Consider the following 51,036-nt stretch of genomic DNA (forward strand, 5'->3'; position numbering starts at 1 on the left):
TCGCCCCGGTGGCGGTCGGCTCCCGCGAGTTCGCCGACGTCCTGCTCCCGCCGTTCGAGATGGCGGTACGCGACGGCGGGGCCGGCTCGGTCATGCACTCGTACGCCGAGGTCGACGGCGTACCGGCGGCGGCCGACGAACGGCTGCTCACCGACCTGCTGCGGGACCGGTGGGGGTTCACCGGAACCGTCGTCGCGGACTACTTCGGCATCGCCTTCCTGCGACTGCTGCACCACGTGGCGGACTCGACCGTGGACGCCGCCCGGCTCGCGCTCACCGCCGGGGTCGACGTCGAACTGCCCGCCGTACGCTGCTTCGGGCCGGAGCTGGTCGACGCGGTCCGCGCCGGCACCGTGCCGGTGGCCCTGGTCGACCGCGCCGCCGCCCGGGTGCTGCGGCAGAAGTGCGTGCTCGGGCTGCTCGACCCGGACTGGTCACCGCAACCGGCGGCCCTGGCCGGGCGGGCCGACGAACCGGCCGCGTTGGAGGGCAGCGTCGACCTGGACCCGCCGGTCAACCGGGCGCTGGCCCGCGAACTCGCCGAGGAGTCGGTGGTCCTGCTCGCCAACTCCGGTGTCCTGCCGCTCGCCCCGCAGTCCCGGATCGCGCTGGTCGGCCCGCTCGCCGACGACGTCACCGGGATGCTGGGCTGCTACACCTTCCCGAGCCACGTCGGCGGCCAGCATCCGGGCGTACCGGCGGGGGTGGGGATCCCCACCCTGCTGTCCGCACTCCGGGCCGAGCTGCCCGGGTCCCGGCTCACCCACGCCCTCGGCTGCCCGGTCGACGGGACGGACCGGTCCGGCATCGCCGGTGCGGTGGCCGCCGCGACCGACGCCGACGTCTGCGTCGCGGTGCTCGGCGACCGGGCCGGCCTGTTCGGCAACGGCACCTCCGGCGAGGGCTCCGACGCGGCCGACCTGCACCTGCCCGGAGTGCAGCAGGACCTGCTGACGGCGCTGCTGGAGACCGGCACCCCGGTGGTGCTGGTGCTGCTCGCCGGCCGCCCGTACGCGCTCGGCGACGGGGCGGACCGGCTCGCCGCCGTGGTGCAGGCGTTCTTCCCCGGTGAGGAGGGTGGACCGGCCGTCGCCGGGGTGCTCGCCGGTCGGGTCAACCCGTCCGGGCGGCTGCCGGTCAGCGTGCCCCGCGATCCCGGTGGGCAGCCGGCCGGTTACCTGGCCCCGGCGCTGGGTCACCGTACCGAGGTCAGCAACATCGACCCGACCGCGCGGCACCCGTTCGGGTACGGCCTGTCCTACACCCGCTTCGACTGGGACGACGTCCGCGTCGACGGTGTCGAACCCGTCGACGGCCGGCGGACCGAGATCCCGGTCGGCGGCGCCGTGTCGGTGTCGGTGACCGTGCGCAACACCGGCGAGCGGGCCGGTGCCGAGGTGGTGCAGCTCTACCTGCACGACCCGGTGGCCCAGGTGACCCGGCCGGTGGTCCGGCTGACCGGTTACGCCCGGATCCCGCTGGCGCCCGGCGAGGCCCGGAGGGTGACCTTCGCGGTGCACACCGATCTCACCTCGTTCACCGGCCGTGACGGTCACCGGATCGTCGAGCCCGGCGACCTGGAGCTGCGGCTCTCCGCCTCCAGCGCCGACCACCGGTTCACCGTCCCGCTGCGGCTGACCGGGGCCGAGCGCCGGGTCGACCACCGGCGGCGGCTGGTCGCGGAGGTGACGGTGCGGTGAGAGCCGACCGGTACGCGGTCAGGGGATGATGGTGCTCAGGTCCTTGGGCATGGTCGACCTGACGTCGTCCCACTCTCCCGGGCTGATGTGCCGGCGCAGGGCGTCCAGGACGGTCTGCACCACGCCCTCGGCACCGCCGTCGACCTCGTACGGGAAGCCCTGCCGGACCTCGTAGAGGAAGTCCTCGCGGTTCAGTTTGACCGGTACGTCGCTCGGGTCCCAACCCTCGAAGTAGACCCCGCGCACCAGTACCGGCAACTGGGCCGCGAACTGGACGCTCTCCTGCACCGGCAGCCGGTCCCGGAGCAGTTGCAACACCGTGCGCAGCGCCGCGTACGACTGGTTGCGCCGCTGTTTGGGCCACCCGTACGCCTGCTCGATCTCCTTGAGGATGAGGTTCGTCTTGTCGATCGACGCTTCGAAGGTCGAGTACGGATTGCTGGCCACCGCTGTCCCCCATCCGTGAGGCACCGGCTCCCCCGGCCGGTGATCTCCCCAGGTTCGTCCCCGGCCGGGTGACGCCGGTTCACCCGGGCCGGGTGAACCGGCCGAACCGCCTGCGTCGGGCCACCGTGGCGCCGAGGATGGGGGCATGGCGCAGACCCCGGCCCTGGTACTCGTGCACGGCGCCTGGCACGGTCCGTGGTGCTGGGAGCGGGTCATCCGCGAGCTCGACGACCTGGACGTGCGTGCCGTGGCGCTGCCGAGCACCGGTTCGGATCCGGACTCGCTCGGTGACCTGCACGACGACGCCGACGCCATCCGCGCGGAGGTACGCGACATCGACGGGCCGGTGGTGATCTGCGGCCACAGCTACGGCGGCGCCCCGGTCACCGAGGCGGTGGCGGGGCTGGAGGAGCAGGTGCGTCGTCTGGTCTACCTGGCCGCCTGCTCGCTCGACGTCGGCGAGTCGGTGACGTCGCTGGGCGGCGACGAGGGGTACCCGCCGTTCTGGGACGTGCACGCCGACCGGGGCTACGTAGACGTACGCGACCCGCTGCGCGACCTCTACGGGGACGTCGAGCCCGGGTTGGCGCGGCGGTCGGCGCAGCGCCTCGGTCACCAGGCCCTGACGTCGCTCACCCAGCCGGTGACCAGGGCCGGCTGGCACGACATCGCGAACACGTACGTCATCTGCGAGCGGGACCTGGCCTTTCCGCTGCCGGCGCAGCGGTTGCTGGCCCGGCGGGCGGGTTCGACCCGGTCGATGGACAGCGCGCACTCCCCGTTCTTCTCCCGGCCGCAGGAGTTGGCGGCGCTGCTGCGCGACGAGTTGGACCGGGCCCGCCGGGCGGACTGAACCCGGCTCAGGCGGCCCGGCGCTCGCGATTCTGTTTGCAGGAGACACAGGTGGTCGCCGACGGGAAGATCTCCAGCCGCTCCACCGGGATCGGCGCGGAACAGCCCTCGCACCAGCCGTACGTGCCCTCGGCCAACCGGGCCAGCGCGTGCTCGAACTGTGCCCGGCGGTCCAGGATGGTCCGCAGCAGCGACTGTGCGGTGTCCCGCTCGGCGGTCTTGGTTCCGCTGTCGGCCTGGTCGTCACCGGCGGTGTCACCGACCTCCACCAGCCGCAGCACCTGGCTCTGCAGCAGGGCGTCGTCGTACTCGCCGGTCAGCTCGTCGTAGCGAGCCTCCAGGGCGAGCCGGATCAGGTCGATGTCCGCCTGGGAACGGGCCGTGCCGACCGCATCGTTGACGAGCATGCGTTGCCCTCCCTGCCTCTCCGTGACGGCGGTGGACTCGCTGCCAGGACCCGGATTGGTCCGGCGCGGTCCACCGTGACCGGGCGTGTACCCGTAGTGTGCGGCCGTCAAACCAGAAATTTGGTGGCGCCGGCAACATGTTTCGGGCCGCCTGTTCCGTCGTCGCGGTTCAGCCCGGATCGCCCGGTTCGACCACGGCGGGACGGCGCGGGTCGTCCAGCCGGACCACCACGTCGGCGAAGGTCGCCGGGGCCACCTCCTCGCTGTAGCGGGCGAAGGCGGGCAGGGTCCAGGCGTCGGCCGGGTCGGTGCGCCGGGCCAGCGCCGCCGGTGACAGGACAAGGTGGACGGTGAGGTCGAACGGGAGCCCGCCGCCGAGCAGCAGCGCCCCGCTGACCAGGAGCACCGTCCCGGTCGGCAGGTCGACGTAGTCGGCTCGGCTGGCCCGGTCGGTGCGCGCGTTCCACAGCGACGGCAGGATCCGGCCGGTGCCGGCGGGCCCGGCCGGGTCGAGCACCTCGCGCCGCAGCCCGGCCTCGTCCAACCAGTCGCCGTAGAACGCGTCCGGGTTGTCCCGGCCGAACTCGTAGCGCAGGGAGGCCGGCCGGAGGAAGTCCGCGGCCCTGATCGGCAGCGCCGGGCGACCGCGCAGACGCAGCGGGTCGACCAGGGCGTCTGCGAGTTCGTCCGGCTTGGCGGCGGCCGGTCCGTCGACCGCCACCCGTACCGGTGAGCCGGGGCGAACACCGGCGAGCCGGTCGGCCAGTTCCTGAACCAACGCCTCGGGGCTGATCGGGCGGATCTTCACCCGGTCCATCCTGCCCGAACGGGGTCAGCCGGTCTGGTCGATGGTGACCCGCGCCTCGTCGGCGAGTCGGTAGCCGACCCCGTACACGGTGGTCACCAGGGGCACGTCGGCGCCGACCTTGCCGCGCAGCCGGCGGACGTGCACGTCGACCGTACGGACGCCGGTGTGTTCGTAGCCCCAGACCGCGGCGAGCAGTTGCAGCCGGGTGAAGACCCGACGCGGGTGCTCGACCAGGTGCAGCAGGAGGTCGAACTCCAGCCGGGTCAGCGGCAGCGGTTGGCCGTCCAGCAGGACCGAGCGGGAGGCGGCGAGGATGCGTACCTCGGGCGTGGCCGGGTCGACGAGGCCCGGATCGCCCCCGACCGGCCCGACGTGGTTCGGCTCCGGCGTCGTCGTCCGGGCCGGCGCGCGCAGCGTGGCCGGATCGACGGTACGCCGGTCGGCGAGGGACTGTCCGGGGATGACCGTGGCCTGCCCGTGTTCGAGCAGTTCGCGGGCGGCGTCCAGCAGCCGTTGGGCCGACGGGGCCAGGACCTCCTCCCCACCGAGCGGAATGGACAGTGTGACGGTCAGCGCGGGTGCCCCGGCGCTGGGCGGGCGCCGTTGGGCAACCGGCGGGCGGCCTGGTCCCGTTGGCTGGGACGTGTGCCATCCGGCACGCGACGAGGCGGGGCTGACCGACATGGTCCTCCTTGGCTGGTGGGGGGAATTCCCCGCGGCTCGTGGTGCCGCAGGGTCGATGTTTCCGGGCACCACGGGCAGGGTCAAGGGGCCACTACGTTGCATGAATGTGACAATTGACGCACAGATCGGAACTGAACGATCGCTCTGCGTACCAGATCTTGGGAAATCCGGCGGGGCGGTCCACGATGATCGAGTGCGGGGAGTACTGACCGGTTTCACGGTCATCTGGACGGTCACACTCGCCGGTTACCTGATCGGCCGAACCAACCTGCTCGGCCCCGAGGGCACGACGGTGCTGGCCCGACTCGCCTTCTTCGTCGCCGCCCCGGCGCTGCTGTTCACCACGCTGGCCCGCTCGTCGGTCGCCGAGGTGTTCACCCCGGCCCTGGCCGCCTTCGTGCTCAGTACGGTACTGGTCGCGGCCGTCTACCTGGTGCTCGCCCACCGGGTGTGGCACCGGCCGGCCGGCGAGGCGACCGTCGGCGCGCTCAGCGCCTCGTACGTCAACGCGGCGAACCTCGGCCTGCCGGTCGCCGCGTACGTCCTCGGCGACCCGTCCTTCGTGGCGCCGGTGCTGCTGTTCCAGGTGCTGCTGGCCTCACCGCTCGCGCTCGGCGTGCTGGACGCCACGGCCGCCGGGGCCCGGCCCTCGGCACGGCGACTCGTGCTGCTGCCGGCCCGCAATCCGATCATGCTGGGCTGTGCCGCCGGGCTGGCCGTCGCGGTCGGCGGCGTACCACTGCCGGAGCCGGTGATGCGCCCGTTCGAGCTGGTCGGGTCGGCCGCCGTACCGCTGGCTCTGCTCGCCCTGGGGATGTCGCTGCGCGGCAGCCGGCCCCTGCGCGGCGGGCCGGAGGCCGGTGAACGCTACACCGCGGTCGGTCTCAAGGTGCTGGTGCAGCCGGCACTGGCCTACCTGATCGCCCGGTTCGCCCTCGGACTCACCGGGCCGGCGCTACTCGCGGCGGTGGTCACCTCGGCGCTGCCGACGGCACAGAACGTCTTCGTCTACGCCACCCGGTACCAGCGCGCCGAGTCGCTGGCCCGGGACACCGTCGTGCTCTCCACCCTCGCCGCCGCAGTCACGCTGGTGGCGATCGCGGCCTGGCTCGGCTAGCGGCTACGCGTCCCGGTCGACCCTGACCCGGGCCTCGTCGGCGAGCCGGTAGCCGACCCCGTACACCGTCGTCACCAGCGGCACCGCCTCGCCCACCTTGGCCCGCAGCCGGCGCACGTGCACGTCGACCGTACGCGCGATCGCGTGCTCGTAACCCCAGACGCTGTTGAGCAGTTGGAGGCGGGTGAAGACCCGGCGCGGGTTCTCGGCGAGGAAGACGAGCAGGTCGTACTCCAGCCGGGTCAGCGGGATCGGCACGCCGTCGCGCAGCACCTTCCGGGACCCGGCCAGGATCCGCAGTGGAGCGAACCGGTCGGCGCCCGACTCGGCCTCGGCGGGGAAGGTGGTGGCCGGTGCCGGCTCGACGACCAGCGCGATGCCGCCGGCTTCCTCGCCACCCGCGACCCGGTCACCCTGCTCCACCAACTGCTGGACCAGCTCCAGCAGGCGGGACGCCTGCGGGGTCAGCGCCTCCCCGCCGGTCACGGTGATGTCGAGGGTGACGGTGACGGTCGCGGGGCTACCGCCCGGTGTGGTCCGTCGACGGGTGAGGGTCGACCGGACCGATCCGCTCGACGGTGGATACGTGCGCGGGCTGATCGCGATGACCGACATGTGAGGCCTCCTAGCGCTGGTTTTCCGTGCCGTCCCTGAGCGCGGTGGCGCGCGGGATCAGGGGTACGCCCGGCCGGCGGTCGCCGGGGGCGCGGTGGTCAGGTGGGCGTAGACGTCGGTCGGGCCGAACGCCGGCAGACCGGCCAGCCGCCAGGCCGCGAAGCCGCCGACGATGTCGGTGGCCAGGTACAGGCCGAGGTCCTGGAGTGCGGCGGCGGCGAGCGAGGAGGTGTAGCCCTCCTGGCAGAAGATCACCACGGGCAGGTCGTACCGGTCCGCGACCGGCAACCGGGCGCTGCTGCGCGGGTCGAGCCGCCACTCCAGCACGTTCCGCTCGATCACCAGCGCGCCGGGGATCGAGCCGGTCGCGGCCCGCTGCGCGGCCGGCCGGATGTCGACCAGCAGCGCCCCGCCCCGGTACGCGAGATGCCCCGCCTCCGGTTCGAGCCGCCGCAGCCGCCGCCGGGCCGCCTCCAGGATGTCGTCGATGCTGCGGGATCCCACCGGTGCGGTGGTGTCCGGACAGCCGATCTGCCGATGCGCCGAGTTGATGAGTTTCACCAGGCCACTCCCGCCTCGGCGACCTCGGCCACCCGAAGCTTGCCGCCGTCGAGTTCGTAACGGGTCATCCGGCGCAGCGCCGGCAGGTAGACGTGCACGCTGACCGCAGGCTCGTTGCCCCGGTTGCTGACCCGGTGCACGTGCTGCGGCCCGAACTGGCGACCGTTGCCGGCACGCAGCTCGGTCGGCCGGAGCTCGCCACCGACCACGATCTCCTCGGTGAGCGCACCGGCGGACACGACAAAACCGCCGGAGGAGCCGCCGTGGTCGTGCAGGTCGGTCGACTGACCGGGCAGCCAGGTCAGCAGCCATACCTCGTACTCGTCGTTGCCGGTCAGCCGGGCGTACCAGCGTTCGACCGGGTCGAACTGGGCCGCCACCGGCCAGGAGGCCGGGTCGGAGGCGTACCGGCGGGCGATGGCGAGCGGGTCGGTGGCGTTGATGGTCATCGTCATTCCTCGTCGAAAGCGATTGGTCCAGTGCCCCTACCCTAGTCTGTAAAACCTATAGGCTTGGTAGGTAATTCGGATCGTCTCACATGTCGGGAAACGACGAGGTCCGCCCCGTCGGGCGGGACGGGACGGACCTCTCGACGGGGCGGACCGACGCTCAGGCACCGCCCTCGTTCAGGGTGACCGTGGCCGGCTGGAAACCCGCGCCGGTGACGTTGACGCCCGCGCCCCGCAGCGCGTCCAACGCCCGCCGGACGTACTCGTTGGTGTACGCGGTCGACTCGGGCTGCCTGGTCAGCACCGTCTGCCCGTCCTGGTTACGGGTGTTCAGGGCCAGGTCGACGGTGGCCTTCCAGGCCGTCTCGTCGATCAGCCCGATCCCCTGCGGCGCCGGCCAGATCAGCTTGTTGACCTCGTTGGTCTGCCAGAGCTGGTGGCTGGCGCCGAGCTTGGCGCCCCGGGCGACCACCAGGTCCCGGCACTCCTGCGGGTTGTCCCGGCAGTACGCCCACCCCTTGATCGTGCCGGTGAGGAACTTCACCGCCGTCTCCTGGTACGCCTTGTCGTTGGCCAACCGGTCGCTGTTGGCCCAGACCGCGTCCTGGAGCATCGCGGTGCCGAGGGTGTTCCAGTCCAGCACCGTGAACGCCTCCGGCCGGTAGAGCTGGCCGGTCTTCGGGTCCTTCGCCTCCAGCAACTGGGCGTACTCGTTGTAGCTCATCGCCTGGGCGGCGTCGATGTCACCGCGCAGCAGCGCCTGCATGTCGAACTGCTGCTGCACCAGAGTGACGTCCCGGCCCGGATCGAGTCCCGCCTTCGTCATCCCGGCGAACAGCTCGAACTCGTTGCCGAACCCCCAGTTGCCGACCTTGCGGCCTTTCAGGTCGGCCGGCGTACGGATCCCCCGGTCGGCGAAGCTGACCTGGTAGGTGCCGGAACGCTGGAAGATCTGGGCGATGTCGGTGATCCCGGCACCCTGCTCCCGCGAGGCGAGCGCCTTCGGCACCCAGGCCACCGCGAAGTCGGCCTGACCCTGTGCCAGCACCGTCTGCGGCACGATGTCCACACCGCCCTCGATGACCTCCACCTCGATGCCCTGCTCCCGGTAGAAGCCCTTGTCCACGGCGGCGATGTAACCGGCGAACTGGGCCTGCACGAACCACTGCAACTGGAGCTTGACCGGGGCGTTCCCGCCCGGTGCGGTGGAACCGGTGCCGTCCGCGGTGCCGCACCCGGCCAGCAGCGCACAACTCACGAGCCCGGCGACAAGGCGCCGTCTGCCGAGACTACCCATCTGTCCTCCAGCGGTTGACTCTGCGTATCGGGGCCGGTCGGCCCCGACGTCGGGCGGCGCCGGGCGGGCGAGGTGCCCAGCAGGGTCGTCGTCAGCCGGACCGTCGCGCCCGCCAGGGCATCGCCAGACGTTCCAGGCCGAGGGCGACCAGATAGAAGACAAGACCGAGTACGCAGGCGCCGACCACGAACGCCCAGGCGCGCGGGTACGCGGTGTACGAGGCCGCCGAGGTGATCCGCGATCCGAGCCCGTCCTGGCGGCCACCGAAGTACTCCGCGACGACCGCCGCGATCACCGCCAGGGAGGACGCCTGACGCAGACCGGTGAAGACGAACGGCAGCGCACCGGGGAGCCGGACCAGTCGGGTGAAGGTCCAGCCCACCGCGGCGTAGCTGGCCATCAGCTCGCGGTGCACGGGGTCGACCTCCCGCAGCCCGCGCAGGGTGTTGAGGAAGACCGGGAAGAACACCACGATCGCCACCACACTGCGACGCGGGATGCTGCTGGTGGACTCGAACATGTTGTTGAGGATCGGTGCGAGCGCGATGATCGGAAGCGCGTTGAGTGCCGCCGCGACCGGCACCGCCACCTCGCCGAGGAAGTCGAACCGGCTGGCCAGCATCGCCGCGAGGATCGCCAGCACCGCCCCGGCGACCAGCCCGACCAGCGCGTTCGCGCCGCTGGCCAGCCCCACCTGCCAGATCACCGCCCGGTTGTCGACCAGTTCGGTGCCGATCGCGGACGGCGCCGGCAGCAGGAACGGCGCCACCCGCCCGAGGGTGACGGTCACCTCCCAGAGCGCCAGCCCGGCCACCCCGACCAGCACCGGCGGACCGACGTCGCGCACCACCCGGCGCACCCCGCCACCGGCGGGCCGACCGGCACGGCCGAACCGAGCCGTGCCGTCGGGCCGAGCCGTGGGCCGGGTGCCGGACGTCACCGGGACACCGCCGGATTCGCCGGTTCCGGCTCGCCGGGCCGGTCGGGTGTCGGCCCACGGCGCAGCGCCTGCCGGACCCGGGTGATGCCGGCGAAGAACTCGGGCGTCTGCCGGGTCGCGTCGGTCCGCTCCGCCAGCTCGATGTCGATCTCGGCGGCGATCCGTCCGGGACGGGCCGACATCACCACCACCCGGTCGGAGAGGTAGACCGCCTCCGGGATCGAGTGCGTCACGAAGATCGTGCTGGTGCCGGTACGCGCACAGACCCGCAGCAGCTCGTCCTGGAGTCGTTCGCGGGTCATCTCGTCCAGCGCGCCGAACGGCTCGTCCATCAGCAGCAGCGGCGGATGCACCGCCAAGGCGCGGGCGATCGCCACCCGCTGCTGCATGCCACCGGAGAGCTGCGCCGGATAGTGGCCGGCGAAGTCGGCGAGCCCGACCAGTTCCAGCATCTCCCGGGCCCGGTCGCGGCGCTCCCGCCGCCCGGTGCCGCGCAGCTCCAGCGGCAGTTCCACGTTGCGCTGCACCGTACGCCACTCGAAGAGGCCGGCCTGCTGGAAGGCGATGCCGTACTCGCGGTCGAGGCGGGCGGTACGGGCGGGTTTCCCGGCCACCCGTACGGTGCCCTCGCTGACTGCGATCAGGTCGGCGACCAGGCGCAGCAGGGTCGACTTGCCGCAGCCGGAGGGCCCGATCAGGCTGACGAACTCGCCGCGTCGTACGGTCAGGTCGACGCCGGTCAGCGCGGTCACCCGGTCCGGTCGGCCGGGGTTGAACACCTTCGTCACGCCGATGATCTCGACCGCCGGCTCGCCCTGGATGGTGGTCACCGTGTCGACGCCCTTCGTCCGGGGGTGAACAGGAGTTCGGCGAGCCCGACCGCGCCGGCCACCAGCAGCCCGAGCAGCACCGCGCCGAGCAGCGCGGTGAAGACCTTGGCCGGGTCGGTGGTCGCCTCCCGCGAGTACTCGATCACCAGCCGGCCGATCCCGCCCCGGGTGCCGGTGGAGATCTCGCCGACCACGGCACCGACCACCGCCGCGGCGCCGGCCAGCCGCAGCGCCGGGTAGAGGTACGGGGTGGCCGCCGGCAACCGCAGTTTCACCAGCGTGCGCCACCACCCGGCGGCGTAGCTGCGCATCAGTTCCTCGGCCGTCGGTGCCGGCGAGGTGAGCCCGCGCAGCAGCCCGACGGCGATCGGGAAGAAGGCCAGGTACGCCGCGATCGTCGCCACCGACATCCACGGCTGCCACGGGTACGCCCCGATCGACAACCGCCCGCCCCAGCCGGCGATCACCGGCGCGAGCGCGATCAGCGGTACGGTCTGCGACAGCACCACGTACGGCAGCAGCCCGCGCCGGACCCACCGCAGGCGCTGCATCAGGACCGCGAGCAGCAGCCCGACCAGCGCCCCGGCGAGGAACCCGACGGCGACGCTGCGCAGGGTGACCAGGCCGGCGTTCGCCACCACCAGCCAGATCGGGTCGCCGCCGACGCGTTCCGGATCGGCGAGGCGGCCCAGGATCTCGCTCAGGTGCGGCATCGCGGCGTCGTCGGCCCGGGGCAGCACCCGCACCCCGAACAGGACCGTGCCGTCGGGGTTGCCGACGGCCTTGTAGCCCTCCCAGGCCAGCGCGCCGAGCAGCACCGCCCCGAGCACCCCGACGGCGGTACGCACCCCACGCCGACCCACTGCCGGGGTCCCCGGTCGAGGTACCGGGTGCGCCGTCGTCGCAGCTTCGGGTGGAGTGCGGGTCATGCGGCGGTCGCGGCCGGGTCGGTCCGCCCGGCCGGACCAACCCGGCCGGCGCCGTCGCGCAGGGCCGGGATGATCTGCTCGCCGTACGCGGCCAGGGTCTCCTCCTTGGCGTCGTGCTGGAGGTAGACGGCGAACTGGTCGACCCCGAGCGCCCGCAACCGGTCGAGCTTGTCCAGGTGCGCCGAGACCGGGCCGAGCAGGCAGAACCGGTCGACGATCTCGTCGGGTACGAACTCGGCGTGCCGGTTGCCGGCCCGGCCGTGCTCGGCGTAGTCGTACCCCTGCCGGCCGGCGATGTAGTCGGTGAGTGCCTGCGGCACCGCGCCGGTGGCGCCGTACCGGGCGACGATGTCGGCGACGTGGTTGCCGACCATGCCGCCGAACCAGCGGCACTGCTCCCGCTGGTGGGCCAGGTCGTCGCCGACGTAGGCGGGGGCGGCGACGCAGAACCGGATCGCCGCCGGATCCCGACCGGCGCGTTCGGCCGCCGCTCGCACCGCACCGATCATCCAGGCGGCGATGTCCGGGTCGGCGAGTTGCAGGATGTAACCGTCGCCGACCTGACCGGCCACGGCCAGCGCCCGTGGCCCGTAGGCGGCCACCCAGACCTCCAGCTCTCCCCCGGTGACCCAGGGGAACCGCAGCTGCTGCCCCCGGTAGTTCGCCGGCCGGCCGTTGGCCAGGTCCCGGATGACGGTGACGCACTCGCGCAGCTCGTCGACGCTGGTCGGCGGGTAGCCCAGCGTACGCACGGCCGAGTCGCCCCGACCGATGCCGCAGACGGTGCGGTTGCCGTACATCTCGTTGAGGGTGGCGAAGTGCGACGCGGTCACGGTCCAGTCGCGGGTGGCGGGGTTGGTCACCATCGGACCGACGACCACCCGTTCGGTCTGGGCCAGGATCTGCGAGTAGATGACGAACGGTTCCTGCCAGAGCAGGTGCGAGTCGAAGGTCCAGACGTGGCTGAAGCCGGCCGCCTCGGCCCGTTGGGCGAGCGACACCAGTTCCCGGGCGGGTGGGTCGCACTGGAACACGACGCCGATCTCCATTACCTGCTCCTCCTGCTCGGGGTGGGCACTGGTCGGGCCTCAGCGCACCTTGGGGAAACCCAGGTCGACGACGCTGGTCGCCGGGTCGGGCCAACGGGAGGTGACGACCTTCGTACGGGTGTAGAACTGGAGCCCCTCCGGCCCGTACATGTGCAGGTCGCCGAAGAGGGACGCCTTCCAGCCACCGAAGCTGTAGTAGGCCACCGGGACCGGGATCGGCACGTTCACCCCGACCATGCCGCAGACCACGTCGTACTGGAACCGGCGGGCCGCTCCGCCGTCCCGGGTGAAGATCGCCGTGCCGTTGCCGTACTCGTTGGAATTGACCAGGTCGACGGCCTGCTCGTAGGTGTCCACCCGGACCACCGACAGCACCGGGCCGAAGATCTCGTCGAGGTAGAGGTCGGAGTCGGCGCGGACGTGGTCGACCAGCGACGCGCCGAGAAAGAAGCCGGGGCCGTCGGCGGCCGGCAGGGTGCGCCCGTCGACCACGAGTTCACCGCCGGGCCGGTCCAGGTACGACCGCACCCGGTCCCGGTGCTCGGCGCTGATCAGCGGGCCCATCTCGGCGTCCGGGTCGGTGGCCGGGCCGACCCGGATCCGGCCGATCCGGTCCGCGATCGCCGCGACGAGGGGATCCGCGACCGCCCCGACGGCGACCACGACGGAGACCGCCATGCACCGCTCCCCGGCCGAGCCGAACCCGGCCGAGATCGCCGCGTCGGCCGCCGCGCCGAGGTCGGCGTCGGGGAGCACCACCATGTGGTTCTTCGCCCCGCCGAGCGCCTGGACCCGCTTACCGGCCCTGGTGCCGGCCTCGTAGACGGCGCGGGCGACGGGGGTCGAACCGACGAACGACAGCGCGGCCACGTCCGGGTCGGCGAGCAGCGCGGTCACCGCCGACCGGTCGCCCTGCACCACGTTGAACGCCCCGTCCGGCAGGCCGGCCCGGCGCAGCAGGTCGGCCAGGAGCAGCGAGACGCTCGGGTCCTTCTCGCTCGGCTTGAGCACGAACGTGTTGCCGGCGACGAGCGCGGTGCAGAACATCCACATCGGCACCATGGCGGGGAAGTTGAACGGGGTGACCCCGGCGACGACACCGAGCGGCTGGCGGATCGAGTAGACGTCGACCCCGGTCGCGGCCTGCTCGCTGTAGTCGCCCTTGAGCAGGTGCGGCGCGCCGGCCGCGAACTCGACGTTCTCCAGCCCCCGGGCCAGTTCACCGGCCGCGTCGGCGACGGTCTTGCCGTGCTCGGCGGAGAGCAGGGTGGCGATCTCCTTGCTGTGCGCGTCCACCAGGTCGCGGAACCGGAACATCACCTCGGCCCGGCGCGACAGCGAGGCGGCCCGCCAACCGGGCTGCGCGGCGCGGGCGGCGAGCACCGCCGCGCGTACCTCCTCGTCCGTGGCCGCGACCACGGTGGCCTGCTGCTCGCCGGTGGCCGGGTCGAAGACCGGCAGCCGCCGGTCGCCGGTGCCGGCCACCTCGACCCCGTTGATCCAGTGCGGAATCTCGCGCATGGTGTTCCTTCTTCCGTTGCTCGCTCGCTAGCCGAGGTACGACGACAGGCCGCGAGGCAGGAACCGGCCGTGACCGGCCCGCCCGTGGTACGTCCCGCCGGAGACCAGCACCGTGCCACGGGAGATGACCGTGTCCACCCGACCGGCGATCCGGTAACCCTCGTAGGCGGAGTGGTCCATGTTCATGTGGTGCGTCTCCACGCTGATCGTGGTCTGACCGGCCGGGTCGTAGAGCACGATGTCGGCGTCCGAGCCGGGCGCGATGATGCCCTTGCGCGGGTAGAGGCCGAACATCCGGGCCGGGGTGGTGGCGATCGTCTCGACCCAGCGTTCCAGCGACAGTTTCCCGTCGACCACACCCTGGTAGACCAGGTCGACCCGGTGCTCGACGCCGCCGATCCCGTTCGGGATCTTCGAGAAGTCGCCCAGGCCCAGTTCCTTCTGGTCCTTGAAGCAGAACGGGCAGTGGTCGGTGGAGACGATGGCCAGGTCGTTGGCGCGCAGGCCGCGCCAGAGGTCGCGCCGGTGCGACTCGTGCCCGCTGCGCAGCGGGGTGGAGCAGACCCACTTGGCGCCCTCGAAGCCGGGCGCGCCGAGCTGTTCCTCCAGGGTCAGGTAGAGGTACTGCGGGCAGGTCTCGGCGAAGACGTTGCGCCCGGCGTCGCGGGCGGCCGCGACCTGTTCCAGGGCCTCGCTGGCGGAGAGGTGCACGATGTAGAGCGGGCAGTCGCGGGCCACCTCGGCCAGCCGGATCGCCCGGTGGGTCGCCTCCGCCTCCAACGCCTGCGGCCGGGTCAGTCCGTGGTGGACCGGGTCGGTCTCGCCCCGGGCCAACGCCTGCTGGACGAGCACGTCGATCGCGATGCCGTTCTCCGCGTGCATCATGATCATCGAGCCGTTCTCCCGGGCCCGCTGCATCGCCCGCAGGATCTGGCCGTCGTCGGAGTAGAAGACCCCCGGGTACGCCATGAACAGCTTGAAACTGCTGATTCCCTCGTTGGCGACGAGGTGGTCCATCGCCTTGAGCGAGTCGTCGTCGACCCCACCGAGGATCATGTGGAAGGCGTAGTCGACGTGAGCGTTGCCGGCCGCCTTCGCGTGCCAGGCGGCCAGCCCGTCCTGCACCACCTCACCGGTCCGCTGGACGGCGAAGTCGATGATCGTGGTGGTGCCGCCGTACGCCGCCGCCCGGGTGCCGGTGTCGAACGTGTCGGAGGCGTTCGTGCCGCCGAACGGCAGTTCCATGTGCGTGTGCGCGTCGATGCCGCCGGGGATGACGTACCGCCCGGAGGCGTCGACGACCTCGTGGTCGCCGTCGGGCGCCCGGCCGGGCGCGAACAGGGCGGCGATCGTCTCGCCCTCGACCAGCACGTCCGCCTGGTGCGACCCGGTGGGGCCGACCACGGTCCCGCCGGTGATCAGCAGTGCCATCTTCCGTTCCTCCGGTTCGTTTCCACCCGCCCGCGCTGCTGGTTACGGCTGTACGAGCCCCTGGTAGGCGTCGGGGCGGCGGTCCCGGTAGAAGGCCCACCGCTGACGTACCTCGGCGAGCAGGCCGAGGTCGAGGTCGCGCACGATCAGCTCCGGCTCGTACGCGTCGCCGACCGCACCGACGAACCTGCCCTCCGGGTCGACGAAGTACGACGTGCCGTAGAAGTCGTTGTCGCCGACATCCTCGATGCCGGTCCGGTTGATCGCCCCGACGAAGAACTCGTTCGCGACCGCCGCCGCCGGCTGCTCCAGTTGCCACAGGTACGACGAGAGCCCGCGACTGGTCGCCGACGGGTTGAACACGATCGTCGCGCCAGCCAGCCCGAGCGCCCGCCAGCCCTCGGGGAAGTGCCGGTCGTAGCAGATGTAGACGCCGATCCGGCCGACGGCGGTGTCGAAGGTCGGGAAGCCGAGGTTGCCGGGGCGGAAGTAGAACTTCTCCCAGAACCCGTGCACCTGCGGCAGGTGCGTCTTGCGGTACTTGCCGAGGTAGCTGCCGTCGGCGTCGATCACGGCGGCGGTGTTGTAGAGGACTCCCGGCTGCTCCTGCTCGTACATCGGCAGGATCATGACCAGGCCGAGTTCGGCGGCGAGGGCCCGGAACCGTTCGGTGGTCGGACCGGGGATCGACTCCGCGTACGCGTAGTACGCCGGGTCCTGCACCTGGCAGAAGTACGGACCGTAGAAGAGTTCCTGGAAGCAGATGACCTTGGCGCCCTGGGCTGCCGCCTGGCGGGCGTACTCCTCGTGGGCCTTGATCATTGACTCTTTGTCCCCGGTCCAGCTCGTCTGTACCAGGGCGGCGCGGATGCTGTCGGCCACGGGTCGTTCCTCCCTCGGGTGTTTCCGGGTGGATGGCGTAGGACCTTAGTGACACCTACCGCGAGTGGACAATGGCCAATCTGTTACAGCCTCGTTTTAAGAAATGACACGCTGCAATTGATCATCGACGCGCGGACCCCCGCCCACCTCGGCGGGCGGAGATCAGCGACGAGGGCACCGGGGAACGGCCCCACCCTCGCGCTCGGCGGACACCGCCGGAACACCCTGGTGGCGTCACCCGTCATGCCCCGACCGTTGAGCGAAATAAAGTTACCTGCTTCAATGCCCTGGGAGCACCGGGCCGTCATACCTTTCACCGCGCACCGTGACAGGAGACGACCATGCTCCGCAAACCCCTCGGCCGGGCCGCGCTGGCCACCCTGGCCGTACTGATCGGGCTCGTCATCGCGACGCCCACCCTGCCGGCCGTGTCCGCCCCGGCCACCACACTCGCCCCGGTCCGGATCATGCCGCTCGGCGACTCGATCACCGGCTCCCCCGGCTGCTGGCGCTCCATGCTCTGGAACAGACTCCAGAGCACCGGCTACACCAACATCGACTTTGTCGGCACGCTCGGCCCGCAGGGCTGCGGACAGCCGTACGACGGCGAGAACGAGGGCCACGGCGGGGCACTGGTGACCAACGTGGCCAACCAGAACCAGTTGCCCGGCTGGCTGTCGGCCACCCGGCCGGACATCGTCCTGATGCACTTCGGCACCAACGACGTCTGGAGCAACGTCGCACCGGCGACCATCCTCGCCGCGTACGGCAAGCTCGTCGACCAGATGCGGGCCAGCAACCCGGCGATGAAGGTACTGGTCGCCCAGATCATCCCGATGGCCCCGAGCACCTGTGCCGAGTGCGGCCAGCGGGTGGTCGCGCTGAACAACGCCATCCCCGGCTGGGCAAGTTCGAAGACCACCGCCGCGTCACCGGTGGTGGTGGTCAACCAGTGGACCGGTTTCAGCACCGGCACCGACACCTACGACGGGGTCCACCCGAACGCGGCCGGCGACCAGAAGATGTCCGACCGCTGGTACCCGGCGCTGACCTCGGCACTCAACGGCGTCACCCCGACGGCGAGCCCCACCGTCAGCCCGACACCGACCAGGACGCCGACGGCGAGCCCGACGCCGACCCGTACCCCGACAACGGGGCCGCCGAGCACCCCGCCGCCGACGACCACCGCACCGCCGGTCGGTGGCTGCACCGCGACGTACCGGGTGACCGGACAGTGGCAGGGCGGCTTCCAGGCCGAGGTGACCGTGCGCAACGCGAGCACCGGGACCTTCGCCGGCTGGGCCGCGTCCTGGAGCTTCGGCCCGGGCCAGCAGGTCAGCCAGGCGTGGAACGCCACGCTGACCCAGACCGGAACGAACGTGTCGGCCCGCAACGTGGCCTGGAACGACAACCTGGCACCGGGAGCGACGGCCACGTTCGGCTTCATCGCCGGCTGGAACGGCTCCAACCCCGTACCGACGGTCGCCTGCACCGGCTGACCGTACGGAGCCACCACGGGGACGACAGTACGGGCGGCCCGGACCCGATGGTTCGGGCCGCCGCCGTCGCCGTGCCAGCCGGTGGCACCGATCAGCTGCGGTGGCTCGATGGCACCGGTCAGCCCATGCTCTTGGCGCCGTCCAGGGACTCGCGGATGATGTCGGCGTGGCCGGCGTGCTGGGCGGTCTCGGCGATGACGTGCATCAGCACCCGGCGGGCCGACCACCGTGCGCCGGCCTCGAACCACGGAGCGTCCGGCAGTGGCTGGGTGGCGTCCAGGTCCTCCAGGGTGGCGACCAGGGCGTCGGTCCGGCGGGCCACCTCGGCGTAGTCGGCCAGCACACCGGCCAGGGTCTCACCGGGCAGCAGCCGGAACTCGTCGGCCCGTCGGGCCCAGTCGGCCTCGGTCATGGTGGCGAAGTCGCCCATCACCGACGGCCCGTGCAGGATGAAGTCCGTCCAGACGCGTTCGGCGGCGGTGACGTGCTTGATCAGGCCACCCAGGCACAGTTCGCTGGCGGTGGTTCGCCGCCCGGCCTGCTCGTCGGTGAGGTCGCGGGTGGTGAAGCGCAGGAAGTGCCGCTGGTGGGCCAGCATCGCCAACAGGTCGGCGCACTCGCCGACGGCGGCCGGCTCGCGGGTGGTCGATTCGTCGATGCTCGTCATGGTGTCGCTCATGGTCTCCGCCTTGCTCGTCCTGTTCGGTTGGGCAGATTCCACGCTAGGCGGCACTGCGGACACTTCCTGACCTGAATTGCACGAGAATCGAGGACATGGCGAACACCAGCACCCGGACGCTGCGACTGCTGTCCCTGCTGCAGACCCACCGGTACTGGCCGGGCACCGAACTGGCGGACCGGCTGGGAGTCTCGGTCCGTACCCTGCGCCGGGACATCGACCGGCTGCGCGAGTTGGGCTATCCGGTCGAGGCGCAGCGCGGCGTGGACGGCGGCTACCAGCTCACCGCGGGCGCGGTACTCCCGCCGCTGGTGGTCGACGACGAGGAGGCGGTCGCCCTGGCCGTGGGGCTCCAGGCCGCCGCGCAGAGCGCGGTGGAGGGCCTCGCCGAGTCCTCGGTACGGGTGCTGGCCAAGGTGGTACAGGTGATGCCGCCCCGGCTGCGGCGCCAGGTCGAGGCGCTGCGCGCGATGACCCTGCCCGCCGGCTGGGACGTCCCGGCCGGTCCGGGCATCGACCCGGGCGTGCTCACCGCGCTCGCGCTGGCCTGCCGGGACAGCGAACACCTCCGCTTCTCGTACACCGCCGCCAACGACCGGCACACCAACCGGCACGTCGAACCGCACCGCCTGGTCTCCCTCGGCCGCCGCTGGTACCTGGTCGCCTACGACCTCACCCGCCACGACTGGCGCAGCTTCCGGGTCGACCGCCTCACCGCGCCACACGGCACCGGTTCCCGGTTCCGGCCCCGTGACCTTCCCGCCGCCGACGCCGCCGAGTTCGTCCGCACCAGCCTGGAGAACCAGTTCCACCCGTACCAGGTGGAGGTCCTGGTCGACGCCCCGGCCGCAGCCGTACGCGAGCGCATCGGCCGGTGGTGCACGGTCGAGGAACTCGACGCCGACCACTGCCGGGTACGGATGACCGCCGACTCCCTGGACTGGCCGACCATGGCCCTGGGCGTGCTCGGCGCCGACTTCCGCATCCTCGACCCACCCGAACTGCTCGAACAGGTCCGGAACTGGGGCGCCCGGTTCAACCGGGCCAGGGCATGATCCGCTGCCCACGGTCGACGCGCCCGCGACGTGCCGGCCCACTCCGTCATCGGGTGCCCGGTACCCGGGCCGCGGCAGGTGGGTTCACCGAGGCTGGAGCAGTCCCCGCTCGGCCATGTACGCCCGCAGGGTCTCGTCGTCCTCGGCGGACATCAACCGGCGGGGGATGACGGTCGCCGGCATCCCGCCGACGTACACGATCCAGAACTCGGGGGTGTCCTCCACCCGGGCGACCCCGTCCCAGGCGATGCCGCCGGACTCGGAGCCGCTGCGCATCATGATGTTGTCGTCGGTGATGTCGTAGGCGCCCTCGACCGCGTAGCGACCGGAGCGGCGCCGGGCGCGCGAGCGCACCCACGGCGCGTACAGCATCGCCAGCAGGCCACCCACGAGCAGCGTGACGAACAGCGGCGAGATCCGGTCGCCCCACCCGAGTCCCCGCGAGACGGCGAGGCCGATCGCCCCGACCGCCGCGAGCACCACGCCGACCTGACCGTACCTGCGCAGCCGTACGCCGCTGAGCGCGGCGGCGACGCGTCCCGGGTAGGTGGGATCGGCCGGGACGTCGAAACGGATGTGCACGCCGAAACGATAGTCCCTGCCCGGACGGACGTGGTCGGAACACCGTCGGTCACGTCCCGCGACGACCAGGAGACGATCTTGCGGCGTACGCGTCGCCGGGCTCGGGGAGCCGTCGGCGAGGTCGGCCGATCAGCGACCCGGGGTTGCGGCCGGCCTGCCGCCCGTCCGGCCTACCGCCCGTCCGCCGCGTCGAGGACGCCTCACCGTCCACAGGGGAGCTGGGTACGGCACGTGCTCGGTGTAGGGTCGCCTGCACGAGTGACAACCTTGTTTACGGAGGCCTTGGTGGAACGTCGTGGCGAAGATGGTCGCGGGGTCGATCTGCGAACCGACCGGGCGCATGGCGCACGGATCTACGACTACATCCTGGGCGGCAAGGACAACTTCGCCGCCGACCGCGAGGCCGGCGAGGGCTCGTTGCGGATCTGGCCCGCGTTGCGGGTGCACATGCAGGAGAACCGGTCCTTCATGCACCGGGTGGCGCGTTTCCTGGCCACCGAGTGCGGGATCCGACAGTTTCTCGACATCGGCACCGGACTGCCGACCTCACCGAATCTCCACGAGATCGTGCAGTCGGTCGACCCGACCGCACAGGTGGTCTACACCGACAACGATCCCCTCGTGCTCGCGCACGCGCGCGCGCTGATGGTCGGGACCCCACAGGGACGCACGGCCTACGTGGCGGCGGACATGCGCGACCCCCACTCGATCATCTCCTCGCCGGAGTTCCAGCAGACCCTCGACCTGAACAAGCCGGTCGGGTTGCTGCTGATCGCGATCGTGCACTTCATCGAGGACGACGCGGAAGCACTGCGGGTCGTACGACAGGTCCTGGACGTGCTCCCGGCCGGCAGCTACCTGGCGATGTCCATCGCGACCGACGAGTTCGACCCCATCCCGCTGGCCCAGGTCCAGCGGGAGTACAACAGGCTCGGTGAGACCCTCATCTTCCGCGACCGTGCCACGGCGCTGGGGTTCTTCGACGGCCTGGAGATGGTCGAGCCGGGGCTGGTCCAGGTGCACAAGTGGCGCCCGGACGGCTCCGACGCCGCGGGGATCGCCGACAAGGACATCGCCATGTACGGGGCGGTCGCACGCAAGGCCTGATGGTCCGAACTTCGAGGGCGGGGTGTCACCGGCGGACCGTGACACCCCGCCCCACCCGTTCCGAACCCGAAAAGCCTTCCGCGTACGGCCGTGGCGCCGAACCCCGCGGTCCGCCGTCAGTGACTCAGGCGGTGCAGGTGGCGCCGTTCAGCTTGGTGTTGCCGGTGGGCATGGTCCAGCTCGACCACAGCGGCGACCGATACGGCAACGTCGGTCGATGGATGCGGGCTGCCGGTCGTACCCGGGAAAACAGCGGGCCCGACCTCCCGTGAGGGAAGGTCGGGCCCGCCGGTGCAGAGCCGTTCACCCGGCTCCGGCAGCAGCTACCGGAGCGGGGAACCGGTCACCAGGACCAGTAGCTGGGCTGGGTCTGCGGGTTGAACTCCTTGTACGGCTGGAGCTTCGCAGTCCAGGTACGCCAGTCGTTCAGGTCGAGCACATCCAGGCCCTTCTGGATGTCGTTCGAGTAGATGTAGCCGTTGTAGTAGTACGCCGACCACGATCCACCGGTCGCCAGACGGGTGTCCGAGAGCGGACCCCGCTCCCAGAAGGCGATTTCCTTCGGCTGGGCCGAGTTGGTGAAGTCCCAGACCGAGATGCCGCCCTGGTACCACGCCTGCACCATGATGTCGCGGCCGAGCACCGGGATCAGCGAGCCGTTGTGGGCCACGCAGTTCTCGAAGTTCGTGTTCTCCCGCGGAATCTTGAAGTAGCTACGGAAGACCAGCGTACGGGCGTCGCCGCGGCCGGTGATGTCGTAGATACCGTCGGCACCACGGGTGGCGCCGATCGTCGGGTTGCAGGTCGGGCTACCGCCGCCACCGAGCTCGTCGGTGAAGACGACCTTGGTGCCCTCGTTGTTGAAGGTGGCCGAGTGCCAGAACGAGAAGTTGGTGGTGTCACGCACCGAGCTGATCACTCGGGGTGCTTCCCGGTTCTTGATGTCGAACAGCACACCGTCGCCCATGCAGGCACCCGCGGCGATGTCCTTCTCCGCGTAGACGGTGATGTCGTGGCAGCCGGCGGTGGCCGAGCTACCGTTGCCCCCCGGGTTACCGCCGTCCGGGAAGAGCACCGGCGTGGCCACGACAGCGGCGTCGGTCGGCTTCTTCAACGGGACCTTGATGATGGAGATCAGGTCGTGCGGCGGCTGGCAGTCCGGGAAGGCGGCGTTCGGGCTGTACGAGGAGACGTACAGGTAGACCGTCTTCTTGTCCTTGCTCGGGACCAGGGTGTTGGTGTGCGACCCGCACTTGGTCTCGACGGACTTGATGTACCGGGGGTTCTTCTTGTCCTTGATGTCGAAGATCTTGATGCCCTCCCAGGAGGCGGGGTTGGCCGCCGACTGGGACGTGCTGGCACAGGAATCGTCGCTGCGGGACGAGTCGGTCGACAGGAACAACAGGTCACCGTGGACGGAGATGTCGTTCTGCGACCCGGCGCAGACCACCTGGGAGACGACCTTCGGCGACTTGGGGTTCTTGATGTCGAAGATCACGAACCCTTCGTAGTTGCCGGAGAAGAGGTAGTTGCCCGAGAAGGCGAGGTCACTGTTGAGGGCGGACTCCGTGTTGAACGGGCCGACCTTCGGTACATTGGCGATCTGGCGCAGGTTCGGGCTGCTCGAGATCTCATCGACGCCGGGTATGGCGTACTCGGTCGGAACGGTGGTCCGCTCCTGGGCGCTGCTGGGCGGAGCGGTCGCTACGCCGAGCACGAGCAGGGCACTCGCGGCAAGCCCGACGATGCGGAGTTGCCGCGCCCCTGGTGGGGAAAGGTTGAACATCTGGCGGCACCCTTCGAAAGGGGTTATCGATGTTGAGGACCTTACCTAACCCATCAATTCCTCGATGTGACGAGCGTCACACCACGGAACTTCCGCGCCACCTGGCTATTATCCAAGTCGATCTTCGACGAGGAGCGCCCAGATGACCGGAACAAACCGACGGCGGATCGTCCTCGTCGCCCTGGTGGCAGTGCTGGTAATCGGCGGAATCGCGGCCATACGGTCGAATTCCGGCGGATCGTCCACTGGCGACCGTACCGCCGGGGCCACCGCCAGCGGCACCCCGACCCCCTCCGACGGCGGCGGCCAGGCGGCCCCGGTCATCATGCCGGGCCGCCCCGGCGAGACGGCCTCGGTCGCGCCCCCCGGCACCTCCGTCGCGCCGAACACACCGCGTTACAACACAATGGACGCCGAGTACATCCGGATGATGATCCCGCACCACGGCCAGGCCCTGTTGATGACCGAGCTGGTGCCCGACCGCGCCGCCGACCCCAGGGTCAAGGTGCTGGCCGAGCGGATCAAGGACACCCAGGGACCCGAGATCCTGCGCATGCGCGGCTGGCTGGAGTCGTACGGGCTGGACCCGGACGAGGACAAGCGGCGCGGCCACGACCACGGCACCATGGCCGGCATGCAGAGCCCGGAGGCGATGGCCAGGCTCACCGCGGCCCGTGGGGTGGAGTTCGACCGGCTGTTCATCGAGATGATGACCAACCACCACCAGGGCGCGATCGACATGTCGGTCAACCTGCTGAAGGTCGGTGTCGACCTCATCGTCGAGGAGATCGCCACCGCCGTGGCGTCCGAACAGAACATCGAGATCCAGCGCATGCGCGGGCTGCTCCCGCCCGGCTAGCCGCCCACCACGGCCCGACCCCTAAGCTGGGCTGATGGCCGAGGAGCTGGACGAGGAGACGCTGGCGTTCGCGCACCGGATGTTCGACCTCGCACGCGAGGGGCAGACCGCCGAACTGATCGGCAACGTGGCGGCCGGGCTGCCGGTCGACCTGACCAACAGCAAGGGCGACACGCTGCTGATCCTGGCCGCGTACCACGCGCATCCCGACACCGTCGCCGCGCTGCTGGGCCACGGCGCCGACCCGGCCCGAGCCAACGACCGGGGGCAGACGGCCCTCGCGGCGGCGGTCTTCCGCCGCTCCACCGAGACCGTCACCGCCCTGCTGGATGCCGGTGCCGACCCCACCCACGGCAGCCCGTCGGCGATCGAGACGGCCCGCTTCTTCGAACTGCCTGACATGCTCGCACTGCTGCAACGCGACTGACGCGTGTTTGAGCGGGCGCAGGACGGGTAGCCGGCCGGCCATGACGACCCCGAAGACACCGGACGCCCTGCTCGTCGGAGGGCCCCGGGACGGCACGCTGTTCACCGCCGAGGACGCGTCGAGCGTCGAGCTGGAAATCGACGGGTTGGTCCAGCGCTATCTGCGTACCGACCGGGAACAGTCCCACGACGGCACCCGGATGGTGGTGTTCGCGTACGACGGTGTCACCGACGCAGGCGTCACCCAGGCCGAGGTCGAGGCGAGCGACCAGGTATACAGGGCGGGTGGATGACTCCGTACCCCGGCAGATGCGGACCGCGGCAACGGCCCTGCTGAACACACTCGCCGGCCCGGAGCGCGAACTCGCGACCCACCCGTTCGACGCGGACGCGCAACGGCGGTGGATCGAGTACCGCCCCCGACCACGGCCCGGTGTCTGCGTCGCCGACCTGGACCGGGCCGCCCGCAAGGCCGCGCACCGGCTGCTCGCCACCGCGCTGAGCCCGCACGCGTACGCCCAGGCGATGGGCATCATCGCGTTGGAGGAGGTGCTCGACCGGCAGGAGGGGTGGCGACGGGGCCGGCACAGTGACGACTACTGGGTGGCCGTCTTCGGCGATCCGGCCCACGACGAGCACTTCTCCTGGCGGTTCGAGGGCCACCACCTGTCGGTGACGATGACCGTGCTGGGCGACCGGGTCTTCCCCACCCCGGTCTTCCTCGGCGCGAACCCGGCCAGGGTCAGCTACGCCGGCCGGCCGGTGAGTCGTCCACTGGCTCCGGAGGAGGACCTCGCGCGAGAGCTGCTGGACGTCATCGGCCCGACCGGGCGGGCCGCCGCGATCGTCTCCGACCGGGCGCCGGACGACCTGCGCAGTGGCACCTCACCGGTGGCGCCGGCCCGGATCGAGCCGCTCGGGCTGCGGGCCGGTGGCCTGGGTCCGTCCGCGCGGGCGACGCTGGACCAGCTCGTCGGCCTCTACCTCGACCGGTTACCGGCGGAACTCGCCGCCGACGAGGCGCTCCGGGTGGCCGGTGGCGACCTGCACTTCGCCTGGCAGGGACCGACCGGCCCCGGCCAGCGGCACTACTACCGGATCCAGGGCGACGACCTGCTGATCGAGTACGACAACACCAGCGAGGACGGCAACCACCCGCACACCGTGCTCCGCCGCCCCCACACCGACTTCGGCAACGACCCCCTGGCCACCCACCACGCCACCACCCCCCACTCTCCCCACGTCCGTCGCCTCTTGTAGAGAAAGAGGGGTAATTCGGCGCTCGATTACGCCACTTTCTCTACAGGAGTGCGGATCTTGGGGGGTTAGGGGTGGGGGGTGGGGTCGAAGGTGGGGCGGAGGGTGTCGAGGGTGCCCGGGTCGCCGCGGGGGCGGTCGAAGCGGCGGACGAGGACGGCACCCAGCCAGACGCCGAACGCGCCGAGCAGCAGCGCCAACAGTTCGACGGTGACCAGGACACCGGTGGCGGCGTACTCCGGTGATCCGGAGCGGATCAGGCAGGCGACCACGAAGAGCATCGCCACCGCCGCGTTGACCAGGTTGAACGTGACGGCGACCCGACGCGTACGCCCGTCCGGCACGTCCCACAGGTCGACCAGGCCGGCTCCGGCTGCCAGTACGGCGGCGACCAGTGCCGCCACCACCGTCCAGTAGCCGACCTCGCCGAGGAAGACCGGCCCGCCCGCCAGGTACGTCAGGTCGAACACCACCGCGCTGACGAACAACCCGAACGGGAAGGTCACCAGCATCGGTTGGATCGGATGACCGTGCACCCGCAAACGGCTCTCCATGGTGGCGACCCTCCCCGGTTCGTTCATGGACTACCGTCAGGCACTCTCCCGCACGGTAGCGCGTCGGGCCGGGTTTCCGACACGCTGTGTATCGCCGTCCGGCGCAATCCGCAAGATTGCCGTGACATTGGACCGACCGCCGCCGGACGGACGACCACAGTGTCCGGAGGCGTTCGGCAGGATCACGACGTACGCGACCGGGCCACCGAGCGGACCAGCCGCTCGGCCACCTCCCGCAGCGGAATCGAGAGGGCTCCCGAGGTACGCCGGAGCACGTGCAGCGCCTCCGGTGCGGAACATCCGCGCTCCGTCATGATCACTGCGATCGCCTGGCCGACCAGTTCGCCGTTGGCCAGTGTCCGGTCCAGTTCCCCGGCGAGCGCGTACTGCCGGGCCCGGTCGCGTACCGAGGCGAGCAGCAGCCCGGCGTGCTCGGCGAGCAGCATCGCGGTCACCTGCCGCTGCTCGCCCAGCGCCCCCGGCTCACGGGAGTAGAGGTTGATCGCCCCGAGCACGTGGTCGTCGACGTCGACCGGGGCGGAGATCACCGCCCGTACGCCGAGCGCCCGTGCCCGCCGGGTCCAGCCCGGCCACCGGGACTCCCGGCGCAGGTCGGCGACGTGCACCAGGTCACGGGAACGGATCGCGGTCAGCGGCGGGCCGTCCGTGCCGTACTCGATGTCGTCCAGCGGGCGGGAGGCGGGATCGGAGGCCACCACCGCGGCCGGTGCGCCGGCCCGCAGAACGGTCACCCCGCACCAGGTGACCCCCGGTACGGCCCGTTGGCTGGTCCGGACGAGTCGTTCCAGGGCGTCGTCGAAGTCGTTGCTCCCGATCAGCCCGGCGGTCAGTTCGCGCAGCAGGGCGGCGGTCTCCAGCACACCCAGCGTCTCGGTGGGGTGCGCCGCCCGGATCTCCAGGCTCACCGGGCCGGGGCCCAGGCCACCACCGCGTGCCGCGCGGCACGCTCCGCTCGTTGCATCGCCTCGGTCATGTCTCGCCTTTCCCCGGCCTGATCGGACCCGCCCTACTACCCGGGTGGGCTGAGGATCAAACCGGCAAAAGACGAGGCCCCGCCCACCGACGTGCGGTGGCCGGGGCCTCGTAGGCGATCAGCGGGACGCGTACCCCGGTCAGCGGGAGGCGGCGGTGAGCCGGCGGCCGACCGCGGCGATCAGCCGGTCCAGTTCCGAGCCGAACGGGTTGTCGTGGACCAGGTACGTCCAGGTCGCGCTCGGCCGTACCAGCTCCGACTCGTCGGGCTGCCAGTCGTCGCCGATCTCGCTCTCCTCGAACGTCGCCACGGTCCGGGTCTCGATCTCCGGCACCAGGGCGGTGAACGCCGGCACCGCAGCCCGGTGGAACTCGTCGAGCGGGTCGAGCCGACCCAGGGCGCGCAGGTGTACGCCCTCGCGGACCTCGGAGAGCTCGGCCAGGTGCTCGGCCCAGAGCCGGTCGAGGTGGTAGAGCGCGATCGACCGGGCGGCCCGGGAGAGCACCTCCGGGTCGATCTCGCCGGTCTCCTCCGGGAACCGGTTCCTGAGCATGTCGGCGGCCACGTCGCTGTTCAACAGCCGTTCGCGGCGCTCGGCCAGGGCCTTGCGCTGCTGCTCGATGACGACGCTGTACCGCCAGGTGTTGCGGTGGATCTCGTGGTTGACGCCCTCCGCGACCCGCTGGGCGTGCTCGACCGCGAAGTCGACCTGCTCGTCCTTGACCACACCGTCGGCGTTCATCTTCGGCGACGGCGGGATGGCGTCCGAGGCGTGCCGCAGGACCAGCTCGTCCTCCAGGCTGACGAAGAAGACCGACTTGCCGGGGTCGCCCTGCCGGCCGGCCCGGCCGCGGAGCTGGTCGTCGACCCGGCGGCTGTCGTGCCGGCCGCTGCCGATCACGTAGAGACCGCCGAGTTCGGCGACCCGGTCCCGGTCGGTCTGCTCGCTGCCGCCGAGCCGGATGTCGACGCCCCGACCGGCCATCTGGGTGGAGACGGTGACGGCACCGTACGCGCCGGCCTCGGCGATGATCGCCGCCTCTTCGGCGTCGTTCTTCGCGTTCAGCACCAGACAGGGCACGTCGGCGGCGAGCAGCGCCTGGGAGAGGCTCTCCGACTCCTTGACGTCGAGGGTGCCGACCAGCACCGGTCGACCCGTCTCGTGGGTCTTCTTGATCTCGGTGACCAGGGCGTCTTCCTTCTCGGCCCGGGTGGCGTAGATCCGGTCCGGCTCGTCCACCCGGACACACGGGGTGTTCGGCGGGATCACCGCGACCTCAAGCGAGAAGAACTCCCGGAGCTGGTCACCGACGAGCACCGCGGTGGCGGTCATGCCGCACACGGTCGGGTAGAGCGCGACGTACGCCTGCACGGTGATCGTGCCGAGCACCTCGCCCTCGGCGGTGGCGGTCAGCCCCTCCTTGGCCTCGACCGCCGCCTGCAGCCCGTCCGGCCAGCGGCGGCGCTGGGCGACCCGGCCGCGCATCTCGTCGATCAGCTCGACCGCGCCGTTGCGGACGATGTAGTCCACGTCCCGGTGCAGCAGGGCGTGCGCGTGCAGCGCCACGTTGACCGCCGAGAGCTGCTCCATGTTCTCGTCGGCGTAGAGGTTGACGTCCTCCAGCTTCGACTCGATCACGGCGAGGCCGGTGGTGGTGAACGCCACACTCCGGCCGTCGTCGGCGACCTCGTAGTCCTCACCGGCGCGCAGCCCGCGGACCAGCGCGGCAGCGGTGTGCACCGGGTCCTGCTCACCGGGGACCGCGCCGGCCAGCACCATCGGCACCCGGGCCTCGTCGATCAGGATCGAGTCGGCCTCGTCGACGATCGCGGTGGTCAACTTCGGCTGCACCCGGTCGTCGAGGTCGGTGACGAGCTGGTCGCGCAGGTAGTCGAAACCGGCCTCGCTGACCGAGACATAGGTGACGTCGCACGCGTACGCCGCCCGACGCTCGTCCGGGGTGGACGCCTCGGTCACCCAGCCGACGTTGAGCCCGAGCAGCCGGTAGATCGGCTCCATCCACTCGGCGTCGCGGCGGGCCAGGTAGTCGTTGACGGTCAGCACGTGCACCGGCCCGTTACCGCGCCGGACGTGCCCGTACGCGGCGATCGTGGCGGTCAGGGTCTTACCCTCACCGGTGGCCATCTCGGCGACCTTGCCGGCGAGCAGCGACATGGCGCCGAGCAGCTGCACGTCGTACGGCCGCTGGTCGATCCCGCGCCGGGCGGCCTCGCGGCCGACCGCGCAGATCTCCGCGAAGTCCTCGGCCTTACCGGCCGCCTCGGTCAGCGCGGCGTCGTCGAGGGCCGACAGCTCCTCCTCGCGGGCCTCGATCGCCGGCAGCAGCTTCTCCAGCGGCGCCAGATCCACCGTGCTACCCGGCCGCTGCAAGAAACGCCGGAACCTGCTCTTCAACCGTGTCGACACACCCATGAGCGGCAACGGTAGCCGACTTCGGCGCAACTGTGCGGCCCGGCTGGCCGGGGCGGTATGTCCGGTCCCGGAAGCCCAGGTCAGGGGCTCAGCCGACGAGCAGTTGGTGCGCGGCCAGTTCCCGGTAGAGCGGGCTGGTCCGGGTCAGTTCGTCGTGCGGCCCGGTCGCCACCACCCGCCCCGCGTCGAGGACGACTATCTGGTCGGCGTCGACCACGGTCGCCAGCCGGTGCGCCACGATCAGCAGGGTCCGGTCGGCGGCGACCGCGTCGATCGCCCGGCGTAGCGCCGCCTCGCTGCGCGCGTCGAGGTTGCTGGTCGGCTCGTCGAGCAGCAGCACCGGCGGGTTCGCCAGCAGCGTACGGGCGATCGCCAGCCGTTGGCGTTCCCCACCGGAGAGCAGCACCCCGCCCTCGCCGACCTGGGTGTCCAGCCCCAGCGGGGAACGCCGCACCACCCGGGTCAGGTTGACCTCGTCGAGTACGGCGAGCAACTGCGCCTCGGTGGCCTCCGGCGCGGTCAGCAGCAGGTTCTCCCGCAGCGTGCCGGCCAGCACCGGCGCCTCCTGCTCGACGTAGCCGAGCTGGGCCCGCAGTGCGTCGCGGGACAGGTCCCGGATGTCCACCCCGCCCACCCGCAGGCTGCCGTCGGTCACCTCGTAGAAGCGCTCGACCAGCGCCAGCAGGGTCGACTTGCCGGCGCCGGAGGGCCCGACGAGCGCGGTCCGGGTGCCGTACGGGACGGTGAAGCTCACCTCGTGCAGCACCGGTCCGGCGTTGGCGTAACCGAAGCTGACCCGGTCGAACTCGACCGCCGCGACGGCGGGCCGCCGGGGCGTCGGCAGTACCGGCAGACCGGCCCGGCCCGGCGGCACCCGATCCCCCGTCCCCTCCACCGGCAGGTCCAGCACCTCCTCGATCCGTTGCAGGGCGCCCAGCCCGGTCTGCAACCGGGTGTACGCGTTCAGCGCCTGCCCGAGCGGCATGACCAGGAAGAACAGGAACATGATGAAGGCGACCAGGTCACCGACGCTGATCGCACCGGTCGCCACCCTGGCCCCGCCGACGCCGAGCACCACCAGGAAGGCGCCCTGGACGGCGATCATGCTCACCGGGCCGATCACCGCCTGCAACCGGGCCACCCGCAGACCCGCCGCGTACGCCTGCGTGGCGGCGGTGCCGACCCCGTCGGTCTCCCGCTCCTGCGCCCGGCTGGCCCGGATCGTGCGGGCCGCGGAGATCGCCCGTTCGACCGCCGAGGTCATCTCGCCGACCCGCGCCTGCGCCTGCTCGGAGAGCCCCCGTACCCGGCGGGCGAAGAGGACGGCGACGCTCAGGCCGAGGCCCACCCCGGCCAGGGTCACGCCGAACAGCAGTGGGTCGAGCAGGATCATCGCGGTCCCGGCGCCGAGCACCATCACGAAACCGGTGACGGTCTCGAACAGCCCCGAGGTCACCACCGCCCGCAGCAGGGTGGTGTCGGCCCCCACCCGGGAGAGCAGGTCGCCGGTACGGCGCTGGTCGTACTCGACGATCGGCAGCCGGAGCAGGTGGCCGGCGAGCCGGTGGCGGGTGCCCAGCACGAGTCCCTCGGCGGTGCGCTGGAGCAGATAGTCGCGTACACCGTCGAGGACGGCACCGAACACGAGCAGGGCGATCAGCAGGCCCACCAGCGGGCCGACCGGTCGCGCGGCGCCGAGGGCGTCGAGCACCTCCCGGGTGAGCAGCGGCTGGACCAGCGCGGCCCCGGCACCGAGCAGCGACAGCAGGGCGACGACGATCAGTGTGCCGCGGTGCGCCCGCAGGTAGGGCAGCAGCGCCGGCAGGCCGACGCGCCGGGCGGTGGGGGGCGCGGTCATGGTCTCCACCGTAACCGCGCTGACCACGCCGTCGGCCGTGCCACGCGCCGGAGCGGACGTGCGCGAACCGGGAGCCGGCCGTCAGCGGGCGGTCGAACGCGGCCCCTGCCGTCGGCGGACGAGCCGGCATCGGGCCCGTCGGCGGCGGCAAGCCGGCCTCGGCCCCGCCGTCAGCAGGCGAGCACGACCTGTAGCTCCTGGCGGCGGTGGGCGGCCAGGTCGGCGAGGAGGGTGGGGCCGTCGGCGAACGGTACGACGGCCGAGACCAGGTGCCGGGCGACGAGTTCGCCGTACGCCCGGAGCAGGGCGATGGTCTCGCCGGCGAGCCGCTCGCGGTCCCAGGTGGGGGCGAGACCGCGCGGCACCCGGCCGATCTGCGCGCACCGCAGCGTGAGCCCGTTGTGGTGGAACTCCTCGCCGAGCCGCACCTCCCCGGCGCCGGACTGGTAGAACGCCAGGTCGACCACGGTCCCCTGGGGGCGCAGCAGGCGCAGCGCCAGGTGCAGTGCGGAGGCCTGCCCCCGGCACTGGAACACCACGTCGGCGCCCCGGTCCCCCGGCCCGTGCCGCCACCGCGTCTTGAGCAGCACCGCCGGGTCGGCCGAGTCCGGATCGGGCTCCGGGTCCGGGTCGGGCTCCGAGTCCGAGTTCAGTTCCGAGTTCGAGTTCGAGTTCGAGTCGGGCGGCGTGGTCGTCGTCGGCGGGCCGGGGTCGAGGGTCTCCAGGCCGAGCGCGGCGGCCACCGCACGCCGGCGCGCGGTGGGGTCGAGGACGACCACCGACTCGGCGCCGTGGTGACGGGCGAGCAGCGCGGTGAGCAGGCCGACCACCCCGGCGCCGGTGACCGCGACCCGACGTCCGCGGACCCCGTCACCGACCGTACGGACGCCCGCGCCGAACAGGTCGGCGGCGGCGTGCAGCAGGCCGTTCACGCAGATCGGGCCCATGTGGGCGACGTAGACCCCGAGCAGCGGGTCCAGGTCGTCGGGCAGCGGCACGAACCGGTCGACCAGCGGATCCGCCAGGTAGCCGGTCCGGTGACCGTAGGCCATCGCCCCGATGGCGCCCTCGGTGACGGCCGGGGTGCGGCTCTCGGTCACCCGGCCGACCTCCATGTAACCGAGCCGGTTCACCGGGTAGGCGGTGGCCGGCGCGCCCGGCGTGAAGAGTCCGAGGTCGGGGTGCCAGCTCGCCGACAGGTAGGGGTTGGTGCCCTTGAGGTAGCTCAGCTCGGTGCCGGCGGAGACGCCGGTGTAGAGGGTCCGGACCCGGAAGGTGCCCGGACGCAGCGGGGCCGGCTCCTCCTCCCGGACCGCGACCTCGCCCGGCCCGGTCACCACGATCACCCGGTCGGCGACCTCCGGTGGCCCGGTGGCGGGTGGCCGGTCAGGCATCGAGGCCGAACCCGACCCGCGTGCTGCGGGTCGCGGTGGCGAGCGCCTCGACCGAGGGCGCGATCCGCACCGTCCGCCCGGTCGCCGCCGACTGCGCCACCGCGCAGGCCAGTCGGTGGGTGCGCAACGCCTCCGGGTACGGGACCCGCACGTCGTCGCCGATGCCGCGTACGGCGTCGACGAAGGCCCGGTCGACGGCGATCCGGGCCGCCTCCGGATCGGCCGGCAGCCAGCCCTCCCCGGTCCCGTCCCGCCAGGCCAGACCCTCCTCGGACAGGGTCAGGACCAGCCCGTCGGCGACGATCTCCACCCCGGCCCGGTGCTTCCAGCCGAGCGTGCAGCCGGAGACCAGGGAGCCGACCGCCCCGCCGGCGAAACGCAGGGTCGCGGCGGTGACCGAGTCGATGTCGGCGCCGTCGACGTCCGGCGGGATGCCGTCGCCGTACGCGGTCACCTCGATCGCCTCCCCGGCGACGAGCCGGAGCAGGTCGAGTACGTGCGCCGCCTGCTCGACCACCGGGCCGCCGGACAACTCGCGCCGGCTCCACCAGGACACCGGCGGGACCCGGTCCAGCCACGCCCCGGTGGCCATCCGTACCGGTCGGTCGGCGAGCAGGTCCCGGGCCCGGTCGAGGACGGTCAGGTAACGCCAGTGGTGGCCGACGGCGGTACGGATGCCCCGTCCGGCCACCAGGGCGGCGATCCGCTCGGCGGTGGCGAGATCGGCCGCGACCGGTTTCTCGACGAACATCGGCAGCCCGGCGGCGATCACCGCCTCCTCGGCCGGACCGTGCGCGAAGGGCGGAACGCAGACGTAGACCGCGTCCGGGCCCGTTTCCAGCAGCGCGGCGACGTCCGGGTACACCGGGGCGGCGTACCGGTCGGCCAGTCGCCGACAGGCGTCGGGCAGTACGTCGGTGACGCCGGTGAGCTGCACGTCGACGAAACCGGTCAGGACGCGGGCGTGACGCTGAGCTACATTTCCCGCGCCGACGAGCCCGATACGACACCTGCCCATCAACCGACCCTCCGCTTCCGCCCCAGTGACATCATCGAACACCTGTGGCCACGACAGGGGCGACATCAAACGTTCATCGGGACGAGACAGGAAATAGCAGGTTTTGGTGATCAATATGTTAGAGCGTCACCGGTTAGTCGGGTCCCGGTCCGGGAAATCCGCTAGCGCTTCGATCGACTCTTGACTCGGGGGTGGGCCAGTGCGGCACTCGCAAACGACCGTCTCACCCGTGGTGGAGGCGTGGTCCACGTACCGTACCGGCTCGGCTCGGCAGTGGACCGCGCTCCAACTGAGCCGGGTCAAGGGCGACACCACGGTGAGCGTGGTCATACCCGCCTTCGACGAGGAGGCGACGGTCGGTGCGATCGTGGCGACGATCCGCGAGCACCTGGTCGGGCGGGTCGCCCTGGTCGACGAGGTGATCGTGGTCGACTCCCGCTCCTCGGACCGGACCGCCGAGGTCGCCGCGGCCGCCGGGGCACGGGTGGTCAGCCAGGACGAGGTGACCCGGGGACTGCCCCGGCTGAACGGCAAGGGTGACGCCCTCTGGGCCGGTCTCGCCGCGGCCGCCGGTGACGTGATCGCCTTCGTCGACGCCGACCTGCGCGAGTTCCGTCCGCACTTCGTCACCGGGCTGCTCGGGCCGTTGCTCACCGACCCGTCGGTCTCCTTCGTCAAGGGCTTCTACCACCGCCCGCTGATCGAGGCCGGCACGGTCGAGCCGGACGGAGGCGGGCGGGTGACCGAGCTGATGGCCCGGCCCCTGTTCAACCTGTTCTGGCCGGAGCTGGCGGGCTTCGTCCAGCCGCTGGCCGGCGAGTACGCGGGTCGACGCGAGGTGCTGGAGCGGGTCCCGTTCGTCTCCGGCTACGGCGTGGAGACGGCCATGCTGATCGACCTGCTCGAACTGGTCGGGCTCGACGCGCTGGCCCAGGTGGATCTCGGTGAGCGGCTGCACCGGCACCAGGACACCGCCGCGCTGGGCCGGATGTCGGCCCAGATCATGCTCACCGCCTGGTCCCGGCTGCACCGGCAGGGGCAGGTCTCCTCGGCGACACCGCCGGCCACCCTGCTGACCCAGTTCCGCCGGGGCGGCACCGAGACACTGCCGAACCTGGAACGGGAGATCGTGGTCAGCGACGTGTCGGTGCAGGAGCGGCCGCCGCTGATCCAGCTCCGTCAGAAGATGCGCCGGTGGCAGGGTGAAGCGGTGCCCCAGTGACCGGGGCGGGTCACCGATGGGGCTGACCGTGTTGATGAACGCCGGGCCGTGGCTGTCGGTACCGCCTCCGGGCTACGGCGGGATCGAGAACGTGGTCGCCACCCTGGTGCCCGAGCTGCGCCGACTGGGAGTACGGGTGGTGCTCGCCTCGGTCGGCTCCAGCACCCTGGCTGCCGACGAACGGCTGTCGGTCTTCGCCGACGGCCAGTTCCCGTCCTTGCAGCGGCCGTACAACCAGGTGTGCGGGATCGCCCAGGCGCACCTCGGCGGCGTGGTCCGGGCCGTACGCGGACGCGACGACATCGACCTGGTGCACGACCACGTGGAAGCCGTCGGCCTGGCCACCCTGGCGGCGATGGGTGCCGACGGGCCGCCGGTGCTGCACACCCTGCACTGGGACCTCGGCAAGCACCCGGACCTCTACGGGCAGCTCGACGGCGGCGACCGGGTACGGGTCAACGGCGTCTCGGCGGCGCAGCTGGCCCGCGCCCCGGCGGCGTTGCGCGCCCACTCGGTCGGTCACGTGCACCTGGCCACCCCGTTGGCCGTCGACGCGGACCGCCGGCCGGCGGTGGAGAAGGGCGAGCACGTGGTGGTGCTCGGCCGGATCAATCCCGGCAAGGGTCAGGAGGTGGCGGCACGGCTGGCCCGGCGGGTCGGCTTTCCGCTGGTGCTGGCGGGGCCGGTGGGTCCGTACCACCGGCCGGAGGAGCTGGCCGCAGCGGGTGAGCAGGCCCGGCAGAACCCGGACGTGCGGTACTGGGACGAGCGGGTGGCGCCGTACGTCGACGGTGTCGGGGTGCGCTGGGTGGGCACGGTCGCCGGCCGCGAACGCGACGACCTGGTGGCGAGCGCCCGCGCCATGCTGTTCCCGCTGCGCTGGGAGGAGCCGGGTGGCACCGCGGTGGTCGAGTCGCTGGCCCTGGGCACCCCGGTCGTCGCCACCGCACGCGGCTGCCTGCCCGAACTGGTCGCGCACGGCCGGACCGGGCTACTCACCGACGACGAGGACGAGTTGGCCGATCTGCTGGTGGCCGCCGCCCTGATCGAGCCGGACGAGTGCCGACGGGAGGCCGCCCGACGGTTCACCCCGGCGGCGATGGCGCAGCGCTACGTCGAGCTCTACGACCGGGTGCGGGAGCTGGCCGGGCCCGTCCTGCGGGCTGCCTGAGCGGCCGGGGGCACGTTTGTCCGCTGCCGTACCGGGAATCCGGCGCGACGGCGGACGGAGGTACGGCAATGGCCGGAGAGTCGCGCGCCCCGACCGGCGGAGCCCGCCCGGCGGGCCGGCGATCGTCTCGACCGGCCCTGGTCCGGGTCGCCGCGGCGACGGTGGGGGCGGTGTTCCTGCTGATCGGCGTGCTCGGTTTCATCCCCGGTGTCACCGGCGACTACGACCGCCTCGGCTTCGCCGGACACACCTCCCGGGCGGAGCTGTTCGGGGTGTTCCAGGTGTCGATCCTGCACAACCTGGTGCATCTGGCGTTCGGGCTGGCCGGCGTCGCGCTGGCACGTACGGTCACCGGAGCCCGGGGGTTCCTGGTCGCCGGCGGCGCGATCTACCTGCTGCTGTGGCTGTACGGCCTGGTGCTGGGGCACGGGACGACGGTCAACTTCCTGCCGCTCAACCGAGCCGACGACTGGCTGCACCTGGGCCTCGGTCTCGGCATGGTGGGGCTCGGGCTGCTGACCACCCGCGCGCCGGTGGACCCGTAGCCTTTCCCGCGCCGTCCACCCCGTGGCTCGCCCCGGCCCGACCGGGCGACGGGATGGCGGCCGCCGGTGTCGCCACGCCAGCCGGTCGGCCGGGCGGCACCGGCGGCCGGTTCGACCATCCAGCCGAACACCGTGCTGTGGGGGCAGACCGTCCACGATCCGCTCCGGCGCGGCCCCGGCGGCGAGCGGTTCGGCCCGCCCACGACGCGTTCGGCGCGGCCTGCGCCGGTTCGCGGCGCGACGGCGGGATCACGTCCCCGGCGTCGAAGCTGCCGGCCCGTGGGGGCGCGTCCCGGTAGACCGGAATTTCCCGACCTGCCGGGTTTCGACCCCCGCAGACCGGGTAGCCACGCCCGTCCTTTCTGTGGTCGTGACGGGGTGAGAAGCGATGGCGAAACCGGTTACCACCGAGCCGGAGCGCGAACGAGGGCCGATCGTGCTGGCACCGGCGCGCTTCGGCGGATATCCCGGTCCGATCAGGGAGGCGATCCGGGGCAGCCACCTGGTCAAGCTGCTGGGCACCACCGACGCGAAGCAGATCGGAGTGCTCTACCTGGTCACGTCGTTCGGCTTCTTCATCGCCGGTGGGGCGATGGCGATGCTGATGCGGGCCGAGCTGGGCCGGCCCGGTCTGCAGTTCCTCTCGAACGAGCAGTACAACCAGCTGTTCACGATGCACGGCACGATCATGCTGCTGCTGTTCGCCACGCCGCTGGTGTTCGCGTTCGGCAACTACGTCGTGCCGTTGCAGATCGGTGCCCCGGACGTCTCGTTCCCCCGGCTGAACGCGTTCGCGTACTGGCTCTACCTGCTCGGCGGCTCGCTGGTGCTGCTCGGCTTCCTCACCCCGGACGGGGCGGCCGACTTCGGCTGGACCGCGTACACCCCGCTGAGCCGGGCCCAGCACAGTCCCGGCATCGGGCCGGACATGTGGGTGATCGGCCTGGTCGTCTCCGGCCTGGGCACGATCCTCGGCGCGGTCAACATGATCACCACGATCATCACCCTGCGGGCGCCCGGCATGACCATGTTCCGGATGCCGATCTTCACCTGGAACGTGCTGCTCACCGCGGTCCTGGTGATCCTGGTCTTCCCGCTGCTCGCGGCCGCGCTGCTGGCGCTCTACGCCGACCGCCGGATCGACGCCCACGTGTACGACCCGGCGACCGGTGGCCCGCTGCTGTGGCAACACCTGTTCTGGTTCTTCGGCCATCCCGAGGTCTACATCGTCGCGCTGCCGTTCTTCGGCATCATCACCGAGATCATCCCGGTCTTCGCCCGTAAACCGATCTTCGGCTACAAGGGCCTCGTCTTCGCCACCATCGCCATCACGGTGCTGTCGATGACGGTCTGGGCGCACCACATGTTCGGCACCGGGCAGGTGCTGCTGCCCTTCTTCAGCATTCTGAGTTACCTGATCGCCGTACCGACCGGGGTGAAGTTCTTCAACTGGATCGGCACCATGTGGAAGGGGCAGATCAGCTTCGAGACCCCGATGCTGTTCGCCATCGGCTTCCTGGTCACCTTCCTGTTCGGCGGGCTCACCGGGGTCCTGCTGGCCAGCCCGCCGGTCGACTGGCACGTCACCGACACCTACTTCGTGGTGGCGCACTTCCACTACGTGCTGTTCGGCACGATCGTGTTCGCGGCGTTCGGCGGGATCTACTTCTGGTTCCCGAAGATGACCGGGCGGATGCTGGACGAACGCCTCGGCAAGCTCCATTTCTGGACCATGTTCACCGGCTTCCACGGCACCTTCCTGGTCCAGCACTGGCTGGGCAACGAGGGCATGCCCCGCCGGTACGTCGACTACCTGCCCGGCGACGGCTTCACCGTGCTGAACATGGTCTCCACGATCAGCTCCTTCATCCTCGGCGCGTCGACCCTGTTCATCATCTACAACCTGTGGAAGTCGTACCGGTTCGGTCGGCTCGTGGTGGTCGACGACCCGTGGGGCTTCGGCAACTCGCTGGAGTGGGCGACCAGCTGCCCGCCACCGCTGCGCAACTTCGACCGGATACCGAGGATCCGCTCCGAACGGCCGGCCTTCGACGCCAAGTACGGCCCGCTCGTCGCCGACCTCGGCCGGGACCTGCCGCAGCGGTCGACCAAGCCACCGCAGGGCATCGGGGACGAGTTGCACGCCGAGGAGCACCACGGTTCGGACCGGTCCAGCCCCGATGGCGCGTACGGGGCCCGTGAGGCGACCCGGTGGCAGCCCGACCCGCGCTCGGGTGCCCGTCCGATCGAGGTGCCGGAGCCGGCGGAGGTACGCCGGCCGAGTTTCGAACCGAGCGAGCCCGACGTGCACCTGGACGCCGACCGGGGCGGCCGGAGCAGCGAACACTGGCGTACCGGACGCCCACCGGACGACGATGAGCAGGCGTGACCCGGCGCCGATGGTGGCGATGCCGACCGCCGCGCCGACGGCACCGCCGCGGTCCGGGCCGGCGGGCGGTGACGACGCCCGACGGTCACTCGTGCAGCGGGGCCAGTCCGGCCGACGCGAGCGAGTGCCGTACGCCGGGCTGGGCCCGGGTGAGCTTCAGGGCCACACCGCTGCGCGCGGCCGCGTCCCGGCCGGCGATCAGCGCGGCGATCCCGCCGGGCTCCAGCAGCCCCACGTCGACCAGGTCGACCACCACCTCGGCGGGCTGGCCGCTGGTGACCGCCTCGACCACCGCGCGGCGCAACTGGTCGCTGGTGTCGCGGTCGAGTTCACCGCCGATCGCGATGACCGTCCGGTCCCCGGACTGCCGGACCGACAGCCGGCTCTCCGGCGCGTCCGGATCGACCCCGCCGGCCTGCCACGGTGCGGGGGCGTCGGCGAGCATGGCCTGGCGCAACCAGGTGAGCGCGCGGGAGAGCAGCCGGGAGACGTGCATCTGGGAGATGCCGAACCGGGCGGCGATCTCCGCCTGGGTCTGGTTGCCGTAGAACCGCATGGCCAGGATGCGGCGCTCCCGCCAGGGCAGCCGGCCGAGCAGGCCGCTCACGGTCACCCGGTCGTCCACCGACTCCAGGTCGGCGTCGGACTCCCCGACCAGGTCGCCGAACTCGGCCGAACTCTCCCCACCGACCGGCGCGTTGAGCGAGGCCGGACTGTAGCCGGCGGCGGATTCGAGGGCCGCCAGGATCTCCTCCTGCGGCGTCTCCAGCCGGGCCGCCAGTTCGGCCACCGTGGGGGCCCGGGACAGTTCGCTGGTGAGCGCGGCGGTCGCCTGGCCGACCTCCAGGATCAGGTCACGCAGCCGGCGCGGGACGTGCACGCCCCAGGTGCGGTCCCGGAAGTGCCGCTTGATCTCGCCGACGATGGTGATCGCCGCGTACGCGGTGAACGATCCACGTTCCGGGTCGTACCGGTCGACGGCGTTGACCAGACCGAGCCGGGCGACCTGTTCGAGATCCTCCAGCGGCTCGCCGCGTCCCCGGTAGCGGCGGGCCAGCCGGCCGGCGAACGGCAGGGCGAACCGGACCAGGTCGTCCCGGGCCTCCTGCCGGCGCTCGTCCGGCAGCCCCTCGATCCGGGCCGCGTACGCCAGCGCGGCCGCGTCGAGGTCCTCGAGCCCGCGCTCGTTGGGTGCGGCCGTGGTCGTACCCGTGCTCGTGCCCGTGGTGATCTGTCCGAACATCCGCGCCTCCCGAAGGTCGGTCCCCCACCCGGATTTCCGGAACCGGCCAGTGACGCCCATGCCACGGTGGACCGGACCGGAGCGCGACGATCTGACCGGAAACAGCCCAACAGCGCCCGCCCACATCTAGTTACGTAGCGCAGTTAACCGGTTGCAGTCAGCGACGTTCCCGCTCTGTAGGTACTCAATCACGGGACCGGACTTTCGCGGGATGTTTTGCCGGCGGACCCCCTCGACGAAACGGCCGCCCCTCTCAGCAGACCAGCAGACCGTGCGCGGTGCCGGCCGCCCGCAGCCCGGCCAACGCGTCCTGCACCCCCAGGCGGGCCGGGGCCGGCAGGTCGTACGGCTGCCCGCGCAACACCTCGGTGGCGTGCCGGGTCGGTACCGAGGTGACCGGATAGCCCCGTGCGGCGATCCGGTCCAGGGCCCGGCGACGCCGGCCGAACGACGCCACCGCCAGCCACTGCGGCAACCCGGCCAGCGCCGGTGACCGCATCCCGGGCGGCTCGGGCAGCACGTCGACCGAGCTGAACGGCGTACTGCCGGCCAGCCACCACTCCGCGCCGGCCACCCGCAGGCTGGTCGCGTTCTCGCACCAGTACGGCACCAGCCCGGCCCGGACCACCTGGTACGGGTCGAGCAGCCGCCCGCACTCCACCACGCACCGGTCACCACTCTTGCCGGCCGCCCGCAGCCAGCCCCGGTACACGTCAGCGGTGGCCGCGCTCAACGCCTCCGGCTCGGCGTACAACACCCGGTGCAGCGCGCCGTCGGTCTCCCGGACCCGGTCGAGCAGACTCTGCTCGAAGCCGGGCTCGATGCCGTGCTCGGCGTAGCCCTGCGGGCCGGTCGGCGGCGGCGGCTCCCACCGCTGCGGGTCACCACCGGCGGCGCGCAGCACCTGGTCCAGCGGCTCGCTCAGGATGCGGAAGTCGGCCGGCGCCAGCCCGCTGCCCGGACTGCCCAACTGGAACGCGTGCCCCTGCCCCTCGTCGGCCACCGGCCAGGTCCGCACGTCACGCAGCAGCAGTACGGGCGCACCCGGCGCCAACCGCTCGTCGAGGAAGGTCCGGTACGCCTCCGGCAGCTGCCGCCAGCGCAGCACCAGGGAGACGGTCGAACCGGCGAGTACGCCCCGCACCGCCGGATCGTGCACCTGCCGGACCCGGATGCCCGGATTCGCCGCCACCAGCCGCTGCGCCACCTGCGCGCCGTACGCGAACGAGCCGGCGAGGTTGTCCACCGCGCCCTGCGGCCACTGCACCGACACCTCGAAGCCGGCCGGCAGCCACGGCATGCCCAGCGCGGTGGCCAGGTGCACGGCGGCACCACTCGGCGAACCGAGCACCACCCCCGGAAACTCGCCGGCCGGATAGTGGTCGACCATCCAGCGGGCCACCCACTCGGCGTCGACCTGGCCCACCTGACGTACGGGCAGCGCCGCCCGGCCGCCCGCGCGGGCCACCGCCGCCCGGCGTACCGCCTCCGGGGTGCCCGGAAACCGGGCCAGCATCGGCTGGTAGCCGAGGTCGGCGCAGTCCTCGCCGCGCAGGGCCCGGGACGCCGCGGCGAGCAGCACCCGGGCCGGACTGTCCAGCGCCACGACCCGTCGCGGTCCGGGGACGTCGGGCCCACTCTCGGCCACCCATTCCTGCATCTCCCGCACCGAAACCCGCCCTTCATCGTCCACTTGCCACACGCGGGCTTCCCGTCCGGATCGCGTTCAAACGACCTTTCCGCAACCCTGAGTGAGCAAATCCGCGCACGGCGCCCCTCTGCGTCGTCGAACCGCGAACGCCCCGGTACGCGCCGGTCACCCGGTTGCGTACCGGGCATCCGGTTGCCCGCCGCGCGTCCCACGGGACACGCCCGCAGGGGTCCCACCGCCCGTCGGACGGCCGACCTCAGGTCAGTTCGTCGTCGCCGGCACCGGCCCGTTCCCGGACCAGTTCGGCCCGGGCCCGGCTGGCCACCTCGCCGCCTTCCTCGGCCCGCTCGACCAGCAGCCCGCGCAGGTCGGCGAACGGCCGGTCGGGCGGGGCGAGCGGCACCGAGGCGTCCACCACCGCCTCGATCAGGGTGGGACGATCGGCGGCGAGCGCCTCGTCCCAGGCCGCCCCCATCATCTCCGCCCGGTCGATACGCAGACCGTGCATGCCGAGCAGCCGGGCCCAGCCCGCGTACGGGACGTCCGGCAGCCGCTGGGCCTCGGGCGTGGCCGGCTGTCCCGAGCCGACCTGGCTCTGACTCATCCCGGCCTGGTCCCGGTTGTTGAGCACCAGCACCACGAACCGGGGATCGGCCCAGCCGGACCAGCGGTTCGCCACCGTCACCAGCTCGGCCAGTCCGTTGAGCTGCATCGCCCCGTCCCCGGCGAGCACCACCACCGCCCGGTCCGGCGCGGCCAGCTTCGCCGCGACACCGTACGGCAGGGCGCAGCCGGTCGCGCCGAGCGTGCTGGACAGGTGGGCCGGTACGCCCGGCGGCAGTTGCACGTGGCGGGCGTACCAGTAGGTCACCGAGCCGACGTCGACCGCGACCGCGCAGTCCCAGGGCAACCGGGGCGACAGCTCGCGGAGCACGTGCTGCGGGTTCATCGGTTGCGCCGGGGCGTCGGCGCGGGCGGTGGCATCTTCCCACCAGTGGTCGAAGGAGACCTCGATGGTCTGCCGCCACTCCCGGTTGGCCCGCTGAGGCACCCGGTCCAGCAGGGCGCGCAGCGTCTGCGTGGCGTCGCCGACCAGCGGCACGTCCACCGGGTAGCGGTTCGCCAGCCGACGGCCGTCGATGTCGATCTGGATCGTGGCCGCCTGGCCGGGCATCGGGTAGTAGTCGGTCCACGGGTCGTTCGTGCCGACCAGCAGCAGGGTGTCGCAGCCGCCGAGCAGTTGCGCGCTGGCGGTGGTGCCGAGTTCCCCCATCACGCCGGTGTGGAACGGCAGCCGCTCGTCCAGCACCGGCTTGCCGAGCAGCGAGGTGGTGATGCCGGCGCCGATCCGGTCGGCGAGGGCGACGATCTCCTCGGCCGCGCCGTAGCCGCCCTGTCCGACCAGGATGGCCACCCGGCGACCGGCGCCGAGCAGCTGCGCCGCCGCGTTCAGGTCCGCCTCGTGCGGCAACACCCGGGCCGGGGGCAGTCCCGGCACCATCGAGAGCACGCCGTCCGCACGGGCCGGCAGATCGGGTACGGCGGCCGTCTGCACCTGCTGCGGCACGATCACGCAGGTGGGGCTCCGGGTGGCGACCGCGGTGCGGAAGGCCCGGTCGATCAACGAGGCCACCTGTTCGGGCCGGTCGGCCACCCGGACGAACTCGCACGCGTCGCTGAACAGCCGGACCAGTTCGATCTCCCGGTACGCCGCGCCGAACGGGCCGTCCAACTGCTGCCCGACGATGGCGACCACCGGCTTGCCGTCGAGCTTGGCGTCGTACAGGCCGGAGAGCAGGTGGATGGCGCCCGGTCCCTGGGTGGCCAGGCAGACACCGACCCCGCCGGTGTACTTGGCGTGGCCGGTGGCCATGAAACCGGCCGTCTCCTCGTGCCGGGCCTGGACGAAGGCGGGTGTGCCGCCGGCCCGGTGCAGCGCCGCGACGATCGGCTCGACGCCGTCGCCGGAGGCGCCGAAGACGCGCGGCACGTGCCACGCCCGCAGCCGCTCGACCAGCAGGTCCGCCACCGTCCGGGTCGGCTCAGCCATCGGTGCGTCCCGGTGTGCTGGCGTCGGCGTAGCGCAGGATCGCACCCACCCCGTCGGGCAGTTCCGGCGCCTCGTCCGGCCCGAGTACGGTCAGCCCGGCGTCGGTCCCGACCAGGGCCCGGACCAGGGCCGCGTCGGCGCGTACCAGTTGCGGGTCGGCCACCGACATGGCGGTGAGCTGCTCCGGCCCGAGGGCGATCTCGGTCGGCTCCGCACCGATCCAGAGCTGGTCGGTCGAGGACGGGTCGTCGACCAGCAGCATGTTCTCGACCTGCCCGCGTTGCAGGGCGTTCACGACCGCGTCCATCCCGTTGCCGATCTGCTCCTGCATCCCGAACCTGTCCAGGGCGGCATCGGCGTGCGCGGTCGCCACCTCGGCGATGGCCTGCACGGTCACGTCGTCGAGTGCGGAGTTGTCGCTGCCGGCGGCCCGGAAACCCGCGTCGGTGTGCACGATCCGGTCCTGCCAGCGGGCCGGCAACTGGGCGGCGAGCATCTGCCGGGCCTGCGTGTCGCCGGCCACCACGACAACCTCGGCCCCGACCAGGTCGGCGAGTTCGGCGGTGGCCGCCGCCGCGTCTCCGGCGTTGCGCTTCCACGCGGTGAGCGCGGCCCGTTGGAAGTTCCCCTGGGACCAGGCTCCGGGCTTGACCCGGCGGACCGGGAACGTGTTGCCGCCGCCGACCTCCGCGCGCCGGGCCACCCCGCCGGCACTGACCCCGTCGACACTGGCCCCGGTGCGGTCGGCCAGTACCCGCACCCAGGGCACCTGTTCGCCCCGCTGGGCGAGCAGCGGCATGGTGTGGGCCAGCGGGCCGTTGGCGGCGATGTCCTTCAGTGGCGGGGCGGACAGGTACTCGGTGAGCACCACCTCCCCGTCGGTGGCGAAGGCGGCGATGCCGTAGTCGCCGGCCATCGGGTCGTGTCCGCGTACCACGCCGTCGAGGGCGGCCACCGTCGCCGGATCGGCCCGCTGCTGGGCCAGCCGCTCCCGCAGGGCACGCCAGCGCAGGTCGAGGGCGGGCCGGGCGTCCTGGCTGTCACGTGAGGCATCCAGGTAGACCGAGGCCCAGGGTCCGGGTCGGGCGTAGATCGGGCGCAGGAAGGACAGCTCCATGGTTGTCGACCCCTCTCCAACTCGCCCCTGGCATACCCGCGCCGCCCGGCTTGTCACCTGGGCGCGGGCCCCCCACCGGTCGACGTCGTTGCGGTCGAAGGGGTCGTCGAGGCGCGGAAGCGCGATTCACTCACTTTCCGCCCAGCCCCGACTACAGATACAATGCGTGAACCAAAGCGGACTCTCGGTGGTGAAAATGGACAGCGAGCTCTATCCCGAGCGAGTGACGTACCGGCGTGGGCCGATCGTCACCGGCCGGGTCGTCCGGCTGCTCGACGGTTACTCCCGCGAGATGAAGGTGCAGCGGCCCATCGTCGTCGCGGTGCTCGCCACCGCCGGGGTGGCCCGGATGGCGTTCCTGCTGCTCGCCTCGCTGCTGCGCTCCGGCGCCGGAGCCGGCGCCCAGCGCCGCTGGAAAGAGCTGCGCAAGGGCCCGGAGTTCCTGGTCACGCCGCTGCGGATCCGGGACGGCGACGGCGTGCTCTGCGAGATGGAGATCCACGGCCACCTGCCGCAGAGCGCGATCGAACCGGCCGACCACATCCAGGTGACCATCCGGCCGCAGAAGGACCTGCAGCTCGCGCCACGGGTGGAACGGATCGTGAACCTGACCACGGCGCAGTTGCTCACCCCGCGTCCGCCGACCGTCTGGTCGCACCTGGGACCGGCCCTGCTGCTCCAGGCGATCCTCGGACTGCTGCTGATCGGCGCGATCGGCGCCTGCACCGTCATCGCCGGCTGACCGACCCGGCGACTGCCGCCGGGTATGGGCGGGTCAGCCGACCGGCACCGGGTTCCGGGCCGGGGCGGGGTCGGCCAGCAGGCCGCGCCGACGGGCCCAGCGCTCGAAGAGCAGCGTCGCCAGCGGCGGCACCGAGCAGGCGAGCGCCACCAGGGTCACCGGCCAGCTCCACCGACCCAGGCGGCTGACCAGCAGGACCAGCCCGACGTAGGCGACGAACAGGCCACCGTGGATCGGGCCGAAGATCTGCACACCGATCTCGTTCCCGGTCGGCCCGTACTTGAAGATCATCCCGGTCAGCAGGGCCAACCAGGAGATCGCCTCCGCGATCGCGGCCACCACGAACAGTTTCTGCGCCGTACGCCGCATCGGCCCTCCTTCGGCTTCCGACCCGTGATCGTACGCGAGGCCGGTACCGGCCTCGGGCGATACCGGGGATCGGGCACGCCACGCCTCACTCGGCCGGGGTCGCCAAGGACCGGACACCGGGTGTGTCAGCGCCACCCGACCGGGGAACCATGTCGATCGAGCACTTCCCATGCGGCACCGGCCGTGCGAGGTTGGAAGCACTCGGAGTAGCTGGATGGTGACCTGATGGGTGAAGAGGTTGGGCCGCGGACGTTCACGCGTGAGGACCGCGCGCGGTACCGGGAGAAGATCCGGCACTGCCTGGACGTCTTCGCCGAGATGCTGCGCGAGGCCCGGTTCGACGTCGACCGGCCACTGACCGGGATGGAGATCGAGCTCAACCTCGTCGACGACCAGGCGATGCCGGCGATGCGCAACGCCGAGGTGCTCGCCGCCGTCGCCGACCCGCAGTTCCAGACCGAACTGGGGCAGTTCAACGTCGAGATCAACGTGGCACCGCGCCAGCTGGCCGGGACCGGTACGGCCGACTTCGAGGCCGACGTCCGGGCCAGCCTCAACTCGGCGAACCTGAAGGCCCGTACGGTCGACACCCAACTGGTCATGATCGGCATCCTGCCCACCCTGCGGGCCGACCACCTGACCGTCGACGCGCTCTCGGCGAACCCCCGCTACACCCTGCTCAACGAGCAGATCTTCGCCGCCCGGGGGGAGAACGTGCGGATCCGGATCGCCGGGGTGCAACGGCTGGAGACCACCGCCGACACCATCACCCCCGAGGCCGCCTGCACCAGCACCCAGTTCCACGTGCAGGTCAGCCCGAGCCAGTTCGCCGCGTACTGGAACGCCGCCCAGGCGATCGCCGGAGTCCAGATCGCGCTCGGGGCCAACGCCCCGTTCCTGTTCGGCAGGGAACTGTGGCGGGAGACCCGGATCCCACTGTTCGAACAGTCCACCGACACCCGGCCGGAGGAGATCAAGGCCCAGGGCGTACGCCCACGGGTCTGGTTCGGCGAACGCTGGATCACCTCGGTCTTCGACCTGTTCGAGGAGAACGTCCGCTACTTCCCCGCGCTGCTGCCGATCTGCGACGCCGAGCAGCCGGCGGCCGCCCTCGCCCGTGGCGACATCCCCGCCCTGTCCGAGTTGCGGCTGCACAACGGCACCGTCTACCGCTGGAACCGTCCGGTGTACGACGTGGTCCACGGGCGCCCGCACCTGCGGGTGGAGAACCGGGTGCTGCCGGCCGGACCGACGGTGGTCGACACCATCGCCAACGCGGCGTTCTACTTCGGGCTGGTCCGCAGCCTGGCCGAGTCCGACCGGCCGCTCTGGTCGCAGATGTCGTTCAGCGCCGCCGAGGAGAACTTCCACACCTGTGCCCGGCAGGGCATCGCCGCCCAGGTCTACTGGCCCGGTCTGGGCTACCTGCCGGTGACCGAACTGGTGCTGCGCCGGCTGCTGCCGCTGGCCCGCGCCGGTCTGGACCGGTGGGGGCTCGCACCGGCCGAGTCCGACCGGCTGCTCGGCATCATCGAGCAACGCTGCCTGACCGGGCGCAACGGCGCGACCTGGCAGGTGGCGACCCTGCGCGAACTCGAACGGGCCGGTGACCTCGACCGGCCGGCCGCGCTACGCGAGGTGCTGTGCCGCTACATCCCACTGATGCACAGCAACCAGCCGGTGCACGAGTGGCCGTACCCCGACTGAGCCGGATCAGACGGTCAACACCACCTTGTTGCAGTCCTGCTGCTTGTTCTTGAACAGCTCGTACGCCTGCGGCGCCTCGTCGAGCCGCATCCGGTGGGTGACCACGAAACTCGGATCGATTTCGCCCCGGCGGATCCGGTCCAGCAGCGGCCGCAGGTAACGCTGCACGTGGCACTGTCCGCTGCGCAGGGTCAGCGACCGGTTCATCAGCGAACCCATGGGGAACTTGTCGACGAACCCGCCGTAGACACCGATCACCGAGACGATGCCGGCGTTGCGGCAACTCATGATCGCCTCGCGCAGCGCGTGCGGCCGGTCGGTCTCCAGCCGCACCGCCTGCTTACCCCGGTCGTACGCGTTCAGCAGGCCGGACGGGTGGTGCGACTCGGTGCCCACCGCGTCGATGCAGGCGTCCGGTCCCCGACCGGCGGTCATCTCGCGCAGCGCCTCCAGCACGTCGGTCTGCTCGTAGTTGATGATCTCCGCGCCGGTGTGTTCCCGCGCGATCCGCAGCCGCTCCGGATACCGGTCGATGGCGATCACCCGCTCCGCGCCGAGCATCCGGGCGCTCGCCATCGCGAACTGTCCCACCGGGCCGGCGCCCCAGACCGCGATCACGTCCCCGCGCTGGATGTCGCACATCTCCGCGCCCATGTAGCCGGTCGGGAAGACGTCGGAGAGGAACAGCACCTGCTCGTCCCGGAGGTCGTCCTCGATCTTGATCGGCCCGACGTCGGCGAACGGGACCCGTGCGTACTCGGCCTGGCCGCCGGCGTAACCGCCGAGCATGTGCGAGTAGCCGTAGACGCCGGCCGGCGAGTGGCCCATCACCATCTCCGCCAGACCGGCGTTCGGGTTCGAGTTCTCGCAGACCGAGAAGAAGCCGTGCGTACACGCGGCGCACTGGCCGCAGGCGATCGGGAACGGCACCACGACCCGGTCACCGACGCGCAGGTTGCGCACCTCCCGACCCACCTCGACGACCTCGCCCATGAACTCGTGGCCGAGGACGTCGCCCTTCTTCATCGTCGGGATGTAGCCGTCGTACAGGTGCAGGTCCGAGCCGCAGATTGCGGTCGAGGTGACCCGGACGATGGCGTCCCGATCACTCATGATCCGGGGATCGGGCACCTCCCGTACCTCGACGGTGTTGCGGCCCATCCAGCAGTTCGCGCGCATCGTCGCCCCCCGTTCGCCGGTCCGCTGTCGGTTCTCAACCTGCCGGCGTACCGGCGAGCGGCTGCGCCGGGTACCGCATCATGTGCCGGCGGAGGTCCGTCCCGTCCGGACTGGCGTCCGAGCGGACGATCTCGCCCGTCTCAATCACCTGTTTGAACCGGCGTAGGTCATCCCTGACCTGCAAGGTCGGCTCCTCGCCGAAGAGCTTGGCGACCGCGCGGCCGAGCGAGCCGGCCGGCGGCGCGTAGCGCAGTTCCACCCGGACCTCGGTGCCGCGCCCGCCCGGCACCGCGACGAACCGGACCCGACCCGCGTTCGGCACCACCGTGCCGGGCAGCGAGCGCCACGCCAGCAACTCCGACGGTCGGTCCCGGACGATCTCGGCATCCCAGTGGACGCTGCGGCCGGCCGGTGCCTTGGCGGTCCACCGTGACCGCCCGTCGCCGCCGACCCGGACCGACTCCAGGTGACGCATGAAGCGGGGCAGGTTGGCGAGGTCGCGCCAGAACCGGTAGACCTCGTCGGGGGGTCGATTGATCGTGACCGAGGCGTGCAGTCGCAGCACGCGGCCGTTGGCGCGGGCGGCACGGGTGGCGGCCACCGCGGTGACCAGGTCCAGCGCCGTGACGACGCCGATGACGGCGGTCGCGGCGGCGGCCCGCCGCTGCCGGTGCCGGTCGCCGGTCCGCACGGCCAGACCGAGCACACCCAGGTCCATCGCGTCCCCGGCGACCCGCGTCCAGGCCCAGGTGGCCGGGCGGCGACCGCTCAGCAGGCCGGCGGCGTGGCCCAGCTCCCGCCCTCCCGCGGCGCGCAGGATCGTCCGGTGATCGGGAAGGTGGTCCAGGCCGGCGATCACGGCAAGCCGGTCCGGCACGGTCAGCAGGGCGGCGCCCAGCCCGGCGCTCAGCACACCGAGCAGCCGGGGCACCGGGCCGGCCATTCTCGTCGCCAGCTCCGGTGGTTCGTCGGCCGATCCGGTCCCGTCCGTGGTGTGCACCGGTTGCCCCCTCGCCCGTGGACCGTGGCGCGGGACCGCCCGGTCGGCGGGCCCGACGTCACCCGTACGCCCTACGTCACACACGCTAGCCCGCGGTTCGGTGCGTTACCGGCGGATGCGGAACAACCACCCGAGCGGGGCCGCCGGCCCCGCGCGCGGCCCCGGCGACCGGCCACCGCCACTGTGGAGCCGACCGGTCGGACGAACGGTCGGTCCGGCGGTGTCATCGGTCACCTTCGGGCCTTTCGGGATGCGGATCCGGGCCGGGTGCCTTTTCCTTGTACGTGGGTCGCGCGCCGCGGTGTGGCGGTGGCCGACCCGCCCGGCCGGTTCGGCCGCCCTTTCCCACCTTTCCCCTGCCGGCACCGGCGCCGGCGTGCCCACTCTCGCTCGGACGGAGACGAATGTGACGACCCGACGGGTCGGCGAGCACCTCGCGAACGGTTCGACCGGTCAGGACCACCCCTGCCGCCCCATCCCCACCTCCCGCCCGCAACTCGGGCTGCCGACCGCCTCGGGCGGTCCGGTCGAGGCCCGGCAGCGGATTCTGATGCTCTCCTGGGAATACCCGCCCGTCCTCGTCGGCGGACTCGGCCGACACGTCCACGCCCTCTCCGTCGCCCTCGCCGC

48 protein-coding genes (1 of these 48 only partly in view) are annotated in these 51,036 nt (G+C 71.9%); 17 read left to right on the forward strand and 31 right to left on the reverse strand.

What is annotated here, in order from left to right; genetic code table 11:
- Nucleotides 1–1,700, forward strand: the 3' portion of a protein-coding gene (locus tag ACZ6QQ_RS33255; protein ID WP_465881687.1) for a beta-xylosidase/alpha-l-arabinosidase. 709 nt of this gene lie to the left of the window's left edge; 1,700 of the gene's 2,409 nt are visible here — the last part of the coding sequence; the start codon falls outside the window, past its left edge; its stop codon occupies nt 1,698–1,700.
- Between the two features lie 18 nt (nt 1,701–1,718).
- Here ACZ6QQ_RS33255 and ACZ6QQ_RS33260 read toward each other — a convergent pair whose 3' ends face one another.
- Nucleotides 1,719–2,147, reverse strand: coding sequence for a DUF2267 domain-containing protein (locus ACZ6QQ_RS33260; protein WP_465881688.1), 429 nt, complete (start codon nt 2,145–2,147; stop codon nt 1,719–1,721).
- A gap of 145 nt (nt 2,148–2,292) precedes the next feature.
- Here ACZ6QQ_RS33260 and ACZ6QQ_RS33265 point away from each other — a divergent pair, with 145 nt between their 5' ends.
- Complete coding sequence (locus ACZ6QQ_RS33265) at nt 2,293–3,000, forward strand: alpha/beta fold hydrolase (protein WP_465881690.1); 708 nt, start codon at nt 2,293–2,295, stop codon at nt 2,998–3,000.
- 7 nt (nt 3,001–3,007) lie between these two features.
- On the opposite strand, the gene ACZ6QQ_RS33270 is transcribed toward ACZ6QQ_RS33265, so the two are convergent.
- From ACZ6QQ_RS33270 to ACZ6QQ_RS33280, 3 genes are all read right to left on the reverse strand, one after another.
- Nucleotides 3,008–3,406, reverse strand: coding sequence for a TraR/DksA family transcriptional regulator (locus tag ACZ6QQ_RS33270; protein WP_465881692.1), 399 nt, complete (start codon nt 3,404–3,406; stop codon nt 3,008–3,010).
- Between the two features lie 169 nt (nt 3,407–3,575).
- Complete coding sequence (locus ACZ6QQ_RS33275) at nt 3,576–4,214, reverse strand: nucleoside/nucleotide kinase family protein (RefSeq protein ID WP_465881694.1); 639 nt, start codon at nt 4,212–4,214, stop codon at nt 3,576–3,578.
- Between the two features lie 24 nt (nt 4,215–4,238).
- The gene (locus ACZ6QQ_RS33280) at nt 4,239–4,898 is read right to left on the reverse strand and encodes a winged helix-turn-helix domain-containing protein (RefSeq protein ID WP_465881696.1); all 660 of its coding nucleotides are present in this window, start codon (nt 4,896–4,898) and stop codon (nt 4,239–4,241) included.
- 193 nt (nt 4,899–5,091) lie between these two features.
- Here ACZ6QQ_RS33280 and ACZ6QQ_RS33285 point away from each other — a divergent pair, with 193 nt between their 5' ends.
- Nucleotides 5,092–6,015: an AEC family transporter gene (locus tag ACZ6QQ_RS33285; protein ID WP_465881698.1), complete on the forward strand. Its 924-nt coding sequence runs from the start codon at nt 5,092–5,094 to the stop codon at nt 6,013–6,015.
- A 3-nt stretch (nt 6,016–6,018) separates the two neighbouring features.
- Here the strand turns inward: ACZ6QQ_RS33285 and ACZ6QQ_RS33290 are convergent, their stop codons facing one another.
- From ACZ6QQ_RS33290 to ACZ6QQ_RS33340, 11 genes are all read right to left on the reverse strand, one after another.
- A complete protein-coding gene (locus ACZ6QQ_RS33290) occupies nt 6,019–6,630 on the reverse strand; it encodes a winged helix-turn-helix domain-containing protein (protein WP_465881700.1) in 612 nt (203 codons plus the stop codon).
- A gap of 57 nt (nt 6,631–6,687) precedes the next feature.
- A complete protein-coding gene (locus ACZ6QQ_RS33295) occupies nt 6,688–7,161 on the reverse strand; it encodes a rhodanese-like domain-containing protein (protein WP_465881769.1) in 474 nt (157 codons plus the stop codon).
- A 26-nt stretch (nt 7,162–7,187) separates the two neighbouring features.
- Nucleotides 7,188–7,640, reverse strand: coding sequence for a cysteine dioxygenase (locus tag ACZ6QQ_RS33300; RefSeq protein WP_465881702.1), 453 nt, complete (start codon nt 7,638–7,640; stop codon nt 7,188–7,190).
- Nucleotides 7,641–7,800: 160 nt separating this feature from the next.
- The gene (locus ACZ6QQ_RS33305) at nt 7,801–8,937 is read right to left on the reverse strand and encodes an ABC transporter substrate-binding protein (RefSeq protein ID WP_465881704.1); all 1,137 of its coding nucleotides are present in this window, start codon (nt 8,935–8,937) and stop codon (nt 7,801–7,803) included.
- Between the two features lie 91 nt (nt 8,938–9,028).
- The gene (locus ACZ6QQ_RS33310; protein WP_465881706.1) at nt 9,029–9,877 is read right to left on the reverse strand and encodes an ABC transporter permease; all 849 of its coding nucleotides are present in this window, start codon (nt 9,875–9,877) and stop codon (nt 9,029–9,031) included.
- Complete coding sequence (locus tag ACZ6QQ_RS33315; protein ID WP_465881708.1) at nt 9,874–10,707, reverse strand: ABC transporter ATP-binding protein; 834 nt, start codon at nt 10,705–10,707, stop codon at nt 9,874–9,876. The genes ACZ6QQ_RS33310 and ACZ6QQ_RS33315 overlap by 4 nt, the downstream gene beginning before the upstream one ends.
- The gene (locus tag ACZ6QQ_RS33320; RefSeq protein WP_465881710.1) at nt 10,704–11,570 is read right to left on the reverse strand and encodes an ABC transporter permease; all 867 of its coding nucleotides are present in this window, start codon (nt 11,568–11,570) and stop codon (nt 10,704–10,706) included. The genes ACZ6QQ_RS33315 and ACZ6QQ_RS33320 overlap by 4 nt, the downstream gene beginning before the upstream one ends.
- Before the next feature lie 62 nt (nt 11,571–11,632).
- The gene (locus ACZ6QQ_RS33325) at nt 11,633–12,685 is read right to left on the reverse strand and encodes a TIGR03842 family LLM class F420-dependent oxidoreductase (protein WP_465881712.1); all 1,053 of its coding nucleotides are present in this window, start codon (nt 12,683–12,685) and stop codon (nt 11,633–11,635) included.
- Nucleotides 12,686–12,724: 39 nt separating this feature from the next.
- Nucleotides 12,725–14,206, reverse strand: a complete 1,482-nt coding sequence (locus tag ACZ6QQ_RS33330; protein WP_465881714.1) for a CoA-acylating methylmalonate-semialdehyde dehydrogenase — start codon at nt 14,204–14,206, stop codon at nt 12,725–12,727.
- Nucleotides 14,207–14,233: 27 nt separating this feature from the next.
- Nucleotides 14,234–15,637 carry a dihydropyrimidinase gene (gene hydA / locus ACZ6QQ_RS33335; protein ID WP_465881716.1) on the reverse strand — a complete coding sequence of 468 codons (1,404 nt, stop codon included), beginning with the start codon at nt 15,635–15,637 and terminating at the stop codon, nt 14,234–14,236.
- A gap of 42 nt (nt 15,638–15,679) precedes the next feature.
- Nucleotides 15,680–16,519 (reverse strand): nitrilase-related carbon-nitrogen hydrolase, encoded by an 840-nt coding sequence (locus ACZ6QQ_RS33340; protein ID WP_465881718.1) that lies wholly within the window; start codon nt 16,517–16,519, stop codon nt 15,680–15,682.
- A 341-nt stretch (nt 16,520–16,860) separates the two neighbouring features.
- On the opposite strand from ACZ6QQ_RS33340, the gene ACZ6QQ_RS33345 reads away from it, so the two are divergent.
- Nucleotides 16,861–18,018, forward strand: a complete 1,158-nt coding sequence (locus ACZ6QQ_RS33345; RefSeq protein WP_465881719.1) for a cellulose binding domain-containing protein — start codon at nt 16,861–16,863, stop codon at nt 18,016–18,018.
- 118 nt (nt 18,019–18,136) lie between these two features.
- Here ACZ6QQ_RS33345 and ACZ6QQ_RS33350 read toward each other — a convergent pair whose 3' ends face one another.
- Nucleotides 18,137–18,697 (reverse strand): DinB family protein, encoded by a 561-nt coding sequence (locus ACZ6QQ_RS33350; RefSeq protein WP_465881721.1) that lies wholly within the window; start codon nt 18,695–18,697, stop codon nt 18,137–18,139.
- Between the two features lie 95 nt (nt 18,698–18,792).
- On the opposite strand from ACZ6QQ_RS33350, the gene ACZ6QQ_RS33355 reads away from it, so the two are divergent.
- Entirely contained in the window at nt 18,793–19,752 is a 960-nt protein-coding gene (locus tag ACZ6QQ_RS33355) for a helix-turn-helix transcriptional regulator (RefSeq protein WP_465881723.1), read from the forward strand.
- A gap of 84 nt (nt 19,753–19,836) precedes the next feature.
- Here ACZ6QQ_RS33355 and ACZ6QQ_RS33360 read toward each other — a convergent pair whose 3' ends face one another.
- The gene (locus ACZ6QQ_RS33360) at nt 19,837–20,334 is read right to left on the reverse strand and encodes a YcxB family protein (protein ID WP_465881724.1); all 498 of its coding nucleotides are present in this window, start codon (nt 20,332–20,334) and stop codon (nt 19,837–19,839) included.
- A gap of 285 nt (nt 20,335–20,619) precedes the next feature.
- Here ACZ6QQ_RS33360 and ACZ6QQ_RS33365 point away from each other — a divergent pair, with 285 nt between their 5' ends.
- Nucleotides 20,620–21,441: an SAM-dependent methyltransferase gene (locus ACZ6QQ_RS33365; protein WP_465881726.1), complete on the forward strand. Its 822-nt coding sequence runs from the start codon at nt 20,620–20,622 to the stop codon at nt 21,439–21,441.
- 343 nt (nt 21,442–21,784) lie between these two features.
- Here the strand turns inward: ACZ6QQ_RS33365 and ACZ6QQ_RS33370 are convergent, their stop codons facing one another.
- Nucleotides 21,785–23,227, reverse strand: a complete 1,443-nt coding sequence (locus ACZ6QQ_RS33370; RefSeq protein ID WP_465881728.1) for an LVIVD repeat-containing protein — start codon at nt 23,225–23,227, stop codon at nt 21,785–21,787.
- A gap of 142 nt (nt 23,228–23,369) precedes the next feature.
- Between ACZ6QQ_RS33370 and ACZ6QQ_RS33375 the strand changes: the two genes are divergently transcribed.
- Genes ACZ6QQ_RS33375 through ACZ6QQ_RS33390 form a run of 4 tightly spaced genes read left to right on the forward strand, consistent with a single transcriptional unit; the run spans nt 23,370 to nt 25,772 of the window.
- Nucleotides 23,370–24,086, forward strand: a complete 717-nt coding sequence (locus tag ACZ6QQ_RS33375; RefSeq protein ID WP_465881729.1) for a DUF305 domain-containing protein — start codon at nt 23,370–23,372, stop codon at nt 24,084–24,086.
- A gap of 34 nt (nt 24,087–24,120) precedes the next feature.
- Nucleotides 24,121–24,513, forward strand: a complete 393-nt coding sequence (locus ACZ6QQ_RS33380; RefSeq protein ID WP_465881731.1) for an ankyrin repeat domain-containing protein — start codon at nt 24,121–24,123, stop codon at nt 24,511–24,513.
- Between the two features lie 40 nt (nt 24,514–24,553).
- Nucleotides 24,554–24,805, forward strand: coding sequence for a hypothetical protein (locus ACZ6QQ_RS33385; protein WP_465881733.1), 252 nt, complete (start codon nt 24,554–24,556; stop codon nt 24,803–24,805).
- Nucleotides 24,798–25,772: a DUF3500 domain-containing protein gene (locus ACZ6QQ_RS33390; protein WP_465881735.1), complete on the forward strand. Its 975-nt coding sequence runs from the start codon at nt 24,798–24,800 to the stop codon at nt 25,770–25,772. The genes ACZ6QQ_RS33385 and ACZ6QQ_RS33390 overlap by 8 nt, the downstream gene beginning before the upstream one ends.
- A 65-nt stretch (nt 25,773–25,837) precedes the next feature.
- On the opposite strand, the gene ACZ6QQ_RS33395 is transcribed toward ACZ6QQ_RS33390, so the two are convergent.
- From ACZ6QQ_RS33395 to ACZ6QQ_RS33420, 6 genes are all read right to left on the reverse strand, one after another.
- Complete coding sequence (locus ACZ6QQ_RS33395) at nt 25,838–26,323, reverse strand: DUF2231 domain-containing protein (protein ID WP_465881737.1); 486 nt, start codon at nt 26,321–26,323, stop codon at nt 25,838–25,840.
- 182 nt (nt 26,324–26,505) lie between these two features.
- Nucleotides 26,506–27,249 carry a GAF and ANTAR domain-containing protein gene (locus ACZ6QQ_RS33400; protein ID WP_465881739.1) on the reverse strand — a complete coding sequence of 248 codons (744 nt, stop codon included), beginning with the start codon at nt 27,247–27,249 and terminating at the stop codon, nt 26,506–26,508.
- A gap of 207 nt (nt 27,250–27,456) precedes the next feature.
- A complete protein-coding gene (gene secA2 / locus ACZ6QQ_RS33405) occupies nt 27,457–29,751 on the reverse strand; it encodes an accessory Sec system translocase SecA2 (protein ID WP_465881741.1) in 2,295 nt (764 codons plus the stop codon).
- A gap of 88 nt (nt 29,752–29,839) precedes the next feature.
- Nucleotides 29,840–31,609, reverse strand: a complete 1,770-nt coding sequence (locus ACZ6QQ_RS33410; protein WP_465881742.1) for an ABC transporter ATP-binding protein — start codon at nt 31,607–31,609, stop codon at nt 29,840–29,842.
- Between the two features lie 170 nt (nt 31,610–31,779).
- Nucleotides 31,780–33,003, reverse strand: coding sequence for an MDR/zinc-dependent alcohol dehydrogenase-like family protein (locus ACZ6QQ_RS33415; protein WP_465881744.1), 1,224 nt, complete (start codon nt 33,001–33,003; stop codon nt 31,780–31,782).
- Entirely contained in the window at nt 32,996–34,021 is a 1,026-nt protein-coding gene (locus ACZ6QQ_RS33420) for a Gfo/Idh/MocA family protein (protein WP_465881745.1), read from the reverse strand. Before ACZ6QQ_RS33420 ends, ACZ6QQ_RS33415 begins: the two co-directional genes overlap by 8 nt.
- A 229-nt stretch (nt 34,022–34,250) precedes the next feature.
- Between ACZ6QQ_RS33420 and ACZ6QQ_RS33425 the strand changes: the two genes are divergently transcribed.
- The 4 genes from ACZ6QQ_RS33425 to ctaD all read left to right on the forward strand — a co-directional run bounded on the left by ACZ6QQ_RS33425 (nt 34,251) and on the right by ctaD (nt 39,348).
- The gene (locus ACZ6QQ_RS33425; protein WP_465881747.1) at nt 34,251–35,243 is read left to right on the forward strand and encodes a glucosyl-3-phosphoglycerate synthase; all 993 of its coding nucleotides are present in this window, start codon (nt 34,251–34,253) and stop codon (nt 35,241–35,243) included.
- Between the two features lie 16 nt (nt 35,244–35,259).
- Entirely contained in the window at nt 35,260–36,414 is a 1,155-nt protein-coding gene (locus tag ACZ6QQ_RS33430) for a glycosyltransferase (RefSeq protein WP_465881748.1), read from the forward strand.
- Nucleotides 36,415–36,482: 68 nt separating this feature from the next.
- Nucleotides 36,483–36,959: a DUF4383 domain-containing protein gene (locus tag ACZ6QQ_RS33435; RefSeq protein WP_465881749.1), complete on the forward strand. Its 477-nt coding sequence runs from the start codon at nt 36,483–36,485 to the stop codon at nt 36,957–36,959.
- Between the two features lie 388 nt (nt 36,960–37,347).
- Nucleotides 37,348–39,348, forward strand: a complete 2,001-nt coding sequence (ctaD, locus tag ACZ6QQ_RS33440; RefSeq protein ID WP_465881751.1) for an aa3-type cytochrome oxidase subunit I — start codon at nt 37,348–37,350, stop codon at nt 39,346–39,348.
- Between the two features lie 85 nt (nt 39,349–39,433).
- Here the strand turns inward: ctaD and ACZ6QQ_RS33445 are convergent, their stop codons facing one another.
- The 4 genes from ACZ6QQ_RS33445 to ACZ6QQ_RS33460 all read right to left on the reverse strand — a co-directional run bounded on the left by ACZ6QQ_RS33445 (nt 39,434) and on the right by ACZ6QQ_RS33460 (nt 45,409).
- Nucleotides 39,434–40,591 carry a SigB/SigF/SigG family RNA polymerase sigma factor gene (locus ACZ6QQ_RS33445; RefSeq protein ID WP_465881752.1) on the reverse strand — a complete coding sequence of 386 codons (1,158 nt, stop codon included), beginning with the start codon at nt 40,589–40,591 and terminating at the stop codon, nt 39,434–39,436.
- Between the two features lie 253 nt (nt 40,592–40,844).
- On the reverse strand, nt 40,845–42,251 hold the full coding sequence (locus tag ACZ6QQ_RS33450) for a hypothetical protein (RefSeq protein ID WP_465881754.1): 1,407 nt from the start codon (nt 42,249–42,251) through the stop codon (nt 40,845–40,847).
- Nucleotides 42,252–42,498: 247 nt separating this feature from the next.
- On the reverse strand, nt 42,499–44,292 hold the full coding sequence (locus tag ACZ6QQ_RS33455) for a thiamine pyrophosphate-requiring protein (protein WP_465881755.1): 1,794 nt from the start codon (nt 44,290–44,292) through the stop codon (nt 42,499–42,501).
- Nucleotides 44,285–45,409: a baeRF2 domain-containing protein gene (locus tag ACZ6QQ_RS33460; RefSeq protein ID WP_465881757.1), complete on the reverse strand. Its 1,125-nt coding sequence runs from the start codon at nt 45,407–45,409 to the stop codon at nt 44,285–44,287. The genes ACZ6QQ_RS33455 and ACZ6QQ_RS33460 overlap by 8 nt, the downstream gene beginning before the upstream one ends.
- Before the next feature lie 187 nt (nt 45,410–45,596).
- On the opposite strand from ACZ6QQ_RS33460, the gene ACZ6QQ_RS33465 reads away from it, so the two are divergent.
- A complete protein-coding gene (locus ACZ6QQ_RS33465) occupies nt 45,597–46,151 on the forward strand; it encodes a hypothetical protein (protein ID WP_465881770.1) in 555 nt (184 codons plus the stop codon).
- Between the two features lie 33 nt (nt 46,152–46,184).
- Here ACZ6QQ_RS33465 and ACZ6QQ_RS33470 read toward each other — a convergent pair whose 3' ends face one another.
- Complete coding sequence (locus ACZ6QQ_RS33470) at nt 46,185–46,520, reverse strand: DUF3817 domain-containing protein (protein WP_465881759.1); 336 nt, start codon at nt 46,518–46,520, stop codon at nt 46,185–46,187.
- A gap of 225 nt (nt 46,521–46,745) precedes the next feature.
- On the opposite strand from ACZ6QQ_RS33470, the gene ACZ6QQ_RS33475 reads away from it, so the two are divergent.
- Nucleotides 46,746–48,227, forward strand: a complete 1,482-nt coding sequence (locus ACZ6QQ_RS33475; protein ID WP_465881761.1) for a glutamate-cysteine ligase family protein — start codon at nt 46,746–46,748, stop codon at nt 48,225–48,227.
- A gap of 6 nt (nt 48,228–48,233) precedes the next feature.
- On the opposite strand, the gene ACZ6QQ_RS33480 is transcribed toward ACZ6QQ_RS33475, so the two are convergent.
- Nucleotides 48,234–49,406 (reverse strand): zinc-dependent alcohol dehydrogenase, encoded by a 1,173-nt coding sequence (locus ACZ6QQ_RS33480; RefSeq protein WP_465881762.1) that lies wholly within the window; start codon nt 49,404–49,406, stop codon nt 48,234–48,236.
- A gap of 34 nt (nt 49,407–49,440) precedes the next feature.
- Nucleotides 49,441–50,406: an SRPBCC family protein gene (locus ACZ6QQ_RS33485; protein ID WP_465881763.1), complete on the reverse strand. Its 966-nt coding sequence runs from the start codon at nt 50,404–50,406 to the stop codon at nt 49,441–49,443.
- A gap of 406 nt (nt 50,407–50,812) precedes the next feature.
- On the opposite strand from ACZ6QQ_RS33485, the gene ACZ6QQ_RS33490 reads away from it, so the two are divergent.
- Nucleotides 50,813–51,036, forward strand: a 224-nt coding sequence (locus ACZ6QQ_RS33490; protein ID WP_465881765.1) for a glycogen/starch synthase, incomplete at its 3' end; no start/stop codon positions are given.

This window comes from Micromonospora sp. NPDC049529, assembly GCF_055586685.1.

Bases quoted from the DNA above. Each gene is read 5' to 3' on its own strand.
- ACZ6QQ_RS33265 (WP_465881690.1), top strand. From the start codon at position 2,293: ATGGCGCAGACCCCGGCCCTGGTACTCGTGCACGGCGCCTGGCACGGT.
- ACZ6QQ_RS33415 (WP_465881744.1), bottom strand. From the start codon at position 33,003: ATGCCTGACCGGCCACCCGCCACCGGGCCACCGGAGGTCGCCGACCGG.
- ACZ6QQ_RS33460 (WP_465881757.1), bottom strand. From the start codon at position 45,409: ATGGAGCTGTCCTTCCTGCGCCCGATCTACGCCCGACCCGGACCCTGG.
- ACZ6QQ_RS33430 (WP_465881748.1), top strand. From the start codon at position 35,260: ATGGGGCTGACCGTGTTGATGAACGCCGGGCCGTGGCTGTCGGTACCG.
- ACZ6QQ_RS33455 (WP_465881755.1), bottom strand. From the start codon at position 44,292: ATGGCTGAGCCGACCCGGACGGTGGCGGACCTGCTGGTCGAGCGGCTG.
- ACZ6QQ_RS33300 (WP_465881702.1), bottom strand. From the start codon at position 7,640: ATGACCATCAACGCCACCGACCCGCTCGCCATCGCCCGCCGGTACGCC.
- ACZ6QQ_RS33410 (WP_465881742.1), bottom strand. From the start codon at position 31,609: ATGACCGCGCCCCCCACCGCCCGGCGCGTCGGCCTGCCGGCGCTGCTG.
- ACZ6QQ_RS33270 (WP_465881692.1), bottom strand. From the start codon at position 3,406: ATGCTCGTCAACGATGCGGTCGGCACGGCCCGTTCCCAGGCGGACATC.
- ACZ6QQ_RS33330 (WP_465881714.1), bottom strand. From the start codon at position 14,206: ATGCGCGAGATTCCGCACTGGATCAACGGGGTCGAGGTGGCCGGCACC.
- secA2 (WP_465881741.1), bottom strand. From the start codon at position 29,751: ATGGGTGTGTCGACACGGTTGAAGAGCAGGTTCCGGCGTTTCTTGCAG.
- ACZ6QQ_RS33355 (WP_465881723.1), top strand. From the start codon at position 18,793: ATGGCGAACACCAGCACCCGGACGCTGCGACTGCTGTCCCTGCTGCAG.
- ACZ6QQ_RS33370 (WP_465881728.1), bottom strand. From the start codon at position 23,227: ATGTTCAACCTTTCCCCACCAGGGGCGCGGCAACTCCGCATCGTCGGG.
- ACZ6QQ_RS33480 (WP_465881762.1), bottom strand. From the start codon at position 49,406: ATGCGCGCGAACTGCTGGATGGGCCGCAACACCGTCGAGGTACGGGAG.
- ACZ6QQ_RS33280 (WP_465881696.1), bottom strand. From the start codon at position 4,898: ATGTCGGTCAGCCCCGCCTCGTCGCGTGCCGGATGGCACACGTCCCAG.
- ACZ6QQ_RS33305 (WP_465881704.1), bottom strand. From the start codon at position 8,937: ATGGGTAGTCTCGGCAGACGGCGCCTTGTCGCCGGGCTCGTGAGTTGT.
- ACZ6QQ_RS33420 (WP_465881745.1), bottom strand. From the start codon at position 34,021: ATGGGCAGGTGTCGTATCGGGCTCGTCGGCGCGGGAAATGTAGCTCAG.
- ACZ6QQ_RS33470 (WP_465881759.1), bottom strand. From the start codon at position 46,520: ATGCGGCGTACGGCGCAGAAACTGTTCGTGGTGGCCGCGATCGCGGAG.
- ACZ6QQ_RS33380 (WP_465881731.1), top strand. From the start codon at position 24,121: ATGGCCGAGGAGCTGGACGAGGAGACGCTGGCGTTCGCGCACCGGATG.
- ACZ6QQ_RS33345 (WP_465881719.1), top strand. From the start codon at position 16,861: ATGCTCCGCAAACCCCTCGGCCGGGCCGCGCTGGCCACCCTGGCCGTA.
- ACZ6QQ_RS33475 (WP_465881761.1), top strand. From the start codon at position 46,746: ATGGGTGAAGAGGTTGGGCCGCGGACGTTCACGCGTGAGGACCGCGCG.
- ACZ6QQ_RS33435 (WP_465881749.1), top strand. From the start codon at position 36,483: ATGGCCGGAGAGTCGCGCGCCCCGACCGGCGGAGCCCGCCCGGCGGGC.
- ACZ6QQ_RS33290 (WP_465881700.1), bottom strand. From the start codon at position 6,630: ATGTCGGTCATCGCGATCAGCCCGCGCACGTATCCACCGTCGAGCGGA.
- ACZ6QQ_RS33350 (WP_465881721.1), bottom strand. From the start codon at position 18,697: ATGAGCGACACCATGACGAGCATCGACGAATCGACCACCCGCGAGCCG.
- ACZ6QQ_RS33385 (WP_465881733.1), top strand. From the start codon at position 24,554: ATGACGACCCCGAAGACACCGGACGCCCTGCTCGTCGGAGGGCCCCGG.
- hydA (WP_465881716.1), bottom strand. From the start codon at position 15,637: ATGGCACTGCTGATCACCGGCGGGACCGTGGTCGGCCCCACCGGGTCG.
- ACZ6QQ_RS33375 (WP_465881729.1), top strand. From the start codon at position 23,370: ATGACCGGAACAAACCGACGGCGGATCGTCCTCGTCGCCCTGGTGGCA.
- ctaD (WP_465881751.1), top strand. From the start codon at position 37,348: ATGGCGAAACCGGTTACCACCGAGCCGGAGCGCGAACGAGGGCCGATC.
- ACZ6QQ_RS33450 (WP_465881754.1), bottom strand. From the start codon at position 42,251: ATGCAGGAATGGGTGGCCGAGAGTGGGCCCGACGTCCCCGGACCGCGA.
- ACZ6QQ_RS33325 (WP_465881712.1), bottom strand. From the start codon at position 12,685: ATGGAGATCGGCGTCGTGTTCCAGTGCGACCCACCCGCCCGGGAACTG.
- ACZ6QQ_RS33395 (WP_465881737.1), bottom strand. From the start codon at position 26,323: ATGGAGAGCCGTTTGCGGGTGCACGGTCATCCGATCCAACCGATGCTG.
- ACZ6QQ_RS33445 (WP_465881752.1), bottom strand. From the start codon at position 40,591: ATGTTCGGACAGATCACCACGGGCACGAGCACGGGTACGACCACGGCC.